At 61.9% G+C, this 56,825-nt stretch carries 52 protein-coding genes (2 of these 52 only partly in view); 20 read left to right on the top strand and 32 right to left on the bottom strand.

Annotated features, from left to right (window positions below):
- Positions 1 to 955, bottom strand: partial view of a serine hydrolase gene (locus ATN38_RS10660; protein ID WP_007730288.1) — the 5' portion only. Its footprint begins 200 nt before the window's first position; 955 of the gene's 1,155 nt are visible here — the first part of the coding sequence; the start codon lies at positions 953 to 955; its stop codon lies off the left edge, out of view.
- Complete coding sequence (locus ATN38_RS10655; RefSeq protein ID WP_175280130.1) at positions 952 to 2,340, bottom strand: NAD(P)/FAD-dependent oxidoreductase; 1,389 nt, start codon at positions 2,338 to 2,340, stop codon at positions 952 to 954. Before ATN38_RS10655 ends, ATN38_RS10660 begins: the two co-directional genes overlap by 4 nt.
- Before the next feature lie 167 nt (positions 2,341 to 2,507).
- On the opposite strand from ATN38_RS10655, the gene ATN38_RS10650 reads away from it, so the two are divergent.
- Positions 2,508 to 3,164, top strand: a complete 657-nt coding sequence (locus ATN38_RS10650) for a TetR/AcrR family transcriptional regulator (protein WP_003943145.1) — start codon at positions 2,508 to 2,510, stop codon at positions 3,162 to 3,164.
- A gap of 3 nt (positions 3,165 to 3,167) precedes the next feature.
- Here ATN38_RS10650 and ATN38_RS10645 read toward each other — a convergent pair whose 3' ends face one another.
- From ATN38_RS10645 to ATN38_RS10635, 3 genes are all read right to left on the bottom strand, one after another.
- Entirely contained in the window at positions 3,168 to 3,740 is a 573-nt protein-coding gene (locus ATN38_RS10645) for a TetR/AcrR family transcriptional regulator (RefSeq protein WP_136470988.1), read from the bottom strand.
- Between the two features lie 36 nt (positions 3,741 to 3,776).
- Positions 3,777 to 4,892 carry an agmatine/peptidylarginine deiminase gene (locus ATN38_RS10640; RefSeq protein ID WP_218747954.1) on the bottom strand — a complete coding sequence of 372 codons (1,116 nt, stop codon included), beginning with the start codon at positions 4,890 to 4,892 and terminating at the stop codon, positions 3,777 to 3,779.
- A gap of 157 nt (positions 4,893 to 5,049) precedes the next feature.
- On the bottom strand, positions 5,050 to 6,633 hold the full coding sequence (locus ATN38_RS10635; protein ID WP_218747953.1) for an AraC family transcriptional regulator: 1,584 nt from the start codon (positions 6,631 to 6,633) through the stop codon (positions 5,050 to 5,052).
- A 172-nt stretch (positions 6,634 to 6,805) separates the two neighbouring features.
- Here ATN38_RS10635 and ATN38_RS10630 point away from each other — a divergent pair, with 172 nt between their 5' ends.
- Entirely contained in the window at positions 6,806 to 7,636 is an 831-nt protein-coding gene (locus ATN38_RS10630; protein WP_218747952.1) for a siderophore-interacting protein, read from the top strand.
- Positions 7,637 to 7,690: 54 nt separating this feature from the next.
- Positions 7,691 to 8,776, top strand: coding sequence for an ABC transporter substrate-binding protein (locus ATN38_RS10625; RefSeq protein ID WP_218747951.1), 1,086 nt, complete (start codon positions 7,691 to 7,693; stop codon positions 8,774 to 8,776).
- Positions 8,777 to 8,872: 96 nt separating this feature from the next.
- On the opposite strand, the gene ATN38_RS10620 is transcribed toward ATN38_RS10625, so the two are convergent.
- The gene (locus ATN38_RS10620; protein ID WP_003943006.1) at positions 8,873 to 9,253 is read right to left on the bottom strand and encodes a hypothetical protein; all 381 of its coding nucleotides are present in this window, start codon (positions 9,251 to 9,253) and stop codon (positions 8,873 to 8,875) included.
- A 654-nt stretch (positions 9,254 to 9,907) separates the two neighbouring features.
- On the opposite strand from ATN38_RS10620, the gene ATN38_RS10615 reads away from it, so the two are divergent.
- Both ATN38_RS10615 and ATN38_RS10610 read left to right on the top strand, forming a co-directional pair.
- On the top strand, positions 9,908 to 11,065 hold the full coding sequence (locus tag ATN38_RS10615) for an acetyl-CoA C-acetyltransferase (protein WP_218747950.1): 1,158 nt from the start codon (positions 9,908 to 9,910) through the stop codon (positions 11,063 to 11,065).
- 102 nt (positions 11,066 to 11,167) lie between these two features.
- Entirely contained in the window at positions 11,168 to 11,755 is a 588-nt protein-coding gene (locus ATN38_RS10610; RefSeq protein WP_039973165.1) for a sugar O-acetyltransferase, read from the top strand.
- An 11-nt stretch (positions 11,756 to 11,766) separates the two neighbouring features.
- Here ATN38_RS10610 and ATN38_RS10605 read toward each other — a convergent pair whose 3' ends face one another.
- From ATN38_RS10605 to ATN38_RS10560, 10 genes are all read right to left on the bottom strand, one after another.
- The gene (locus tag ATN38_RS10605) at positions 11,767 to 13,314 is read right to left on the bottom strand and encodes an ABC transporter ATP-binding protein (RefSeq protein ID WP_118605957.1); all 1,548 of its coding nucleotides are present in this window, start codon (positions 13,312 to 13,314) and stop codon (positions 11,767 to 11,769) included.
- Positions 13,314 to 14,945: an ABC transporter ATP-binding protein gene (locus ATN38_RS10600; RefSeq protein ID WP_218747949.1), complete on the bottom strand. Its 1,632-nt coding sequence runs from the start codon at positions 14,943 to 14,945 to the stop codon at positions 13,314 to 13,316. Before ATN38_RS10600 ends, ATN38_RS10605 begins: the two co-directional genes overlap by 1 nt.
- Positions 14,946 to 15,074: 129 nt before the next feature.
- Positions 15,075 to 15,968 (bottom strand): hypothetical protein, encoded by an 894-nt coding sequence (locus ATN38_RS10595; protein ID WP_054188368.1) that lies wholly within the window; start codon positions 15,966 to 15,968, stop codon positions 15,075 to 15,077.
- A 46-nt stretch (positions 15,969 to 16,014) separates the two neighbouring features.
- Positions 16,015 to 17,787 (bottom strand): sulfite reductase subunit alpha, encoded by a 1,773-nt coding sequence (locus ATN38_RS10590; RefSeq protein ID WP_054188267.1) that lies wholly within the window; start codon positions 17,785 to 17,787, stop codon positions 16,015 to 16,017.
- A 33-nt stretch (positions 17,788 to 17,820) separates the two neighbouring features.
- Complete coding sequence (locus ATN38_RS10585) at positions 17,821 to 23,289, bottom strand: glutamate synthase-related protein (RefSeq protein WP_054188266.1); 5,469 nt, start codon at positions 23,287 to 23,289, stop codon at positions 17,821 to 17,823.
- 182 nt (positions 23,290 to 23,471) lie between these two features.
- Positions 23,472 to 24,515 carry a ParB/Srx family N-terminal domain-containing protein gene (locus ATN38_RS10580; protein ID WP_003942919.1) on the bottom strand — a complete coding sequence of 348 codons (1,044 nt, stop codon included), beginning with the start codon at positions 24,513 to 24,515 and terminating at the stop codon, positions 23,472 to 23,474.
- A 184-nt stretch (positions 24,516 to 24,699) separates the two neighbouring features.
- Positions 24,700 to 25,560, bottom strand: a complete 861-nt coding sequence (locus ATN38_RS10575; RefSeq protein ID WP_218747948.1) for a 3-hydroxyacyl-CoA dehydrogenase — start codon at positions 25,558 to 25,560, stop codon at positions 24,700 to 24,702.
- 15 nt (positions 25,561 to 25,575) lie between these two features.
- Entirely contained in the window at positions 25,576 to 26,190 is a 615-nt protein-coding gene (locus tag ATN38_RS10570; protein ID WP_030536169.1) for a TetR/AcrR family transcriptional regulator, read from the bottom strand.
- An 84-nt stretch (positions 26,191 to 26,274) separates the two neighbouring features.
- The gene (locus tag ATN38_RS10565) at positions 26,275 to 26,871 is read right to left on the bottom strand and encodes a hypothetical protein (protein WP_204855254.1); all 597 of its coding nucleotides are present in this window, start codon (positions 26,869 to 26,871) and stop codon (positions 26,275 to 26,277) included.
- A 4-nt stretch (positions 26,872 to 26,875) separates the two neighbouring features.
- Entirely contained in the window at positions 26,876 to 27,334 is a 459-nt protein-coding gene (locus ATN38_RS10560; protein WP_003942982.1) for a hypothetical protein, read from the bottom strand.
- Between the two features lie 101 nt (positions 27,335 to 27,435).
- Between ATN38_RS10560 and pip the strand changes: the two genes are divergently transcribed.
- Positions 27,436 to 28,395 carry a prolyl aminopeptidase gene (gene pip, locus ATN38_RS10555; RefSeq protein ID WP_218747947.1) on the top strand — a complete coding sequence of 320 codons (960 nt, stop codon included), beginning with the start codon at positions 27,436 to 27,438 and terminating at the stop codon, positions 28,393 to 28,395.
- Here the strand turns inward: pip and ATN38_RS10550 are convergent.
- Positions 28,383 to 28,985 (bottom strand): TetR/AcrR family transcriptional regulator, encoded by a 603-nt coding sequence (locus tag ATN38_RS10550; protein WP_231915873.1) that lies wholly within the window; start codon positions 28,983 to 28,985, stop codon positions 28,383 to 28,385. The two genes, pip and ATN38_RS10550, sit on opposite strands and share 13 nt — an antisense overlap.
- Positions 28,986 to 29,091: 106 nt before the next feature.
- Between ATN38_RS10550 and ATN38_RS10545 the strand changes: the two genes are divergently transcribed.
- Positions 29,092 to 30,171 (top strand): alpha/beta fold hydrolase, encoded by a 1,080-nt coding sequence (locus ATN38_RS10545; RefSeq protein WP_064113605.1) that lies wholly within the window; start codon positions 29,092 to 29,094, stop codon positions 30,169 to 30,171.
- Here ATN38_RS10545 and ATN38_RS10540 read toward each other — a convergent pair.
- Positions 30,142 to 31,263 carry an endonuclease/exonuclease/phosphatase family protein gene (locus tag ATN38_RS10540; protein WP_218747946.1) on the bottom strand — a complete coding sequence of 374 codons (1,122 nt, stop codon included), beginning with the start codon at positions 31,261 to 31,263 and terminating at the stop codon, positions 30,142 to 30,144. The genes ATN38_RS10545 and ATN38_RS10540 overlap by 30 nt on opposite strands.
- A gap of 132 nt (positions 31,264 to 31,395) precedes the next feature.
- On the opposite strand from ATN38_RS10540, the gene ATN38_RS10535 reads away from it, so the two are divergent.
- Positions 31,396 to 32,688, top strand: a complete 1,293-nt coding sequence (locus ATN38_RS10535; RefSeq protein WP_007730351.1) for an MFS transporter — start codon at positions 31,396 to 31,398, stop codon at positions 32,686 to 32,688.
- On the opposite strand, the gene ATN38_RS10530 is transcribed toward ATN38_RS10535, so the two are convergent.
- Positions 32,663 to 33,676 (bottom strand): ABC transporter substrate-binding protein, encoded by a 1,014-nt coding sequence (locus ATN38_RS10530; RefSeq protein WP_256931607.1) that lies wholly within the window; start codon positions 33,674 to 33,676, stop codon positions 32,663 to 32,665. The two genes, ATN38_RS10535 and ATN38_RS10530, sit on opposite strands and share 26 nt — an antisense overlap.
- 88 nt (positions 33,677 to 33,764) lie before the next feature.
- Here ATN38_RS10530 and ATN38_RS10525 point away from each other — a divergent pair, with 88 nt between their 5' ends.
- The gene (locus ATN38_RS10525; RefSeq protein WP_218747943.1) at positions 33,765 to 34,592 is read left to right on the top strand and encodes a transglutaminase domain-containing protein; all 828 of its coding nucleotides are present in this window, start codon (positions 33,765 to 33,767) and stop codon (positions 34,590 to 34,592) included.
- 12 nt (positions 34,593 to 34,604) lie between these two features.
- Positions 34,605 to 35,399, top strand: coding sequence for a 2-phosphosulfolactate phosphatase (locus ATN38_RS10520; RefSeq protein ID WP_218747941.1), 795 nt, complete (start codon positions 34,605 to 34,607; stop codon positions 35,397 to 35,399).
- On the opposite strand, the gene ATN38_RS10515 is transcribed toward ATN38_RS10520, so the two are convergent.
- From ATN38_RS10515 to ATN38_RS10500, 4 genes are all read right to left on the bottom strand, one after another.
- On the bottom strand, positions 35,354 to 36,145 hold the full coding sequence (locus ATN38_RS10515) for an ABC transporter permease (RefSeq protein WP_054780764.1): 792 nt from the start codon (positions 36,143 to 36,145) through the stop codon (positions 35,354 to 35,356). The genes ATN38_RS10520 and ATN38_RS10515 overlap by 46 nt on opposite strands.
- Positions 36,142 to 37,083 carry an ATP-binding cassette domain-containing protein gene (locus ATN38_RS10510; protein WP_218747939.1) on the bottom strand — a complete coding sequence of 314 codons (942 nt, stop codon included), beginning with the start codon at positions 37,081 to 37,083 and terminating at the stop codon, positions 36,142 to 36,144. Before ATN38_RS10510 ends, ATN38_RS10515 begins: the two co-directional genes overlap by 4 nt.
- Positions 37,084 to 37,097: 14 nt before the next feature.
- Positions 37,098 to 37,973, bottom strand: a complete 876-nt coding sequence (locus ATN38_RS10505; protein ID WP_218747937.1) for a DUF4097 family beta strand repeat-containing protein — start codon at positions 37,971 to 37,973, stop codon at positions 37,098 to 37,100.
- 65 nt (positions 37,974 to 38,038) lie between these two features.
- A complete protein-coding gene (locus ATN38_RS10500; RefSeq protein WP_007730367.1) occupies positions 38,039 to 38,554 on the bottom strand; it encodes a toxin-antitoxin system HicB family antitoxin in 516 nt (171 codons plus the stop codon).
- A gap of 131 nt (positions 38,555 to 38,685) precedes the next feature.
- Between ATN38_RS10500 and ATN38_RS10495 the strand changes: the two genes are divergently transcribed.
- Positions 38,686 to 39,282, top strand: a complete 597-nt coding sequence (locus ATN38_RS10495; RefSeq protein WP_039973153.1) for a CHAP domain-containing protein — start codon at positions 38,686 to 38,688, stop codon at positions 39,280 to 39,282.
- Here ATN38_RS10495 and ATN38_RS10490 read toward each other — a convergent pair.
- On the bottom strand, positions 39,273 to 40,043 hold the full coding sequence (locus ATN38_RS10490) for an acyl-[acyl-carrier-protein] thioesterase (protein ID WP_003943026.1): 771 nt from the start codon (positions 40,041 to 40,043) through the stop codon (positions 39,273 to 39,275). The genes ATN38_RS10495 and ATN38_RS10490 overlap by 10 nt on opposite strands.
- A gap of 124 nt (positions 40,044 to 40,167) precedes the next feature.
- Here ATN38_RS10490 and ATN38_RS10485 point away from each other — a divergent pair, with 124 nt between their 5' ends.
- Complete coding sequence (locus tag ATN38_RS10485; protein WP_218747935.1) at positions 40,168 to 40,512, top strand: helix-turn-helix transcriptional regulator; 345 nt, start codon at positions 40,168 to 40,170, stop codon at positions 40,510 to 40,512.
- Positions 40,512 to 41,183 carry a cation transporter gene (locus tag ATN38_RS10480; RefSeq protein ID WP_254593825.1) on the top strand — a complete coding sequence of 224 codons (672 nt, stop codon included), beginning with the start codon at positions 40,512 to 40,514 and terminating at the stop codon, positions 41,181 to 41,183. Before ATN38_RS10485 ends, ATN38_RS10480 begins: the two co-directional genes overlap by 1 nt.
- Before the next feature lie 54 nt (positions 41,184 to 41,237).
- Here ATN38_RS10480 and ATN38_RS10475 read toward each other — a convergent pair whose 3' ends face one another.
- Positions 41,238 to 41,711, bottom strand: coding sequence for an SRPBCC family protein (locus tag ATN38_RS10475; RefSeq protein WP_050655037.1), 474 nt, complete (start codon positions 41,709 to 41,711; stop codon positions 41,238 to 41,240).
- 145 nt (positions 41,712 to 41,856) lie between these two features.
- Here ATN38_RS10475 and ATN38_RS10470 point away from each other — a divergent pair, with 145 nt between their 5' ends.
- The gene (locus ATN38_RS10470; protein WP_003943077.1) at positions 41,857 to 42,273 is read left to right on the top strand and encodes a hypothetical protein; all 417 of its coding nucleotides are present in this window, start codon (positions 41,857 to 41,859) and stop codon (positions 42,271 to 42,273) included.
- Between the two features lie 95 nt (positions 42,274 to 42,368).
- Here the strand turns inward: ATN38_RS10470 and ATN38_RS10465 are convergent, their stop codons facing one another.
- Positions 42,369 to 42,581 (bottom strand): hypothetical protein, encoded by a 213-nt coding sequence (locus ATN38_RS10465; RefSeq protein ID WP_003943015.1) that lies wholly within the window; start codon positions 42,579 to 42,581, stop codon positions 42,369 to 42,371.
- A gap of 258 nt (positions 42,582 to 42,839) precedes the next feature.
- Here ATN38_RS10465 and ATN38_RS10460 point away from each other — a divergent pair, with 258 nt between their 5' ends.
- From ATN38_RS10460 to ATN38_RS10450, 3 genes are read left to right on the top strand one after another with little or no spacing between them, the layout of a single operon-like run.
- Positions 42,840 to 43,499 carry a GAP family protein gene (locus ATN38_RS10460; RefSeq protein WP_007730384.1) on the top strand — a complete coding sequence of 220 codons (660 nt, stop codon included), beginning with the start codon at positions 42,840 to 42,842 and terminating at the stop codon, positions 43,497 to 43,499.
- Between the two features lie 15 nt (positions 43,500 to 43,514).
- A complete protein-coding gene (locus tag ATN38_RS10455; protein WP_058038384.1) occupies positions 43,515 to 44,228 on the top strand; it encodes a GAP family protein in 714 nt (237 codons plus the stop codon).
- On the top strand, positions 44,225 to 45,925 hold the full coding sequence (locus ATN38_RS10450; protein WP_050655018.1) for a SulP family inorganic anion transporter: 1,701 nt from the start codon (positions 44,225 to 44,227) through the stop codon (positions 45,923 to 45,925). Before ATN38_RS10455 ends, ATN38_RS10450 begins: the two co-directional genes overlap by 4 nt.
- Here the strand turns inward: ATN38_RS10450 and ATN38_RS10445 are convergent.
- The 5 genes from ATN38_RS10445 to ATN38_RS10425 all read right to left on the bottom strand — a co-directional run bounded on the left by ATN38_RS10445 (position 45,917) and on the right by ATN38_RS10425 (position 53,490).
- Positions 45,917 to 46,738, bottom strand: a complete 822-nt coding sequence (locus ATN38_RS10445) for a hypothetical protein (protein WP_003942972.1) — start codon at positions 46,736 to 46,738, stop codon at positions 45,917 to 45,919. The two genes, ATN38_RS10450 and ATN38_RS10445, sit on opposite strands and share 9 nt — an antisense overlap.
- Positions 46,739 to 46,752: 14 nt before the next feature.
- Complete coding sequence (locus tag ATN38_RS10440; RefSeq protein ID WP_218747933.1) at positions 46,753 to 49,452, bottom strand: LuxR C-terminal-related transcriptional regulator; 2,700 nt, start codon at positions 49,450 to 49,452, stop codon at positions 46,753 to 46,755.
- Between the two features lie 175 nt (positions 49,453 to 49,627).
- Positions 49,628 to 50,590 carry an asparaginase gene (locus tag ATN38_RS10435; RefSeq protein WP_058226847.1) on the bottom strand — a complete coding sequence of 321 codons (963 nt, stop codon included), beginning with the start codon at positions 50,588 to 50,590 and terminating at the stop codon, positions 49,628 to 49,630.
- Between the two features lie 15 nt (positions 50,591 to 50,605).
- Positions 50,606 to 52,051 carry an amino acid permease gene (locus tag ATN38_RS10430; protein WP_007730398.1) on the bottom strand — a complete coding sequence of 482 codons (1,446 nt, stop codon included), beginning with the start codon at positions 52,049 to 52,051 and terminating at the stop codon, positions 50,606 to 50,608.
- Entirely contained in the window at positions 52,051 to 53,490 is a 1,440-nt protein-coding gene (locus tag ATN38_RS10425; protein ID WP_050655022.1) for an aspartate ammonia-lyase, read from the bottom strand. The genes ATN38_RS10430 and ATN38_RS10425 overlap by 1 nt, the downstream gene beginning before the upstream one ends.
- Positions 53,491 to 53,706: 216 nt before the next feature.
- On the opposite strand from ATN38_RS10425, the gene ATN38_RS10420 reads away from it, so the two are divergent.
- Both ATN38_RS10420 and ATN38_RS10415 read left to right on the top strand, forming a co-directional pair.
- Positions 53,707 to 54,417: a FadR/GntR family transcriptional regulator gene (locus ATN38_RS10420; protein WP_039973154.1), complete on the top strand. Its 711-nt coding sequence runs from the start codon at positions 53,707 to 53,709 to the stop codon at positions 54,415 to 54,417.
- Complete coding sequence (locus tag ATN38_RS10415) at positions 54,417 to 55,175, top strand: ankyrin repeat domain-containing protein (protein WP_118605996.1); 759 nt, start codon at positions 54,417 to 54,419, stop codon at positions 55,173 to 55,175. The genes ATN38_RS10420 and ATN38_RS10415 overlap by 1 nt, the downstream gene beginning before the upstream one ends.
- Here the strand turns inward: ATN38_RS10415 and ATN38_RS10410 are convergent.
- Positions 55,160 to 56,176, bottom strand: a complete 1,017-nt coding sequence (locus ATN38_RS10410; RefSeq protein ID WP_231915874.1) for a helix-turn-helix domain-containing protein — start codon at positions 56,174 to 56,176, stop codon at positions 55,160 to 55,162. The two genes, ATN38_RS10415 and ATN38_RS10410, sit on opposite strands and share 16 nt — an antisense overlap.
- A gap of 99 nt (positions 56,177 to 56,275) precedes the next feature.
- Between ATN38_RS10410 and ATN38_RS10405 the strand changes: the two genes are divergently transcribed.
- Positions 56,276 to 56,825 carry the 5' portion of an alpha/beta fold hydrolase gene (locus tag ATN38_RS10405; protein ID WP_007730412.1) on the top strand. Its footprint extends 257 nt past the window's final position, so the window shows 550 of its 807 coding nt (coding positions 1–550); it begins with the start codon at positions 56,276 to 56,278; its stop codon lies beyond the right edge, outside the window.

Raw genomic sequence — 56,825 nt, 5'->3', positions numbered from 1 at the left:
CCGGATGTGGCAGTCCGTAGCCGATGCCGAACTTGAGTGGTGTCATGATCCCGAGATCGATACCGTCGGCTTGGATCTCGAAGATCAGGTCGATGGTGCTCTGCGAGAGCAGCTTCCGGCCGTCGAGCACACCACCGTTCGAGATCAGGGATTGGACCCGAGCGATAGAACGTGCGTTGCCGTGGCCGTTGACTGCGCCGATCTCGGCTTCCCGCCAGGGTGCGGTGTTGACCTCGGGGTAGTCGAGCAGTGGGCAGGTCAGGGTCTTGATGAAGATGCTGTCCTGGTCGAGCGTGGACAGGTCGAACTCCAACGCGGGCGGCGGAACCATGGTGGCGATTCGACCGAAATGCTCTGCGGACGTGCCGATATGGAAGTCGGCTCCCAGTGGACCGGAAAGCTCTTCGGCAAAGAACCTGCCGAGAGTTCGCCCGTCGATGCGACGAATGACCTCACCGACGAGATGGCCGTAGTTGATCGCGTGATAGCCCGACGCCGTACCCGGGGTCCACCAAGGCTTCTGGGTAGCGAGGCGAGCGGTGGACGCCTCGAGGTCGTAGATGTCCGTCAGTTCGATCGGGCGCTCCCAACCGGAGACGCCAGACGTATGCGACAGGAGGTGGCGAACTTCGATGTCTTCCTTACCGTTTGCCGCAAATTCGGGCCAGTAGTGAGCAACTTTCTGGTACACGTCCAATTGGCCGCGTTCGACCAGCAGGAGCGCACACAGGGCCGTCATGGTCTTGGTGATGGAGAACGTGTTGACGATGGTGTCGCTGCCCCATGGAGTGGTACGGGATTCGTCGGCGTACCCGCCCCAGAGATCGACCACGGATTCTCCGTCGACGGTGATGGCAACGGAGCCGCCGAGTTCTTCACCGGATTCGAGTTGAGCCTCGAAAGCCGCTCGGACGGCGTCGAACTCGTTGTCGCAGTGACCGTTCACCAGACTCATGCGCGATCCGCCTTCTCGAGTTCGTGTGCTGCTGCACGCGCGGCAACAGGTAGCTTGTTTCCGGAGGCCGCAGCACGCTTGGTGCCCTTGGCGATTTCCTTGTTCATGTTGCGGACGTAGGGATCGAACTCGAGCTGAATCGTGTGGCGTGGTGACTTGTAATAGGGGGCGAGGAAGTACGCCTCGTCGGCTTTGGTGATCTCCTGCATCTCGTTCGCGGACGGCAGTTGGTATTTACCGGTGAGGTAGGCCGCGACGAGCTTGCTCTGCTGCTCGGCGAAGTTGACGAGCGTCGGCATGGGCTGCGCGAGTCCCATGAAGAAGAGGTTGTCGATTCCGGGCTTCATCATTCGTTTGAACAGTGGGAATCGGTTGTCTTTGTCCGGCAGCAGATTCGGATCACTGAAGAAGGGGAAGCTGATGTTGTAGCCGGTGGCGCAGATGACCACGTCGACGTCCTCGGCGGTGCCGTCCGCGAAGTGAACCTGCTTTCCGTCGAGTTTGGTGATGGCAGGCTTGAAGGTTATGTCGCCTGAGCCGGCGCGTCCGAGGAACTCGCCGCTGGCCGAGGGGTGGGCCTCGAAGGGGCGGTGGTCCGGCTTCGGCAGACCGTAGCCTTCCATCGTTCCCAGATTCTTGCCGAGGAATCGACGACTCAGGAACAGTCGTAGACCACGCGGCATCCAGGGAGGGGTGATCAGTTTGTCGCCGGGTACACCGCCGAGATATTTCGGCAGTACCCAGACTCCACGGCGAGCCGACACGATGAGCTTGTCGGCGAGGTATCTCTGGCCCAGTTCGGAGGCAATATCCAAGCCGGAGTTGCCCATTCCGACCACGACTACCTTTTTGCCGCGCATGTCGACCGGGTCGAACGGGTCGTTGTAGCTGTGGCTGTGCATGAGGACCCCGTCGAACTCACCGGGGTAGTCCGGGATGTTGGGATCCCAATGATGTCCGTTGCAGACCATCAGGACGTCGTAGGTGCGAACTTCGCCGTCCGAGCGCGTGATGGTCCACAGTCCGTCTGCATCACGTTCTGCCGCAACAACACTGGTATTGAAGATGATCGACTCACGCAGTCCGAAGTGCTCGACGTAGTCCTTGAAGTACTGGAAGAGTTCGGAGTGGTGCGGGAAGTCGGGAAGGTCAGCGGAGACCGGGAAGTCCTCGAATGCCAAGCGCCACTTCGACGTGTCGATGTGCAGGCTCTGGTAGCAGGCCGACATCCCGTTGGGATTCTTGTAGTACCAGTTTCCGCCGACCTCGTCGGACGCTTCGTAGCAGTCGAAGGGTATTCCGAATTCCTTCATTCGCTTGGCCGTCGTGATTCCGGTAGGCCCGGCGCCGATGATGCACACGCTCGGCAAGGGGGAGGGGCTCATTCGCCATCGCTTTCTGTTCTGTCTCGGGCGTGCGAGAAGAAGAATCGAAGCCCGAGAAGTGACTTGAGTCATAGTGCGCCATTCGCTGACGTTGTGTCAATGAATGACGCAATGTTTTTTGGTGACGGCGAGTTGGTGATTTGCCAGGAGGTTGAAATGCGAGCAAGGTGGGCGACGTGAGCACGACTACGGACGGCCCGAAGAACAGGCGGGGAACACTTCGCGACGAGCAGAAACGCGCGACGCGGGCCAAACTCGTGGACGCCGCACGCACTCTGTTCGAGGAACGGGGATACGCGGCTGTCACGGTCGATGACATCGCCTCGGTCGTCGGATGCAGTCGAGCCACGTTCTACGTGCATTTCGCCAGCAAGGTGGAGATGCTCAAAACGATCGGCGCGGCCGGGATGGCGGCGAGTGCGTTCGCTTTCTACATCGATCTCGATCGGGTTCTCGACACGAACTCTCGCGTGGAATTCACGGCTTGGCTGGAGCGTGCCTTCGACTGGTTCGACGAGAACAAACGCCTGCTGCCGGCCTGGGACGAGGCCGTGGCACTCGAACCGGAGTTCCGCGAGACAGCGCGAGACGGTATGACCCAACTACCGAATGCCATGCCCAAGTACCTGGGCCGTTGGCCGGCGGAACAGCACGACGAGGCACGGTTGCGCGTCGAACTGCTCGTGAGTCAGTTGGAGCGATTCTTCACACGCTGGGCCGTGCAGGGGACAATCGATGTGACGCGGATTCAGGCCGCCGAAGTTCTGACCGACATCTGGTTCCCGGCTCTGTCTCCGGAATCGAAGGGCGTCGGCGAGCGGTAGAGGCTAGCTCGGATCGATCTCCACACTGATCGCGCCGGTGAGCAGTTCTCTGGCTCGTTCGATGGGGATCGAGCCGCTCAGCCAGCGTTCGCTCAGACCCTCGACCAGGGCGGTGAGTCGTTCGGCGGCGTCGGCCGGGCTTGCCTTCGGATCAGCGAGCCCGGCATCCTGCGCTTGGCGGATCAAGGATTCGACGTCGTCTGCCCACTCTTGCGTCGTGGTGCGTAGCGGTTCGCGCAGTTCGTCGGCGAAGACTGCGCTTGCTCGGAGTTCACCCCAGGCGATGCTGTTCTCTCGAATCTTCGGGGAATTCTGAAACTCCAGCAGGAGCATCTGCCCGAGCTGCGCACGAGGGTCTGTCTCCGTGAAGGCACTTTCGGTGTACAGCGCGGCGCGATCGTTGATGTGATCGAGGGCCCGGCGCAGCACACCTGCACGGTTCTGGAAGTGGTAGTAGATGAGTGCCGTCGACACTCCGGCCTCGGCAGCGAGCGTCTCCACCCTCAGCCCGCGTACCCCGTGTTGGGCAATGACGCGGACAGCTGCTTCCAAGATTTGCGTTTGGCGGTTCGACACGAGTCCGAATTCTACGAGGGTGGTCGGGACAGGTTTCTAGTCCGCGGGTTCCTGCTGGGTGGTGCAGTGAATGCCGCCACCACCCGCGGCGATGGCGTCGATGTTGATCTGCACGACACGGCGGTCGGAGAAGAGGCGCTCCAATTCACTTCTGGCGGCCTGGTCGGCCTCGGGGTCACCGAACTCGGGTGCGATGACCGCGCCGTTGCATACGTAGAAGTTGATATATCCGGCTGCGAAATCATCCGATTCGAAGTCGGGCCTGATCGCGACCGGCGCCTCGAGGACAACCACTTCCAGCTTCCGTCCCTGTGCGTCGGTCGCGTTCTGGAGAATCTCGAGGTGACGTGCGGTCACGTCGTGGTCGAACGACTCCGGGTCTGTGTCGAGGCCTGCGACCACGACACCTGGGCGTGCGAAACGGGCGTAGAAGTCCGTGTGGCCGTCCGTGATGTCCTTGCCGGCGATTCCCGGTAGCCAGATGATCTTGTCGAGACCGAGCAGGGGGCCGAGTTCGGCTTCGACGTCCGACTTCGACCATCCCGGGTTGCGGTTGTTGTTGAGTACACAGCTTTCGGTGATGATGGCTGTGCCTTCGCCGTCGACCTCGATGCCGCCGCCTTCGAGGATCAGGTCGGTAGGCAATGATTCGACTCCCGCACGGGCGGCAACGAAAGCTGCGACCTGGCCGTCCTTATCAAAATCCTGCTTCTCGCCCCAACCGTTGAAGTTGAAATCGATACCCGCTTTGGTCCCGTTGCCTTTCACGAATACAGGGCCGGTGTCGCGCATCCAGAGGTCGTCGAGAGGCGCGGCGATCAGTTCGACCGATGGGCCGACGAGGGAGCGAGCCAAGTCCAGTTCCTCGGAACGAACAAGCATCGAGACGGGCTCGAACTGCGCGATGGTCTGCGCGATAGTCGCGAGGTTGCGCTGGACTTCGGGCAGGAGGGCTGCTCCCCAGATCGCTTCGCTGGCACCGAACGCCATCCAGGTGCGCTTGTGCGGATCCCCCTCTTCCGGCATCACCCACTCGCGAAGATCGTCGTCTCCATTGCTCCCGCCCGAGGCTGAGTCGGAATCGCCGCAACCTGCCAAAAAGAGGCCACTGAGCGCAGCGGCGCCTGCCTGAATGAACCGACGTCTTTGCATTGCGGTGACTCCTTCTGCTCTTCGCGTGCGCGCTCGGTCCGCGTCCTGCTTGCATGGAGCGTAAACCTTGACTGAAAATTTAGTCAAGGAAATAGTGCCGGTTCGAGACCGTTTCGGCGGGCGACACGACGGATCGAAGGACTCATCCGTCGGAAGGTCACGAGTCGATGAGTCCTTCGACCGTTCCCCGCCATCCGCGGCGCTGGTAGTCCCGGGGCGACATGCCGTGGGCACCGATGAAGACCTTGGTGAATCCGGACGCGTGCGCGTAGCCGAGTCGACGGGCGGTCTCTCCGGCCGAGAAGCCCTCCTCGAGATAAGCGCGGGCGAGGGTCATCCGCAACTGACCGCGCCAGCGCGGGAAGCTCTGGCCGGTGGCCGCTACGAAGCGTTTGTGGAGCAGGCCCTCGTCGACGCCGAGTCGAGCGCTCCACTCCGGCAGCGTGCGCGAATCGGTGGGGTCCGCGCGGAGTGCGGTAAGGATCGTTTCGACAGGGTCGGTTCGGCCGCCGGGTGTCCGCGTCGCCGCGCTGTTTCGGATCAGCCTCGAGATCCTCGCTGGGTCATGGATCTCGGGGCGCAGAAGGGTGTAATTCGCAACGACCGTGTGCAACAGATACGCCTCCGCTTCGCGCGCGAAGTGCAGCACTCGTGGCGGCGGTGCAGTGACGGGAGAGTCGCCAGGCTGGGATCCGAGCGGAAGTAGAAGCGAACCCTCCGCGATCTCGACGCTGTTGCGTACTCCCGCGGGAAGCCACATCGCGTCGCCCCGCCTCAGATTCCAGGTTCGGTCGCCGAAAGTGACCCGGGCGGAGCCTCGGTAGATCCAGACGATGACGTGAAAGTTGTTGACCCTGGCCCACGTTCCGCTTGCGGGAATCGTCGGCGGTATCGGCGCCGAGCCTGAGTGGGCGCCTTCCTCGGACAAGAGTGCGACGCTCTGTGCCAAGGTCTCGTTCTCATGGATCGGCGCTGAGCCTTGGTTTGCACGTGTGTAGTCACTGGGTGTCACACCGGTGTGTTCACGGAAGGCACGGGTGAATCCCGCGGGCGTCGCGAATCCGACCTGCCCACCCGTCCATCCGATTTCGCGGCCGGAGTTCAGGTATGCGATTGCTGCCGCGATCCGGGCCGAGGTGCGCCAACGCGCGAAAGGCAACCCCGTCTCCTCCGTGAATCGGCGCTGCAGGGTGCGGACGCCGATCTTGAGTTGCCGGGCGAACTGGGAAAGCTCCGTGTCGTCGGCTGGCGTCCGTAGAAGCGTGCGAGCGATCTCGAGGGTCTCGGCCGAGCGTGGCAAATTCGGTGGGGCGTACGACACCGAAGCGTCGGCGTCGTTGGAATGGGCCCCCGCGACAAGCTCGAGTAGTCCGGCCCCCACAGTCGCCCCACCGCGCAGAAATCCCAAGTTGTGCGCGAACTGGTGGACGAGCCAGTCCTGCCAGGCTGCCGGGATCTCGAAATCGATGATCCGGTTCAACGTGGGCGGCAGGTCGGCAGCGGGCATCGGAATGGGAAACGCGACCGCTCCCGGGTCGACTCGGATGCTGTAGGCGATTCCCGCGGGCACCCAGGTTGCCGCCCCAGCGGTCACGCTGCGGGTGCGGTCGCCAATCTGTAGTTCCGCGTGTCCGGTGTGTACCCAGAAGAGCAGTGGCTCAAGTGCATTCGCGATCAAGGAGAGTCGGGACGCGGGGATCTCGGGGACTTCGCCCGCGGAGAACACCAACCGTGGTCCCACGTGTGCCCTCCCGATTCAGATGCTTTCTCACGCAGCCACCGATGAGTGTAAGAAGTCGGCACGCACGGATAACCGTAACCGATTAGGGCAGGCTAGCTTTATTCAATGGCCCTCCCGCCGTGATCGAGCGTGGGTCGAACCCCCCGTCTGTGCGCTTCCGAGGAGTCTTTCCGTGCCCCGAAACACCCGTCCGACAACGGCGTACTCAGTCACCTTGCGTGAACTCGAGGTACGTCGGGTGACAGACGTGACGCCGGGCATGCGGAGAGTGACGCTCACCGGAGCGCAGCTCGACACCTTCACAAACGCCGACGGCTTTGCCGAGCCCGCCTTCGTCAGCACCGGCTTCGACGACGACCTCCGATTGTTGTTCGCCTATCCTGGCGAAACCGATCCGGTCTTGCCGGTGATAGTCGACGGCAGTGTGACTTTCGCAGCGGGACGCCGTCCACTTGCCCGCGCGTACACCGTGCGCCGTTACGTTCCGCGAACAAGGGAACTTGACGTCGATTTCGTCGTTCACGGCGGTGGAGTTGCTACCACCTGGGCGCGCGACGCCGGCCCGGGCGACCGAATGCACATCGCGGGTCCCTCTGTATCGCAGGGACTCCCGGAAGATTGCGAGTATCTGCTCGTCGTCGGTGACGAGACGGCGCTACCTGCGATCGCGCGTCTGCTCGAGGAATTGCCTGCCGATGCCAGGGGGCATGTGTTCGTCGAAATTGCGGACTCGGCTCACATTCAATCGGTGCGCGAGTTGCCCGGGGTGAGTGTCACGTGGTTGCCACGCGAGGGGGCGGAGCCCGGCACTACTTCTTTGTTGCTCGACGCGGTCAGTGCAGTCGAATGGCCTGACGGACGCGTATTCGCTTGGCTTGCAGGCGAACAGGCGACGATTCGCTCGCTTCGGCGTCATTTGATTCGTGATCGAGGAATTGCGAAGACCGACATCGATTTCACCGGCTACTGGAAACGCAGCGACACAGTGCGCACAGATTCCTGACCCGGCTCCATCGCTCGGTAAGACCGAAGCGCTCGATAACACCGAAAGGCAGAAATGACAGTCCTGCGCACCAGACGATCACGGATCATCGGACTGATCGGGGCCGCGCTCGCCGCAGCGCTCCTTGTGTCCGGGTGCTCGGCCTCGGCCGAAAACTCGAAAACGGCGTCCACTCCCGGTTCGGAGGGGAACGCCCTTCCCGCTGCGGAAGGAACGACTACTTACCCGCTGACCCTGGAATCGCCATATGGTACAAGTATTCTCGAGAAGCGCCCGGAGCGGGTTGCCGCAATCGTCCCCAATGCCGTCGACACGGAAATGCTCCTCGCGCTCGGCGTCAAACCCGTTCTCTCCTCGTCGATGGTCAAGGAGTCGGCTTCCCAGTCGTACTTGCTGCCTTACGGCGCAGAGGATCTCGACACCTTCGAGTTCGCGATGGGCGGCACACTTCCCGTCGAAGCGATCGCCGCGAGCGAACCTGACCTCATCGTCGCCGTCGGCTGGGCCGACGGCCTGGGTGGTTTGTCGATGGGCGATTACTACGAACGTTTGTCCTCCATCGCACCGGTGGTGACGAGCCCCGACACGAAGTCGCGGATGCTCGTGCCGTGGAAGGAATCGATCCGCGTACTCGGCGAGACACTCGACCTCTCGAAGGCAGCCGAAAAGATCGTGACCGACCATGATCAATACTTTGCGAAGGTGCGTCAGGAGAACCCTGAACTCACTGGCTTGACTGCAACCTGGGCGATCTTCTACGGAACCGGCAACGGGTTGCAGTACCTTTCAGCGCCCGATTCGGCTCCGGCAACTTTCTTGGGCGAGCTCGGTTTTGCCGAGAACCCGCGTGCACAGGAGTTCGTCACCCAAAGCACTGTCGGCGAGGAACTTCTCGAGAACATCGATGCGGACTTCCTGCTGATCGGCCGCAGTGCCGCCGGCAGCGAGGAGGATTTCGACAAGCTGACCGGCGGGAAGCTCTTCCAAGCGATGGGAGCGGTGTCCTCCGGTCGTTGGGTCGCTCTGCCTCCTCGCACCGCCGACGGTGGCGACGTTCTGTGGGCAATCACGAGCGGTGGCCCGATCGGAACGATGTGGGCGGCTGAACATATCGTGCCGCTCATCAGCGCGAAGCTGTAGGCGTACAACTGGAGAACGGAAAGCCCTCACCCGTCGCCACACGATTGTGTGGCGACGGGTCGTTCGTACAGCAGGTGTCCCGGGTTTGAGGGTTGCCTATGGGACGAAGAAGGTTGCGAAACCCGGGGTGACAGGTCCGGCGGCAGGCAATATGGCGACGGCAACTTGCCCGGCTCCAGTCTGCAGGGTTGCCTCTCCCGGGGTTCCTTGGTTGTCGCCAGAAAGCCGACCGGTGCCGGAGGCTCCTGTCGAGAGGTTCATCCAGCGCACTTCCGTCGAAAGCATGCAACCCCACCGCTCGTCTTTGGCGCCGGTGATCGTCACCGTGCCAGGTTGTTCGCCGACTACCGCCACACAGTGGACAGGGGGTGCGTCGAAGCTGCCGTTTGGGTTCCCGAACGGCGCCGGGTTGATTTGGAACGGAACGGTGACCGCAGCGGAGGCAACGGCTGCGGGCGCGAGAACCGATACGGCCACTATGGATACGCAGGCAGATAGTCGGCGTACGAGATTCGTCACGGTAACCTCCGGTAATCGAAGACGGTGTGGTGCCCATGCTCTACCCGGAGCGCAATTACCGCAAGGGGATCCAGTTTTCGAGCCAGCGGCGGTTCGTGAATCGCTGAGTGCGTGACCGTTTGTAGAATCGTTGTCCTGCAACGCGTATCGGTATACGAAGCCTGTATTGGGCGGTGAATAGCCCAATCATGCTGGGCTCCACCGAAAGTACTAACTTTCCAGCCATCGGCCAGCCGGCTTGCGGTGTAGCTCGACAAAGCTGGTGTTGTTCGCAAGGCGGGCCGAACGATTTCTCAGGGAAGGCAATGGATATGGATGATGCGCTCGTTCCGCTCGAAGATGCACTCCCGCAGCTGTTCTCGTATCTTTCGCCGTTTCACGCTGGCGTGAGGGGTCTGCGGCGTGGGCAGCCAAGCCGCGTTTGGGGGTCGAGCATCGAACTGTCGAATGATTGCGACAGCAGTGGATTTCGTTGGATAGAAGTGCGGAGACCAATCCTGTGTCGGTAGCTGCGGGTCTCGAAATCACGTTTCATCTACCAAACAAATGCTTGATCGCTAAAGTGTGTGCGACATCGAAAGCTCGACGAAGCTCGATTTCGAAGGAGTTCGTATGGTTGCACCTCAGGCTTATGTCGTCGATGCGCTCCGCACTCCGGTGGGTAAACGGCACGGCTCGCTCGCAGGAGAGCACCCAGCGGACATGGGGGCCCACGTGATCACATCGATTCTCGACCGCACTCGACTGGACCCGATGGCCGTCGACGATGTGATCTTCGGTTGTGTCGACGCTATCGGGCCGCAATCGGGCAACATTGCCCGCACCGCCTGGCTTTCAGCAGGCCTACCCTTGGACATCCCAGGAACGACAGTCGACAGACAATGCGGATCTTCACAGCAAGCCGTCCACTTCGCAGCGCAAGCGGTCATGAGCGGGACCCAAGATGTGGTGCTTGTCGGCGGTGTGCAGAACATGTCCGCGATTCCTATCTCGGCGGCGATGCGTGCCGGCAACGAGTACGGATTCGACACGCCCTTCAGTAAGTCCCGGGGGTGGGCAGCACGATTCGGCGAGGCCGAAATCTCACAGTTCGTCGGCGCCGACCTGATTGCCAAGAAATGGGGTATCAGCCGTGAAGACATGGAGGAGTGGGCACTGCAATCGCATCAGCGTGCCCGTGCTGCCATCACAGACAGCCGATTCGAGCGTGAGACAGTGTCATTGGGCCAATGCGTCGTTGACGAATGCCCACGAGAGACATCCATGGAGCAGATGGCTGCACTGCCCGCATTGAGGGATGGCTCGTTGCTGACGGCTGCTGTGGCTTCGCAGATCTGTGACGGCGCATCAGCGGCCCTGATCGTCTCCGAGAAGGCGCTCGAGGTTCATGGATTGAAGCCACGTGCGCGCATTCATCATATGAGCGTGCGCGGCGACGATCCGATGCTGCAGCTCTCGGCGCCGATACCCGCGACGAAGTATGCACTGGCGAAATCCGGCATGGCGATCGGCCAGATGGATACCGTAGAAATGAACGAGGCATTCGCTTCGGTAGTTCTGAGCTGGTTGATCGAGACGGGTGCAGATCCCTCCCGGGTCAATCCCAACGGTGGTGGAATCGCACTGGGCCACCCTCTTGGGGCCACTGGCACCAAGTTGTTCGCCACGATGTTGCACGAGTTGGACCGCATTGATGGACGGTACGGACTCCAAACCATGTGTGAGGGTGGTGGGACCGCGAACGTCACCATCATCGAGCGGCTGAGCTGAGCTCGAGAAATTGGGCGGCATGGAAGGCCTTCTGTTGTAGCGCTTTGTCGGGTGCAACGCGCCCAACAGGGGTGCCGTGGCGCGGTGTGCGACGATCCGAGTGTGGGAGAACAGGCGGATCGTCTTGCTCGTGGTGAGTGGTATCTCGATGATGACGAGCTGAGGCAGCGGCGGCTGGAGTGTTGGCGTCGACTCGACTCGTTCAATGGGGCTTCGGCGGACGAGGATGCTGTCCGCTCGCGGGCTCTCGCCAGCCTTTTGGGTGAGGTAGGTGAGGGAGCTTTGGTGGTGCCGCGGTTCCAATGCAGCTACGGATACAACATTCGGCTTGGAGTAAACGCATTCGTCAACGCGAACGGGTTCTTCATGGATGATGCGCTGATCACAATCGGCGCTGACGTGAGGATCGGGCCTGGAGCCCAACTGATGACAGCGTTGCACCCTGTCGATGATCATCGCCGGCGTCGCGAGGGATGGGAGCGGGCTGCTCCGATCGTCATCGGTGAGAACACGTGGCTCGGCGCCTCAGTCACTGTCGGTGCAGGAGTTTCGATCGGTCACAACGCCGTGATCGGCGCGGGAAGTGTGGTCTTGCATGACCTTCCTGATCACGTCGTTGCTGCTGGATCGCCGGCAAGGGTTATCCGTCGGACACCTGCCGAAGTTGAGGGACTGCAACGCGAGCACTAGGGCATGCGATGTCAGAGGGTGATCGTGCGGGTGGGCTCCCAGATGGCGGGGTCGCGGTGGGTGACGACGAAGACGGTGGCCGCCAATTCCCGCACGGCGCCGGCGATACGGCGCTCGGTGGCCTCGTCGAGGGCCGAGGTGGCTTCGTCGAGAACCAGGACGGGAGCGTCTTTGAGGAAGGCGCGAGCGATCGCCACCCGCTGACGTTCGCCACCGGAGAGAGCGGCACCCTGGTGTCCGATGTCCTGATGAATGCCGAGCGTCGAGCGGTCGAGAACGGCGCCGAGGGCAGCGCGCCTTGCGGCGTCCTCGATCTCGATTTCGGTAGCGCCCGGTCTTCCCAGTCCGATGTTCTCGCCGAGGGTGCCCGAGAACACGAGTGGGTCCTGCGGCACGTAGCCGATATGTGCCGCCAGAGCGTCGTAGGGCAAGTCGCGCAATGAAACTCCGCCCAGAGTGACGCTGCCTTGGTCAGGATCGTCGAAGCGCATGAGCAGCCCGAGAAGTGTGCTTTTCCCCGTACCCGAGCGTCCTGCGACGAGAACTCGCTCACCCGCGGGGATCTTCGCGGTGATGCCGCGCAGAACCGGAGCGTGGTCTACCCCGGCGACCTCGATGTCAGTTCCAACAGGGCGCGCGGCGTCCCGGGGTGCGGGCTCGGCCAGTGCGGGAGCCGAAGTCGCTGTGCGGTAGTCGCGAACCGTTGCGCGCAGCTCGTTGACTCCGATTCCGGCCAGGGCGAGTTCGTCGAGCGGCGCAGCGGCGCGGGCGGTGAGGATGACGAGGGCGAGAGCGGCTGCGGGATCGTCGAATCCGGTGGCAGCGAGGAAAATCACTGCACCTGCCAGCGGCACAATGGTGGCGATCGCCGAGATGAATGTCGCTGGTGCCGCGGCGAGATTTGTCCGTGCAAGCGCGGCTTCCTGATTCCGCCAGCTTCGCTCGATTCGTTCGATGGAACGTGTGGGACCGGCTGCCGTACGCAGTAATTCGAGATGATCGGTGAGTTCGAGTGTCGACTGAGTTGCTGCGAGCTCGGCTTCGTGTCGGCGCTCGTCCGCTCGGCTGAGCGCACGCTGGGCCAGCGTCTGAGCGGCGAGCGACACGGCGAGCAGTCCACCGACGAGCAGCATTACACCTGGCCCCGCGACGACCGCGATCCCAGGAAGCAGGAGCAGCGGGATCAGCGGTGCAACCAGGAAGGTCTGAAGTTGGTGCGCGGGAACACTCATCAGCGACGGGATCCCGCGCCCGGCGACGGTGGCGAGCAGTGCCCGGTTGTCGTCGGTGAACCAGGACAGTTTCGCACGGGCGAAGGCATCGCCGAGAGCGTCGTAGAGATCGCCGACGAGTCGAGCCCCGGTGAAGTAACCGCCCCGCGAGACCAGGACGGTCACGAAGAGAGCAATGGTGGCCGTGGCCAGGACGAGAACCGGCGACCGGTGATCAGCGATCGAGAGCGCGAGGGTGGTGTACGCGATCGCTTCGAGGACAGCGACGGACACCCAACCGAGTCCGATGGTGATCAAGCGTCGTCGGACTGCATTGGCGCTGTTCATTATTCGGCTCCAGTCAGGGCTGCATTGTGCGACGCGGCGTCATTCACGTTTCGACCGCCGAGGTCGAGTCGATCGTCGGCATCGTCTGCAAGAGCGGGGTTGTGGGTGACGATCACGACCGTCTTTCCTTCGTCGTGCGCGAGGTACCGCAATTCTTTCAGCAGTTCTGCCGCTGTCCGATCGTCGAGTGCACTGGTCGGCTCGTCGAGCAGCAGTACTGCTGCGGGCGAGAGGAACACCCGAGCGATCCCGACGCGCTGACGTTCTCCTCCGGAGAGTGAAGTGGCGTCGGCATCGAGGCTGACGTCGATCTGTGCCCGGCGTAGTGCGGCGGTGTATTCCGCGTCCGTTGCATCGGGGGCGGCCAGCGCGATGTTCTCGCGCACCGTGGCAGGTAACACGTCTGCGCCCTGGGGTGTGAGCAGAATGGACTGTGGCCGCAGGTTCTCGTCGATCGCGGTGATGCTACGACCTGCGTAGCGGACGGTACCCAGTTCCGGGATCTCGAAGCCGGCCAATGCTTTCAGGAGCGTCGTCTTGCCTGCTCCACTCGGTCCCGTGATCGCAGTGATCGCGGCTGGGCGGAATGCATGCGTGACGCCGTCGACGACTCTGCGGTCCGCGATCGTGACAGTCAGGTCGACGATCTCCAGGTGGTCGGAGGGACTCGCCGCCGGAACGGTGAGTGCTTCACCGGCAGGGAGAGTGGGTTCGTTCAGGGCAGTGGCGAGCCGGACCGCAGCAGAGCGTCCAGCCGCGACGTAGTCGAGGCCGTGCCCGAGTCGCAGGGCCGGTGTCACGATTGCGAGGCTGAAGAGAATGGTGGCGGCCAACGTCGTTGCATCCCAGTGAAATCCGACGGCACAGGCGATCGCGAACGTCGCCGTCGCCTGCATGAGGGCAACGGCGACGGCCGCAGGGGTAGCCACGAGTCGAACGCGCTCCTGCATTCCCCGGGTGAACCGTGCTGTCGATTCTGCATAGTCGGCGGCAGCGCCGGTCTGCGCACCGTAGATCCGACAGACGCGGATGCCGCGGGCATAGTCGTCCACGGAGGTCACGATGTCGCCCATGACATCCGCGCTTTCGGCGCTGTGCCGAGCGGCCATTCGGGGGATCACGACCAGGTAGAACAGAGCTGCCACGATGCCGGGAGCCAGAGCGAGAAGCGCCACGGGGCCGGCTGAGGCAACCAACGCCGCGATCGTGACCGCGGGGACCACGATGAGTGTGGCGAACTCTGCCGGTAGGTGCGCAGTCATATGGTGCAGCGCCGAGATGTCGTCCGAAACGAGCCTCCGCAGTGCGTCTCCGCTGTAGCGGGACAGCGTGCTTGCCGGTAGGCGAACGAGGTGGGCTGCGAGTTGGCGGCGAACCCTTGCCTCGAAAAGCGATTCCGCGTGGTGCGAGAGCCACGACGATGTGGCAGCGAGCGCGACGCCCACGAGCCAGAGCGCACATGCCCACCCGGCCCAGCTCATCGACGGTTCACCGATGAGTTGCACGACGCACCAGAGCGCCCCGAGCATCGCGACCCCCGACGCTGCGGCCGCGACGACCCCGGCAGCCAATGCAGGCAGCGCCGGGCGCAAGGCCGGGACCAGCGACGGTTCGACGAGAGGGCGGGGCATGGATAACTCCTTGAATCAGCGTCAGGGTGCAGGCACGACAAATGACCGAGACCTAAGGTTAGGGGTCGATGGCTCCATGTGGTTATCGCCGTACGCCGATTTCTTACACTTGCCCAGCATCCGTCGGTGTCAGGATGCGGCCGAGATGGAACTCATGACGTCTTCCCACACGCCCATGACTGCGGGTTCGGTTGGACCCGTTTGGGTGAAGACTGCCACGCATTTGCGGCGGAAGTCGTACATCTCGATCGAGCTGGTCAGGCCGTGAACGCCGTGGGTGCGGGTCAGCCAGCACTCCGAGACACCATTCAGGTCGATCATCGTCCGGCAGGTGTCGGACGCCAAAGTCAGCGTCCCCCCGAACATGGCTGCGGCGTCGAGGTCACCACGGTGGATCTGCAGGCATCCGTTCCCGGCGACGACGGTCGTGACGGGCAGTTGGTGGTAGGACAGGTGCTCCATCCCGGCAGCCATGAGGTGAGGATCGACTCGCCGGTAACCGAGGGCGCCCAGAGCGACCAGGCCGCTACGACGTTCGCTGCCGCCGTCCGCGAGGATGAAGTCGAGCTGTGTCAGCTGATCGGCTTCGGCCCAGAATGCGGGCGTATTCGATGTCTGGATGGGAGGGCTTGTTTCCCTCGCAGTGCTCGGCGCAGTTCGCATCGCTTCGAAGGCGAGACGATCCGAGGCCGGGGTCAAATACGTGGTGTGTGAACTTGATCCGTGGATGTCGAACATGCGGAGCGTCGGCGGTAGGTGCTGCCCTGCTTCAGTGGTCACCACCGAGCCGAGGGAGGCAACGTTCAAACGTAGAGAGACGAGCCCGGGCGCGCAGACCAACGGATCGCCGGGAAATGTCGGAACGGAGTACTTGCCCGAGTCGTTGACAGCCACCGGACCTGCAACGGTGATTGCTACGGCGTCGTCCAAGAGTGGCAGCATTTTGCCGACTACCTCAGGTGCGGTGTCGATCAGTCCGCCGCGGAATCCTGGACGCGCAAGCAGTGCGTCCAGGTCCGACATGCGTGCCAAAGCTGCGCAACGACATTCGCCACGGTGCGGGCACATCTCAGTAGACATCCCTTAGGTACCGCTTCGATCGTTTGAGGTTGTTGACGTAATCCTCGGCGGCGTCCGCATCCAACCCACCGTGCTCGGCGACGACCTCGTGCAATGCGTCGTCGACGTCCTTTGCCATCCGAGTGGCGTCGCCGCAGACGTACATGTGCGCACCGTTTTCGAGCCAGTCGAACAAGTCTCGGCCCTGCTCGCGCATACGAGTCTGGACGTAGATCTTCTCGGACTGATCGCGCGAGAAGGCCAGATCGAGGCGAGTCAGGACACCGTCACGGGTCAGCCCGTTCAACTCGTCCTCGTAGATGAAGTCGCTCGACTGATGCTGATCGCCGAAGAAGAGCCAATTCTGCCCCGACGCGTTGCGCGCGCGACGCTCGTGCAGGAAAGCGCGGAAAGGTGCGATGCCGGTTCCGGGGCCGATCATCACGACGGGAACAGCGTCATCGGCTGGTAGGCGGAACGAATTATTCTTTGAGACAAAAACTCCGACCCGATCGCCCTCGCCTACGCGGTCCGCCAGGTACGTCGAGCAGACGCCGCCGCGGTCCCGCTCGCCCGAGCGGTAGCGCACACTCGCTACCGTCAGATGGACGGTGCCGTCGTGGGCCAGCGGGCTGGAGGAGATCGAATAGACCCGATGTTGCAGCGGGCGAAGAAGTGTAAGCAGATCCTCGGGATTCAGGCGAATGCTGTTGTCCAACTGGAGGAGATCGAGAACGTCCTTGCCCCACAGCCACGCATCGAGCGCTTCCCGATCTTCCGTGTCGAGAATATGCTGCAGTTCGGCGTCGCCGCTGCGTCGGGCGATGTCTTCGATCAAATCGCGCGAGGGAATGGAGATCTCGTAGTCGCTGGTCAACACCTGGTCCAACGGTGCGGACGAGCCGTCTTTCGCGGTAACCACATAATCGCCGCTGACACCGAGCTGATGGATGATCGCCTCGACGAGGGCGGGGTCGTTGATCGGGCGGATGCCCAATCCATCTCCGGCCTCGTAGTCCAGACCGTCCTCGCCGAGCGCAAAGGTGAAGTGGCGGACTTCCTTGGCTGAGTCCTCGCCGGACAACAGCCGGTTGGCGAGGACGGTTGCAGGATAGGGGTTCTTGCGAGTCCACTGGGACTTGGTCTTCGTCTGAGCGGGCGCAACCGGCGAGGCAGCGGCCCCCGCATCACCGTCGACACCGGCCACCGCAGCGACGGCCCGAACGATCCACTCGGCCGCCGGATCCTCGTAGTCGACGTCGCAATCGGTGCGGTCGACAACCCGGGTCCCGCCGAGCGCTTCGAAGCGGGCGTCGATGTTCTTTCCCGACTGGCAGTACCCGTCGTAGCTGGTGTCACCGAGTGCGAGTACTCCGAAGTAGAGACCCTCCAGCCGGGGCGCACTCTCGGATTCGACTGCATCCCAGAACAGCTGCGCGTTGTCGGGCATCTCGCCCTCGCCGTAGGTGGAGGTGATGACGAGCACCCGGCGCATGGCGGAAAGTGCATTGATATCCACGGTGTCCAGACCCGCGACAAGTGGTTCGAGACCGTGGGCACGAGCAGCTGCGGCTGCGTCTTCAGCCAAGGACTCCGCGTTGCCGGTCTGACTTCCGTAAAGGATGTGCACGGCTGCGCCGGCAGCTCTCTCCACTGTCGCTGTTGCAGTACCGGTTTGACCGGACATGACAGTTCGCGAGTGTAGACCGGCCAGGAATCCGGAAAGCCACGCGCGCTGGTCGCCGGTGAACGGTGCGTATTCGGGGATGTACGGGATTTCCATGATTTGAAGCTCACCTACTTTCGGGGGAGGAGGTCAGGACACCAGGTCGGGGATCGTGCGCGAAGCGAACAGTTCGTCGAAGTTCGGCAGTGATCCGAGCTTGTCCCGATTCTTGTTGTCTTGAAACAGAATCCACCCGTACGTCGCCGGGCTGTCCATGGCCAACACGTTGCGTAGGCTCAGCGCCTGCTTGTAGTCGTCGACCCGCTTGGCTGCAATCAGCGCAGCCAACTGTTCGTCGTCGTAGTCGGCCAGAATCTCTTTCGAGTACTTGACCAAGTGCTGGACGAGGGCGAAGTCCTCGGTCAGCACCAGGTTTCGGGCCGCCTTCTGCACTGCTGGATCGTCGGGTCCGGACGCACCCGGCGTGCGGGCGGCGGCGAGTTGTTGTGCGAAGTGAAGCACGGTGTACGCACTGAGCAGCGCATACATCGTCGCGGTATCGGTCTCGCCATAGGCGGGGACTGCTCCGTTCAGTGCGGGGCGCCCATCGCGCACTGCGAGTTTGAACGTGCGGACCTGACGTGCTGCGATGGCGGACGCCAATTCTTCGAGAAGCTCTTTGTGCGACTTCGCAGCCAGGATTGCATCGCTGTCCTGGTAAAGCATCAATGCCTTGGGCATGGCGTAGACGAACGAGTGCTGTTCGACTTCCCAGTTCTCGAGTAGTCGGGTTCCGAGCGCGGATCCCGTTGCTTCCACATGCAGTTCGAGCAGGAGTTGTACCGCGTGGTTGTGGACGGCGGCCAGAGGATCGGTCGCAGCGGTGATCGAACCCAGCAGTACGGAATCGGTACTTGCTCGCAGTGCCAATTCGCCACGAGGGTCGTACTGGTAGAAGAACCCGCCGCTCATGCCGTTGCCGACACCCTTGCCGAACTCGCCGAGATTCACGACAGCACCGTTGGTCATGTACTCGCCGGCGAAGTCTCCGACACCTTCTACGACAGCACTGGCGCCGGAGTTACGAACTGCGAAGCGATCGCCTGCTTCACCTTCGACGAACACTCGTCCACCGGTGGCGCCGAAGAGTGCGAAGTTGCCGATCAACACGTTTCCACCGGCGTCACTGGAGCCGCCGCCTGGGCTGCGCACGGCAATCACGCCGCCGCTCATGCTCTTTCCTACGCCGTCGTTACATGTCCCGGTGTGTTCCAGGTGCATGCCGTCGTTGCAGAATGCGCCGAACGACAGGCCCGCAGATCCGGTCGTCAGGACGCGCACGCTGCCCGGCGCCAGGTAGCGTCGCCCACGCTCGTCGGTCAGTACTCCCGGAGCGAGAAGGCCGGGCGCTCCGTAGTTGAGTTCGCGTTCGAGGTCGATCGCCAACTGACCACCGACGCTCTTGTTCCGGTTACCCAGGTGCAGTGCACCTTCGGCGAATTCAGGTCCGGACACGGCGACCGAGGCCTCGCCACGGTTGAAGAACACCGTACGAACCTCGTCCATGATCTTCTCGTCGAGCGCGTACTCACGTTCGAGGTACACAGGATTGTCGATGGTGATGTCCGGGGCGGACTCGAACATCGCGTCCAGCTTCAGATTGCCGACAATAGACGGGTGATCGAGCAGATGCAGGAGATCCGTTCGACCCCGCGCTTCCTGAAGGGACCGCATTCCCAGATTCGCGAGCAGTTCCCGAGTTTCGTGAGCGATGTTGAGAAGGTACTGCGCCATCGCGCGGGGATCGCCGTCGAACAGTTCCGGGTTGGTGGTCAGACCGGCGGGGCACTTGATGTTGCAGTTCTTGGCCATGACGCAGCCCATCATCATCAGCGCCGACGTACCGAACTCGAAGCTGTCTGCGCCGAGTAGGGCGGAAGTGATGATGTCGCTGCCGGTCTGATGCGCGCCCGAGCATCGCAGAACGACTTTCTGGCGAAGGCCGTTGGCACACAGAGCTTGATGGACCTCCGCGATACCGACCTCGGCCGCACGACCCGCGTATTTGAGGCTGGTCACCGAAGCTGCGCCGGTGCCACCGGTATTTCCGGCGACGTTGATGACGTCGGCGCCGGCCTTGGCGACACCGACGGCGATGGTGCCGATTCCTTCCGAGGACACCAACTTCACGATCACCCGAATGCGAGCTGCCTTGCAGTCGTGGATGAGCTGAGCGAGGTCCTCGATGGAGTACGTGTCGTGGTGAGGCGGCGGCGAAACCAGTTCGACCCCGGGCGTTCCGCCGCGGGCGGCAGCGATGTCGACGGTGACCTTGGCGGCCGGAAGCTGCCCGCCCTCACCGGGTTTTGCGCCTTGGCCGAGTTTGATCTCGATCTCTTCGAGCATCGGATCGGCGAGGTAGCCCGCCCAGATTCCGAAGCGTCCGGATGCAAACTGCTTGATGCGCGATGCACGAATCGTGTCGTAGCGCGAAAGGTGTTCGCCGCCTTCGCCGCTGTTGGACATCGCACCGACCATGTTCGTGCCGTGCGCGACGGCTTCGTGCGCCGGAGCGTTCAGTGCGCCATGGCTCATGGCACCCGACGCCAACTTCGGGGTGATGTCGCTTGCACTCTGTACCTCGGAGAGAGGTACACCTGCCGGTGCGACCCTCAGCTTGGACAGGAACTCTGCCGCAATACCGGTTGCATTCAGCACCAGATCCGGGTCGGTGGCCTCGATGGTGACGTCGTCGGCAAAGGCGACGGAAAGAGCATCGCCGAGTGCTACCACCCGAGCGGTGTCGTCGGCCAGTGGACCGTCCAGGCTAAGTGTGTACCGGCCGTCCGCGGCAGATTCACACCGGATTCCACGCATCACGATCGTCTTATTGCCGCGCACCGAGAATCGGCTGATCTGGTCGGTGAACTCGGCTGTCGTCACCGCAAATGTGACATCACCGGGCACGGAGATGACATCGCGCAACGCGGCGGGACGACGCGATCGTTCCGCAGCCATGACAGTGGAAAAGTCCCGGTACCCGGCGGTGATGTCGAAGTCGTCGATCTGCTCGGTGGTCAACCGGTCGAAGCTCGTCGCCCGGTATGCCCCGGCGTCGAGGCGGAAGGCGTCGTCGAGCCGTCCGAGCGGCAGTAGACGTAGAGCCTCGAATTGTTCTGTTCCGGAGGGACTGTCGAACGCGATCTTCTCTTCGGTGAGTTCGACGTACTTACGGACCGCGGTGGTACCGAACGAATGCCCTGCGCCGTCTGCACGCTCCTTGAACAGGCCGAGCAGTGGCAGATCCTTCTCGCCCCCGACTGCGCTCGCACGCTCGTGCCACTGCTTCGAGGTCACCGCGACGGTGTCGAAACCGACGCCACCCACCGGTGACTTCATGTTGGGGAACCACTGGCGCAGAACAGGGTCGGACGTATCGAGGAAGTTGGGTTCGAAAAATTCTCCGCCGATGTAGCTTTCGACGGTGCACAGACCGACGCGTCCCATCGTCTTCATCAGGGACTTCTCGGCGGCCTTCGCGAAGCGTCGGAACGCGGCATCCGGGTCAGCGGCGAACTTCTCCTCGGCTCGCAACTGAACGGACAGCGGGTAGACGGCGGAAGCGCCGAAACCGAGTGCGGCCGCAACGTGGTGTGAGGACTCGATCTGGCCGCTCTCGACGATGAGAGAGACGCGCAATCGCAGGCCCGCGTCGATGAGGCGTTGGTTCAATGCTCCGACGACCATGATCGCGGGAAGTGTTGCGCGCTCGTGAGATACGTGGCGGTCGGTCAGGACTGCGATTCCGCCCTGTTCGGCCGCGAAGGCTACAACAGCATCGCCGAGCGCGGTCATCGCGTCGACCATTGCCTGCGCGTCACCCTCGGCGGGGTAGAGCATTTCGAAGCGGCGGTGCGGAGTGTGGTTCTGTTCGCGGATCTTGAGCATGTCCAGGTGCCCGAGGATCGGCGAGGCGATGACGATCTGCTTGCCCTGTCCGGGGGACATCTTCGCACCCAATGCGACCCGGAGGGTCATACCGTCCGCTTCCCGGATGCTGTCGAGGGGAGGGTTGGTGACCTGGGCGAATCGCTGCGAAAAGTAACGTGCCACACCGCCTTCGCGGTCGCTGAATGCGTTGATGGCGTTGCCGTAACCCATGGCGGAGACCTTTTCGGCTCCGTGCGTGAGCATCGGATCCATCAGGAATTTGAAACTTTCCTGATCCAGGGAGTACGCCATGTAGCGCTGATGAACCTCGAAGGTGCCGTTGTAACGGGTCGGGGAGCTGACTTTCTCCGCTGGCACGGCGGGAATGTCTTCGATCAGGATTCGCGATTGCTCCAGCAACGACTGGTAGTCGCGCTGAGCGGCAATCTTTTCCAGAGCTTCGCGGGCAGTGTAGGTATGGCGATCGCGATGATCGAAGTACAACATTCCGCCGGCCTCGACGCGGCCACGGTGAATCACCGTCTCGGGTGCGAACGCGATCTGTCCGGCTTCGGAGAATGCGCACACGTAGTCGTGTGTCTCGATCGTGCGTAGTGGACGCAGACCGAGGCGATCCAGGCGCGCACCGATGATGGTGCCGTCGCCGAACACCAGCGCTGCCGGTCCGTCGTTCTTCTCCTCGTACAGCGAGAAGTACTCGAACATCGCACGCACTGCGGGGGAGAGAGTGGTGTCGTTTTCCCAGGCCGGCGGCATCATCGAGACCACAGCCGTCACCAGGTCGACACTGTCCTCGATGACGCGAGCTTCCAGGGTCTGATCGAGTCGGCAACTGTCGGACTGGCCGGGCGGACGGACGATCGCACGTCGTTTTGCACTGGCGACAGCAGCTTCGGAGAGCCGATTCTTCTTGTCCGTGTTCAGTTCTCCGTTGTGAGCCATGAACCGGAACGGCTGCGCCATCGTGGGATGCGGGTCCGTGTTGGTCGAGAACCGCGTATGGAAGTACATCGTGTGCACGGCGTGATCGGGGTCGACCAGGTCGCGGAAGTACGGGATCACTTCGTCGGAGTTCAAGCGACCTTTGAGAACCTGAGTTCGCGCGCTGAGCGAGAGTGGGTACAACCCGCGTAGTGCAGGGGTGTTGTACGCGATTGCCTCGATGGCGAGCAGAGCTTCGTGCACGAGGCGATCGACTACCGCAGGCTCGGGGCGAGGAGTGGGCACCTCGAAAATCCACTGCCTGACCGGAAGTTGATGCGCGATCGCGGCCGGCCGAATCGCCGAGTTGTCGACCGGGACGTCGCGCACTGCGAGAGTGGTGAAACCGCGATCGAGAAGTTCACGTTCGACCAGGGCGGCAGCGCGAGCGTGCTGGGCGTCGTCGTCCGGAAGGAAGAAGTTGCCGACGCAGAAGCGTCCGGCGCGAAGGTCGGAGCGCCCGGTTACCTTGCGGAAGAACCGGAGGGAGAGGTCCACCGAGACGCCGCCGCCGTCGCCGACGCCCTCGGAGGACATACCGCCGCGGTGCGGAACCGAGCAGAGCGCTTCGCGGCCCTTGATCAGGACATCGTGGGTCTGCACGCCGTCCTTGCGCGTGATGAACCCGACCCCGCAACTGCTCTTGTCATCTGCGGGGTCGTACAAACCGACGATGGACGTGCTCACTGCAGCAACCTTCTCCCTGTCCTGGTTGCCCGGAGATTGTTCGACCGGGCAGATACGACGGCATGTATTCCGTCAGGGCAGGGCGTCGCTGCTTCGATGAAGCGGCACCCGAATGGGTTCAGACTACTGAGTAGAGGCTTACCTTAGTCAAGTCTGCTTGGTGTGACTTGGATCTGAGCAGGTCAGAGGGTTGCTTTGTAGGCAAGTGCGTAGGCGATCTTGCCCGGCTTGTCGTCTGTGTACGGCTTGGACAGCTTTGCGAACTCGCCCTTGGACTCGGCTTTGCCGTCGTTCCAGGCCGACAGGACGCCAAGATCGGTGGCAGTGAATCCGCTGTCGACGACGGCATCGCCCGTCAACGCTGTCTGTGCTTTGGTCACCGACTTCACGGTGCCCAGGTAGCTGGAGAGATCATCGCGATTCCAGTTGGTGAGGTCGACGGGCGCGGTGTCGCGGACCCAGGCGCCCCAGTAGAACTCCTGGAACGGAATCGTGCCTGCGGCGAATCCGATGTCGCGGGAGAAGTACATCAAGCTGCGGTACTTGTCGTCGGCGAAGTTGGCCAGGCCGACGCTCTTCGGCAGAGCCTGGACCGGTACCTGGTTTCCGTCGACGTCACGCGACCAGACCCACTTGTTCTTTTCCATCTCGGTCCAGAAGGCGCCTTCACTCAGGCCACTGAGGTTGCCGAGAACCCGCAGTCGCACGTGCAGGTCGGGGCCTCCGTCGGCCGTCTCGATGAAGGACGTGAGGGTGTGGTGACCGTCGGTCAGGTAGAGATCGCCGCGGGGTCCGACGACCACGGTCTTCATGGGCGCGATGCTCTCCGCGGTTTCCTGACCCACCGGGAGCTGGCAGGTGAAGGACGACGGGTCCTTCAGCGTCGACGCCGCAGTAGCGGTCGCGGCCTGGATCTGACCGTTCGCCTCACACCAGTCGTCGAACTTCTTGTTGATCGTGTCTTTTCCGAGCGTGTATCGCCCGAGCTTGTAGTACACCTCGTCGTAGCCGAGTGACGGTTGTGTCGCGTGAACGTCGCCGATGCGCACGTCCAGGAGATCACCTTCCTTGGCGCACAGGTACTCCGATCCGCCGGCGGAGCCTGAGAACGAACCGGTGGAGATTCCGCCACACGCGAGGGGAGCGGCGACAGCGGGAGTGCTGACCAATGTTCCGGCGCCGAGCAGTGCCAGTGTTGTGAGTGCCGAGATGGCGGAACGACGCATGTGGGGATCTCTCCTGATGATGGGTTCACACGTGAAGAAGCTTGCGTCACAATCGCTCAGGGTGGTTTCGGACTTACTGACAACAGACGTCCGCGCGGTGGCTACCACGTGAATTCACGTCGTAACCACCGCGCGGTGAGCCGGTTGGTTGATCAGCCTTGCAGTTGATCAGCCTTGCAGTTGATCAGCCCTTGTAGTTGTAGAAGCCCTCGCCGACAGCAACGCCGAGCTTGCCCTCGTCGATGTAGTTCTTCTTGATGTAGTCGGCGAATTCGCGCTGCTTCTCGCCGCCCTGGGAGGAGATGTTGTAGACGGTGGTCAACCCGACGACGTCCATGATCTGGAAGGGGCCGAACGGGGCTCCGGTGCCGATACGCCACGTCTTGTCGACCATGTCGGGATCGGCGATGCCGTCGATCAGCAGGTCGGAGGCCGCGTTGAGGAGCGGGACCAGGAGCGAGTTGAGTACGTAGCCCGCCTTCTCCTTCTTGAGTTCGATCGGCACCATGCCGATGTTCTTCGCGAACTCGACGACCTCGCGGTACACGGTGGGGTCGGTGGACTCGGTGCCCATGACCTCGGCAGTGTTGTTGACCCACACGTGATTTGCGAAGTGCAGTGCGAGGAACTTCTCGGGGCGGCCGGTGAACTCCTTGAGATCGCTCGGCAGCAGCGTCGAGGAGTTGGTAGCGAACACCGTGTGCTCAGGAGCAACCGTGGCAAGCTTCTCGTAGGTGTCGCGCTTGATGGCGATGTCCTCGGGAATTGCCTCGATGACCAGGTCGGCCTTGGCGACGGCTTCGCCTAGATCGTACGAGTACGTAATGCGTTGCAGCGCTTCGTCAGCCTTGCCTTCCTTGGCACCCTCGACGTTCTCGGCCTTGTAGGCCGCGGCCAACGAGTCGAACCGAGCCTTGGCCTTTTCGATGACCTCGGCGTTGATGTCGTACGCGACGACGTCGAAGCCGTGATAGGCGGTCTGATAGGCGATCTGTGAGCCGAGAACTCCGGTACCCAGAACGGTGATCTGCTTCAGTTCAGTCATTTTCGATCCTCAATCCTATTCGGTGGGTAGTCCGGCAAGCGTCAATCGGACCTGTGCGGCAACGATGTTCGTGAGTTCGTCAGCCGTGATCCGGTCCAATGCCGCGCGGGCTATTTCGAAGTGCAGCACGTTGGAAATCGTTCGCGCTGCAGTGGTGGTTCGGGTGGTGTGGTTGGGGTGTGCCTCGTGCAAGATTTGCGCAATCCGCGTTTGCAGGCGCTGCGAGAGTTCCAGGCCTTCGGCCCGGAAACACTCGCTGGGCTCACCGAACAACACCTCGCGTTGGTAGATGCCGGTGTTCTCGTCGTTTCGGCGACTTGCGATCAGCAGGGGTGAAACCAGCTCGAGCACACGATCTTCTGTGCCGGTCGACTTGGCTTCACGCTCTTCTCCCAATTCGATCTGCTTGCGGTATTCCGCGTTGTACACCATGAGCAGCAACTCGGCTTTGCTTGCGGCGTAACGAAAGAGAGTGCCGCCGGCTACATCGGCGCGGTCGGCAATTTCTTGAGTTGTGACTGCGCTGTAGCCCTTTTCCGCGAACAGTTCGGCAGCGGCGTCGAAGATGCGTGTCTGCTTCTCGAGTTTGTTGCGTTCGCGACGGCCCAGCTCTTGGTCCGGCTTCGTCATCCCGCTCACCTCGTTCCATTTCGGATCACGCTCATAAATGAGTCTACTCCGAAATATCGGGAGGGTGGAGTCTCCTCCGTCACATCACCGCAGTCCGCTGACCCAACCGGCGAACACGTCTGAGAACACGTCCGCTTCGCACGCATGCGCCGATTCGGGGTAGGCACATTCGGGGTATCCGGCGACGACGGTGGCAAGTTCGGCATTGCAACACTGCGCCAAGAGGCCGCGCAGGAGGTCCGCGGCCGACCAGCCGGCGATGGATGCTGCTGGGATGCCCTCTTCCTCGTACACCTTCACCAGATCGGCGTGCCTCCAGGACAATTCCTCGGCCACCAATGCATCGGGGTTGAAAGACATGGCGCGGTCGAGTGATCCGCGCAGAAGTGAGTGCGGATCGTCCTCGCCGCGAAGCCTGGTCGCGAGGTCCGCCGGCGCCTTCTGCATGACGAACATCCAAGGTTTGCCGTCGGGAAAGACTCCACCGAAGCCTGCCACGTTGAACGGTAGGTGGCTACTGAGAAAATCGGTCTCGACGTCGACGTGTTGATCGTCGCCCAGATGAATGAAGTGGCCGGAGGCAATCTCCTCGCCCATTGCCGGCTCAGCCCATGTGTTGTTCCACAGATCGGTCATCCGACTGCCTTCGGGAAAATCGAGAACCTCGAAGAGAAAACCCATGTCTCTACAACTCCCCGTCGAAGTGGGTGGTTACTCCACCGGTCAGTCGAGAAACCGTCTGCGCCGAGGTTGCGAGGACGACTCGGCTTGTCTCGAAGGTCATCTCGTCGCGTTCGGTGTCCTCCGATTCGGGATCCTCGGCGAGTGAGAAGTCGAGTTCCACCTCTCGATCGGTGCTGGAACAGACCGAGATCATCAGCCCGAGTCGTTCGTCGGTGAACGCCGGAAGCGATTTCTCGGGATGGAAGTCTGCGGCCGCGTGAAAGAAGAACGCCGCCAGCCGTTCGACGAATCCGTCGTCCGTATGTCGGCTGAGATACTGATTGAAGCGGTCGGGGCTGAGCAGTCCGACGTCGAAAACGAGTGTGGGCACGTCGGATTCGAAGACAGTGGCGGGAACCGCATGACTGCGAAGGAAGACTGCGGCGCCGCCGTATCCCGGCAACCTGAACCCATCACGCATCTGGTGTACTCCCGTCGCAGTGGTGTCCTGTCCACGCTAGGCCATTGCTCGGCCGCGTGCTGCCTACTCGAGTAGGCAGCTTGATGGAAGAATCACCGCCTATGACTGCTGTCCTGTACCCGCCCGTCGAACCGTACGAGTCCGGTCTGTTGGAAGTGGCGGATGGTCAGAGCCTCTACTGGGAGACAGTCGGGAATCCTGCGGGCATTCCGGTTCTCTACCTCCACGGCGGTCCCGGTTCGGGATGCACTGTCGGTGCCAGGCGCTTCTTCGATCCCGCAGCCTTTCGCGCAGTTCTGTTCGATCAGCGAGGCTGTGGGCGCAGTCTTCCGCTAGCGAGCAGTCCGGACGTCGATCTGACCGTGAACACCACGGCGCACATCCTCGACGATATCGAGCGTCTTCGTGAGCATCTCGGTATCCAGCGATGGATCGTCACGGGACTTTCCTGGGGCGTCAGTTTGGGTCTGGTGTACGCCCAGGCGTTTCCCGAGCGGGTGATCGCCATGGCCTTGGGCGCGATCACCGGCGGGACGAGGGTCGAAATCGAGTGGATCACCCGCGCTATGGGCAGAGTATTTCCGCGCGAGTGGGAAGAGTTCGTCGCACCGCTGCCCGTGGACGAGCGTGACGGAAACCTCCCCGCGGCATACGCGCGACTGCTCGCCGATCCGGATCCTGTTGTGCGGGAGAATGCTGCGTTGCAGTGGTGCCGTTGGGAAGACGTGCACGTGTCGCTGATGCCGGGGTGGACTCCGAGTGTTCGATACCAGAATCCGGACTTCCGTCGCGTGATGACCAGGCTGGTCACGCATTACTGGGGTAACGACTGCTTCCTGGCGCCGAATCAGATATTGGACGGAATGGACCGTCTCGCTGAGATTCCCGCGATTCTCGTGCACGGACGGTATGACATTTCCGGTCCACTGGATACTGCCTGGGCGATCCACCAGCGGTGGCCGGGTAGTCAGTTGGTGGTGCTCGACGACGCCGGGCATGGCGGTGGCGGATTCAACGAGGCAATCGTGGAAGCTCTGAATTCACTGGCTCATTCGATCTGATCGAGTGCCCCGGCGCGGGCCGCGGCGAGCGCGCCGGCAGCAGCACGATCGGCAACCGACTGGTCGACGGGTAGATCGGCGACCAGCAGGCGATAGTAGATGGGTGCGGCGACGGCCGCCAGAAGATCAGCGGCCGAGACCTTCTCGGAGATCTCCCCGCGCTCGACTGCTCGGCGAACGACGATGTCTGCCAGTTCGTAACGTGCGGAATAGAACTCGCGCTTGAGTCTCGCGACCTCGGGCGTGCGGACCGCGTCGGAGAACAGTGCAGCCACCAACGCGCCGCCCGACTCGCTGGTCACCAGTGCGACTATCGATCTGGCCATCTCGCGCAGGTCGGATTCGATGGAACCGGTATCCGGGATGGGGACGGTGGTTGCCGATACCTCGATCGCCGCGTCGGCCACCAACTGGGACAGCGTGCTCCACCGCCGGTAGATCGTGGTCTTGTGGACTCCGGAGCGGGCGGCTATGTCCTCGATAGTCATCGCCGCGAATCCGCGTTCGGACAATTCGGCCGCCGTGGCTGCCAGGACGGCCTCGCGCACCCTGGCACTACGCCCTCCGGGCCGTTGTGGTGTCGAAGTCATGAGCCAACCTTATCGCAACAAGGTGTTGTGTTAGCTGGAGGCACGTGGTTCACTGAGCTAATGCAACTGATCGTTGCATTAGAGATGAATTGAGGGGTGTTTTCCCATGTCATACGAATTTCCTGTCGATCACCGAGGCCTCTTCGAAGAGCGCACAGGACAGTTTCTGAGCTTCGGGCTCCCCGTCTCGGATCTCGAGGAACTGCGCGCGTCCATCCACTCGACCTGGGCCGACGCGCCGGGTGGTTGGTCGTACGAGTGGTCGGCGTTGGCAGCAAAGTACTCCGCGGCCGGCAATCATTCACTCGCGGCGATGATCTACGGAATCGCCAAGTTCCCCGTCCTGGCCAACGATTCGCGGCGCCGGGCCCTGCAGAATCAGGTGGACGAATACGTCAAGGCAGCACCGGGGTTCGGGCTCGAGTTCGAGCGTCGAATCCTGTCCCTGCCCTACCGAAACGGCGAGATCGAGCTACCGGTACACATTCTCTCCGTGGACGGAAGGTACGAAGACGCACCCGCCCTGTTGCTCAGCGGCGGCGTCGACGGCTGGAAGATGGACATGCATCCGTTGGTCAGTGCGTTCGCGAAGAACGCCGGAGTGACTGTTGTCGCTTTCGACCAGCCGGGAACTGGTGAATCACCGGTTCCTCTCGACGCTTTCGGTGACGAGGTGATCGACGGACTGGTGGCGACGGCTCGCGCCCTCGGCAATGGCCAGGTGGCACACCTGGGAGTCTCCTTCGGTGGCAACTTCGCCGTGCGGTCGGGGTTGACCGGCGCCGTCGATGCGGTGATCAACATCGGCGCCCCGGTCAAGGGCGCGTTCGAGACCGCGAACGCGGAGCGCCTGGTCTACGGCATGGGTGACATCGTCGGAAACGCACTGGGTTTCGATGCCCCGGCAACCAAAGAGGCGCTGGTACAGGGTCTCCGTGCTTTCGATCGCAGTGTCTTGATGACCGCCGACGACGGCCGGACCCCGATGCTTGTGGTCAACGGGGCCGACGACGTTCACATCCCGCTCTCGGACACCACTCTCTTCGAGGAGCGCCCGAACACGCAGGTACACGTCATCCCGGATGCGGGGCACTGCGCAGTGACCAAGCTGCCCGAGTTGACGCCGATGATGATCGACTGGCTACGAGATGCCCTGTCAGGAACCGCTCCACGAACCGGTAGATGATCCGCCGCCGAAGCTGGCAAAACGATACGTCGCAAGAACGGCCTTGTGATCGGTCGGCCACGGCGTCGGTGAAGCGATGAAGTTGTCCTGGGAGTCCTCCTCCACTCTTTTGTTGTGCACGATCGTCTTTCGCGGGCCGATGATCCCGACAGATCCCAACTTCAGGTCGGAAGCGCGATCGGCGAAGATGTAGTCGATCCGATCGCGTTCGTCTGCCTCGGGTGCCCAGGTGAGCTGTGAGGTGTCGACGTCGGGATTGTCGGACGGCCAGGTGAAGCCCGGGTGTGTGGCCGGGTTCGGGTACTTACTGCGGTAAGCGTCGACGAATCCGGCTTGGTCGAGCAGGCGGGTGGATTCCCAAGGAACGACTACACCGTTGTGGTCGAACAGATTTCGCGTGCCGTCGGTCCAATCCAGGGCCGACGGTTCGTTGAAATCGCCACCGAGGATGACGGATCTGCCCTTGGCCCGTTCTTTTGCCGCATCGTCGACGAACGTCGAAATTGCCTTGGGTCGTCCCGAATTGATGTTCACGCGCTGAACCGTCTCGGGGTCCGTGACCGGACCGGACGGCATCTTGTTCCAGCCGAACTCGGAGAACTCTCCGGGCTTGGGAACACCCGCGCCGTATCCGCGCGGTAGATACGTCGCGTAGGACGTGTAGGCCAGATGTGCCGAGTAAGCAGCGATTTGTTTGCCGTCGACCGTCACGACTGCCTTGATCATCGAGTTCAGGTCGGCTGTTTCCTCGATCGGAAACTTGGAGAGAATCCCCACGTCGGAGGACGCTGCTCCGTAGAAGGTGGTTCCTGATTTGGTCAGCATGTCGGCCAATGCAGTTGTCGCAGTGCCGGCTTCCGACAGGAGAACTATCGACGCCTGTGTCGAGATGATCATGTCGGCGATCAGCTGCAGGCCACCGTTGATCTTGGTTCCGCCGTGCCAGGTGTTGAGGGAGAGCACTTTGATCTCCTGCGCGGGGCTCGCCCCCGCGACGGAGGTATTGGCACCCAATGTAAATGCGCTCGCGGTGACTGTGCCCGCGGCTACCGCCATCGCCTTGACCATCTGGCGGCGCGTCAATCCATTCATCAAATCCCGGCTCTCGTTGTCGTGTGCTCGAACCCCCGGAAGATGATTACCATCGCTACCTAAACGGACAGTTAACCAATTGTAAAATGGCAGATTTCCACAGAACGCCGTGCGGGCAATAGTCTTCTGATCGTGGTACTCAGTGAGCGTTTCCCCGGTAACAAGACCTTCGCGAAGGTTCGTGTCCTGCCGCCGGTGGTGAAGCTGCTCCTCCTCTCGATGGTGCTGTTCAACATCGGGTTCTATCTGGTTGTCCCCTTTCTGGCGGTGCACCTTTCGGAGGACCTCGGATTTGCGGCCTGGATTGTCGGCCTCGTCCTCGGATTGCGGATGTTCAGTCAGCAGGGCATGTTCTTCATCGGTGGAAGCCTCGCCGACAGGTTCGGCAAGCGTCCGATCATCCTGCTGGGCATAGCCGTTCGTGTAGTCGGTTTTCTGATGCTCGGTCTGGCAGAAAGCATGAGCGCCGTGATCGTCGGCGTGCTCCTGGTCGGCTTTGCTGCCGCGCTCTTCGCGCCCGCAGTGGAGTCGGCCAACGCGGAGTACGGACGCGAACTCGAGTCCGCCGGAGTTATGCGTCGTACCGATTTGTTTGCAGTGGAACAGATGTGCAGCCGCCTGGGAACAGTGATCGGTCCGGCGCTGGGAGCTGCTCTCCTGATGTTTCCGTTCTCGTGGACGGCGTCGAGCGCCGCGTTGCTCTTCGCGATCATGTGGGTCGGGTTCTTCATCTGGTTCCCCCGACCGGGCGATGCCCACGACGGCCCGGTGTCGACCTATACGCTGCGCGACGTCTGGCGAAGTGTCCTGACCAACAACAACTTTCTGCTCTTCGCGACGCTCTGCAGTTTTCAGCTGGTTGCGTACAGCCAGCTGTACCTGATGCTTCCGGAACAGCTCGAGCGCGGAATCGGTTCGCAGTCGGCGCTGGGATGGTTCTACGTGGGCGCGGCGGTGTTGGTGATCGTCGGGCAGGGACCGACGGTCGCGGTTGCCCACCGCATCGGGCATCGGCGCGCGATCACCTTCGGGCTTGTGCTCATTTCGGTGTCGTTCCTGGTTCCGCTGGTCACCGGCGTCGACTCCGCAGCTTCGGCGTCGACGCAGATAGTCGGTCTGGCGGTGTGGATCGGGCTGCTGCACCTGGGACAGATGTTGATGGTGCCGCCGATGCGAGACACCATCGCGATCCTCGGTCGTGAAAGCAACCTCGGAGCGCACTTCGGCATGCTCAACACGATCGGCGGTCTGCTCGCGCTCCTGGGAACCGTGGGAGTCGGATTCGTGTACGACCTCGTCGACAACGGCCACGCAGCGCCGGCGTCACCATGGGTGATCGTTGCGCTCTGCGTGGCCGTGTCGGCTGTGGTGTTGTGGGTGTGGTCAGGCCGAACGAAAGTTATCGACCAGCGATCGTCTGATTGATCTTTGCGACGAAATCTTCCAGCACAAACGGAATGGTGAGTGGGTTCGGCATGGACACCGCGTCACTGACGATGGGGTCCAAGCTGATCAGGCCTCCGGTCTCGACCACGTTCAGATTGGTGAACGCCGGCTGCGACTCCATCTCGGCGCGAGCCTTCTCGTAGTTGTCGAAGAGCAGGTAGTCGCACTCGAGGAGGTCGTAGTTCTCGGCGGAGATCTCGTAGTTCAGCTTGCCCGCGAACCGATCCTTCAGTGCGGCAGGCGCCGTGAATCCCAATTGCGTGAGCAGCTGAGCCCGCGCTGCCTCGGGGCTGAACGCTCGCAGATTTCCGTCGCTCCAGCGAATGACGAGAGCTGCTGTCTTGCCTTCGAACTGGGGGTTCTCCACGCGGGTGCGAACGATGAGGTCTTCGACTTCCTGGACCTCCTTCTTTGCCTGCGCGGGAACGCCCACAGCCGTACCGATGCGGGTCGTGACTTCCTGCCAGGGCAGAACCCAATCCGTCTGATCGGCGGCGTGCAGCACCGTCGGCGCGATGGCGCTGAGCTGCTTGTACAGATCCTCGTCGATCGCGTTGTTGACGGCGATGATCAGGTCAGGCGCTGCAGCCACGATCGTTTCGATGTCGAAATCGGTGGTGGCGTTGGCCAATGGCGTCGGCTCGGCGCCCTGGACTGCGGAGTCGGCCCAGACGCCGATTCCGTCGTCGGTCGATCCCTTCCACACCGGGACCAGGACGGGCGTCAGCCCGAGGGAAAGCAAAACGTCCGCGTCGCCGATACCGACCGCTGCGATGCGGCTGGGTGCCTGCTCGATGGTGGTGGAGCCGAACTTGTGGTCGATCGTCACCGGGAAGGCGTTGGCCTCGGCGTGAGCACCTTCGGTGCCGGGAGTGGATTCGTCCTTCGCGCTGTCGCCACAGGCAGCAAGGGCGAAACCGGCTGCTGTTGCGAAGGTGACGGACAGCATGGCACGGCGGCTCAACATAGGGTTCACGGCAACCTCGGGTTTCATGGTTATGGGACCCTAACCATAGTGGAGTTGCTGTGTCGGCAGTGTTTGTTAACCTCCGCCCATGACGGCGGTTCTCGACTACACATCAGCAGGACCGTTCGCCCGCATCGACGGGGTGGACATGCTCGCCCTCGAGTCGCTCTCCACCGACCCGGTGAAAATATGCCGGGTAGTGCCGTACCTGGTGGTCCAACCCACCGATGCTCAGTCGCTGAATCTGCCTGCCGACCGATTCGACGAAAACCAGATCCGGCCGGCAAGCGTTCTGCTCCAACGCCTGCTTGCGCTCGATCCGGCACCGGTGACCTCCGCCCGTGAACCCGACAATCGGGTCGTCGGAACCTGTCGGCACTTTGCAGTTTTGAGTTGTGCGTTTCTGCGCTACCGCGGTTTTGCCGCCCGGGTCCGTTGTGGTTTCGCCACCTACTTTCAACCGGGACAGGGCGTGGACCACTGGATCACCGAGTACTGGGACGACGCAGGCAAGCGGTGGATCCGCATCGATTCCGAGATCCTCGGACAGAACGTCCTTCCTCACGCCCATGATCTGCAGCCGGGAGAATTCCTCAGTGGTGGTGAGGCGTGGCTGGCATATCGACGCGGCGAGATCGACGCGTCCCAGTTCGGGGTGTACGGCACCGAGAACTGGGGGCCTGCCGAGATCCGCGGCAACGCAGTGAAGGATCTCGCCGCGATGAACAAGGTCGAAACCCTGCCGTGGGACGAGTGGGGTCGTATGACGGACGCCTACGACGGAAAGACAGGCGCCGACTACGACCTACTGTTGGACGATGTCGCCGCGGTGTGCGCCGCCGACGATCCCGTTGCCGTGCGAGCACTGTACGAGCACGATGACTTGCGCGTGCCGGACAAGCTGATTCGTTTCTGAGATGCTGGTGCGATGAATCCGGAGCATCGCCAACTCGATTACGGACTTCGATTCGACTGGGGGTTGCGCGGCGCCGAAGCGATTGCTGCCGGCGTCGATGTGGCAGTGGTGGTAGACGTTCTCTCGTTCACGACGACGCTGAGCGTTGCCGCCGACGCGGGAATCGACGTACTTCCCTTTTCCTGGAACGACGAGCGCGCGTTCGATTACGCGCGTGATGCCGATGCGGTCCTGGCAGTGAGGCGAAGCGTAGCCGCGGAGGGTCAGATCAGTCTGTCTCCCAAGACGATTCGCGAAGCCGAGGTGCCGAGTCGGCTAGTGCTGCCGTCGCCGAACGGGTCGACTATCGCGTTTGCGTTGGCATCTCAGGTTGCGGTGTGTGTCGGCGCTTCGTTGAGGAACGCTTCCGCCGTCGCTGATTGGATTGTGCACGAACATGGTTCGAGATCGAGGGTTGCGATAGTCGCGTCCGGTGAAAAGTGGCCCGGTGGAGAGTTGCGTCCGGCGGTGGAGGATCTGTGGGGCGCCGGTGCGGTTGTCACGGCGTTGACCGTGACTGGTTGGGAAGGGTCCCCATCGCCCGAGGCGCAGATGGCGGCGACTGCCTGGACGGCGGTGTCGGATTCGTACGAGGAACGGTTACGGGACTGCGCCTCAGGGCGCGAGTTGATCGTCATGGGGTTTCCACACGACGTCGCCATCGCCTCGGAACTCGACGACAGCGACACCGTACCTGTTCTCGAAGATCGTGTGTTTCGAGGTCAGCGCACCGGGCGTCGGTTGAACAAACTCCGTGCCCAGAGGTAGGAGAGGAAGGTGATTGCGACGCACCATCCGATCGCGAGTATCGCGTTGTTTCCGATGGCTTCGCCGAGAAGAAGTCCTCGAAGAGTCTCGATGATCGGAGTGAACGGCTGATACTCGGCGAACCATCGCAACACGGTCGGCATCGAGTCGGTGGGGACAAAGCCGCTTCCCAGGAACGGCAAGAGGATCAACACCATTGGAAGGTTGCTGGCCGTCTCGACACTCTTGCTGACGAGGCCGAAGGCGACCGACAACCAGATCATGGCGATGGAGACCAGGACGAGGAGTGCAAACGTCGCGGCCCACTCCACGAAGCCTGCAGTGGGCCGGAAGCCGACGGCTATCGCTACGGCGATGACGACAACGAGGCTCACGATCGTCTGAAGGAGGCTGCCGAGAACGTGACCGGTCAGGACGGACGTGCGCGTGATCGCCATCGTTCGGAATCGTGCAATGATCCCGGCGGTCATATCGGTTGCGACGGAGATGGCAGTACCTTGTGCCGCTGATGCCACGGTCATCAGAATAATCGCCGGTGCAACGTAATTGACATACTCGGCTCGGCCGCCACCGCCGGGGCCGAGGCCGTTCCCGAGCGTTCCGCCGAGCACGTAGACGAACAGCAGTAGGAAAACGACTGGCATTCCGACGAGCATCACCGTCATCGACGGATATCGAAGGATGTGTCGAATGCTGCGACGCAGCATGGTTTTCGAGTCCTGATAGGCAAGCGTCATGGTGGTCATCGCGCATCGGTCCTTTCGGTGGCGGTCAGAGTCAGGAACACGTCGTCCAGGTCGGGTGTGTGCACGGAGAGTTCCTTGACGTCGATCGAGTGAGCGTCGAGTTGGTCGAGAAGAGAGCGCAGCGAGCGGACACCCCCGTCGCTGGGGACCTGGAGGACATAGGCGGCATCATCACGTGATGATTCGTCGAAAACAGCTGCAGCAGAATCGAGCTGATCTCGGTCGAAGAAGTGAAGACGAATGTGGCCGCCGGGGATGTGCCGTTTGAGTTCCGCTGCCGTACCTTGGGCGACGATCCGTCCCTGATCGAGGACGGCGATGTGGTCGGCCAGTTGATCAGCTTCCTCGAGGTACTGGGTCGTGAGGAAGATGGTGACACCGCCCTCGACCAACTCCCGGATGATCTGCCACATGGTGCGTCGACTCCGGGGGTCGAGACCGGTGGTGGGTTCGTCCAGGAAGATGATCTCCGGCCGCCCGATCAACGTCATTGCCAGGTCGAGCCGTCGACGCATGCCGCCCGAGTAGGTCGACGCCAGCTTGTCCGCGGAGTCGATCAGATCGAACTTCTTCAGGAGTTCTTCAGTGCGAGTGCGGCGTTCGTCCTTGCCGAGATGGTGCAGGTCGGCCATGAGGAGAAGGTTTTCCTCACCGGCCAGATAGTCGTCGACCGCTGAGAACTGCCCGGTGACGCCGATGCGCGAACGCACCGTGTCGGGATCGTCGGAAGGGTTGTACCCGGCGATGCGGATGTTGCCGCCGTCTGCCGGAACGAGGGTCGAGAGAATTTCCACGATGGTGGTCTTGCCGGCGCCGTTGGGGCCGAGGAGTGCAAAGACGGTTCCGCGGTCGACGGAGATGTCGATTCCGTCCAGTACCGTCTTGTCGTCGTAGGCCTTCTTCAGGCCCGTCGCGGTGATGGCTGGTTTACGGGACATCAGCGTTCCTTTCGCTAGATCTTCTTGTTGGATTCTTCTCGGGGCTCCGAACGTCGAATGACGATGTCGCCGTAACTGGTGTGTGCCCGGACGTCTACCCGGCGTTCAGTGGAAGCCGGACCGTGCGTGGCATTCATCTGGTTGTCGACGCGGCCGAAGGACGTATGAGCGTCGAATCGTGCGGCGGTTCCGGATCGAACGCCGATGTGGATTCGCCCGGCGGCCGTCTTGGCGGATACGACTCCACTCTCGATGGTCTCGAAACGGATGTCGCCGTTGGCGGTTGCGGCGCTCGCGTCGGATTCGGCGTGCTCGACGGCGACACTGCCGTTGGCGGTCTTCGCCTTCAGTGCGCCGGTGATCGTGCCGATGTTGATGTCGCCGTTGGAGTTCTTGACCTCCGCGTTGCCGTCGACGCGGCCGATGCGGATGCTTCCGGACCCGGTGCTCGTGTCGATGTCACCGGCCACGTGCTCGACGATGATCGCGCCGGCCCCGGTGCTGACGTTGAGCGGCCCGGTGGTTTCCAGTGTGCAATCGCCCGCGGAAACCTTCACCCGTGATCGTCCGAGAGTGCCTTCGCTACGGAGGCTGGCAACTGCAGCAGTGCCTTCGAGTTCCGAGCCGGAGGGAAGCTGAACGGAGATGTCCACAGATCCTGTCTTCCCGAAGATGCCGAGGCCGCGCTGTTTCGGAGTCTTGATCTGCAGCCGGCCACCTGCGAATTCGACGCGCGTTTGTTCGGCGACTCGAACGTCGACCTCGCGAGACGAGTTGCTGGGCAACACTTCCACGACAGTGTCGTTGCGGCTGCTCGCCGTGATCCGGATGTGTCCGACTGCCACGTCGAAGTTCAAGGTGATGGGGTCAGGTGTGCTGAATGTAGGCATGGTGATACTCCCGATGAGGTTGTCTCGGTTGATGAAAGAGGGTGGTGCGAAAGATGAAGCCGGTGTCAGTGCACCCAGCCGCTGAAGCTTTCGGAACCTTGGGACGTGCGCTGTCTCGGAGTGCTTCTGTTCGCGCCGCCTTCCAGAGCCGTTGCAGCCGAGCGAACCAGCCACGCGTTGACGGAGATGCCGGCTTCCCGGGCCGCCGCCTCGATCCGGTCTTTGAGGTCTTGCCCCAGCCGCAGGTTGATTCGAGTCATCGAGGCGTCGTCGGACTCCGTGACGGGGCGCGGTGCCGGAGTCGGGTCCTCTTCGACGGGGGCTGGAACCGGTTCACTGATGGCTGGTGCCACCACGAATTCGGGTTCGCGTCCCCGCAGGCGCAGGTCCACCGAACCCGGGGCGAGGTCACGCGTGATCTCGGCGGCTGCCGCAGACAATGCGTCGAGAAGGGTGAGTCGCACTGCTGATTCCAGCGGTGCGGTCAAACGATCGGCGAGTGCCTTTGCGTCTTCTCCGCCTGCTTCGGCCGCCACCGCGAGTTCGTGGCGAAGGTTGTCTACGTACGGTGTCAAGTCCATGGCATCACTATGGCACCACTTTGGTGCCACCGCAATAGTTTGGTGGCACATTCGTGTGAATTTGGTGAGAATTACCAGGTCATCGGGGTGGTTGGCGATTCGGTCCGCGGCAGGCTGACACACTCGTAAGGGTGAGTCCTGCCGAATCGAACCGCCGACGCCGCATCGTGCTCTGGATTGCCGGGGTGCTCGGCGTCGTGATCGTGGTTGGGGTGGTGGTCGTCGCGATCGCACCATCGCGGTACCTGCCCTGGGACACGGCTGAGTTCCCGGCGGTGGACGCGAGTGCGCTCACGTCTGATCAAGGTCGGGTGCTCGAGCTACTGCAATCCGAGCATGAGCAGGACCGTCCGGGCACCTTCTATTCCGACGGCATCGACGAAGAGTGGTGCGCCGACTTTGTCAGCTGGATCATGAGGGAAGCGGGTCGACCGTTGTCCAACCCGAACTCCGGAAGTTGGCGCATCCCGGGGGTGTACACCTTGCAGGAGTATTACCAAGGGATCGGCGCGTACGCCGAGAACGGCAGCGGGTACACCCCGAATGTGGGTGATGTGGTGATCTACGACAGTTCGAGATGGGTCGGTCAGCACACCAACATCGTTGTGGCAGTGGACGGCAACTCTGCGGTCACGGTTGGCGGCAACGAGTTCGGCAAGGTGCGGGTTCATGATCTGGACTGGCAATCCGACTCTGCCGTCGTGGGATTCGGAAAACTTCACCCCTGATCGTTGCTCTTCGGAGACAAGGCGAACCACCGCGCCGACGCACGTGCCTCGTCGCCTGCGTCGATGTGCAGCGTGTTCGTGCCGGTTCGCACGCTCACCTGCTCACCTCTCTTGATGGGCTGGGTGTACTCGAGGATCGCGCGAAAGGGCCCGCTTCGTAATCTGTCGGGCAGCGCATCTTCCACGGGCTGCCAGTAGATTGCGTTGTTCACGTGATCGAAGGGGTCGAAATCGCTCGAGCGCAACGGGAACGGCGTATCCGCTGACGGCGTCGTGTCCGGGGTCGGGTCGATCCACCGACGCCAGTGAAGATGCTGGTCCACGGCCGTCGATGCCAGGGCAGCGGTGAACTTCTCACTGATGGATGCCGGCATTCCCGTCTTCGGGTCGATGTTGATCCAGAACGCCTCGGTTTCGATCAACCCGCCGCCATCGGATCTGATGCGAACTCGCATCGAACACCACTTGTTCGACAGGCCTGAACACCAGCGCTGCAGGTGAACTCGATCCGGCCAGACGACCGGTTCGAGTACATCGATCACCGTTCTTCGTACCATCCACAGCGGGTGTGTATCCATGGCGCCGCGGTCGACGAGATTGTCGAAGCCCGCGTCTTGGAGGTAGCGCGCGATCGCGTCGAGGCGCAGTTGTTTGTCGGTGTGGATGTCACCCGTACGCACCGGCCACGAGGCCTGGAAGATGCTTCCGGTTGTCGGTAGTTCGGCCATCGCTACGTGGTCGTCGACTTTTGTACGGTTCATCGGATGTGGGCTCCCGGTGTTCGCTTGGTTGGGTGGCTTCACGCTTGCGTTACCCGATGGTGGGATCTTGAACCATCGGAGTTCATCGTTTTCTGAATCCAGTTTTCGATGTACTGTCGCACGTATGGATATCGAGGGCGTAGATGTGGTGACCAACGTGGCGGTGCTTGCGAGGTTCGGGCATGCACTGTCCGACGAGACTCGGACACGGATACTGCTCGAACTGAAGACCGCACCGCGGTATCCGTCCGACCTCGCTGAAACGCTGGCTGTGACCAGGCAGAAGCTGTCCAACCATCTGGCGTGCCTGCGCGGTTGTGGCTTGGTGGTGGCCGTCCCGGAAGGGCGCCGGACCAGATACGAACTCGCCGATGTACATATCGGTCCGGCCCTCGACGACCTGCTCGGGGTCGTACTCGCGGTGGATCCGTCGTACTGCCCGGACAGCGAATCAGAGGGGTGCTGCTGATGGTTGCGCCCGTTGACGGTGTCGGGCTCTCGACTGACCGGCGTGCGCTCTTGTCGAGAAGAATTCGCATCTTCGTGGCGATCACGATCAGCTACAACGTCGTCGAAGCGATCATCGCGCTGGCGGAGGGCACACGAGTGTCGTCCGCAGCACTGTTCGGTTTCGGCCTCGATTCGGTGATCGAAGTGTCCTCGGCGGCAGCTGTTGCCTGGCAGTTCTCGGCGCCGGATCCGACGAGCCGTGAGAAGGCGGCACTGGGAGTGATCGCATTCTCGTTCTTCGGGCTCGCTGCGTATGTCTCGTTCGACGCGATTCGGTCGCTGTTCGGTCTGGGGGAAGCTCGGCACACGAGCGTCGGAATACTCTTGGCTGCAGTGAGTTTGGCGATCATGCCGGCTCTGTCCTATGCGCAACGCCGAGCAGGTCGGGAGTTGGGTTCGCTGTCGGCGGTCGCGGATTCGAAGCAGACGCTCCTCTGTACCTACCTTTCTGCGGTCTTGCTGGTCGGTTTGCTGCTCAATTCGGTACTCGGCTGGTCGTGGGCAGATCCGATTGCTGCACTGGTCATCGCCGTCATCGCGGTGAAAGAAGGCATCAACGCGTGGAAGGGCGATCCGTGCTGCCCGGTTGTGGCTGTGCCCGAGAGCGGTGACGAGTGCGACTGCTGCTGAGTGAACACAGGTTTTGTCGAGTGAGCACTCGCTGCGGTGCGTCAGAGCGGGTGTTCACTCGATGAAAGGCGTGCCGACTTCTGCGCGGCCCTTGATGTGCGCGGCGCGTTGCTCGAGAAGGCGCCGCAGATACGGGCCGACAGCCAACCTCAGCGCCAGGTGTCCGAGCGCCCCGAAGGGGGCCGTAACCGTGAAGCGGTCATGCATCCGCGTCCACCCACCCGGCTGAACGTCGAAGACGTGCTCGTGCCTCATTGCGGCAAACGGGCCGCGGACCTGCTCGTCTGTGAACGAGTACGGACGGTTGTACTGCGTGATCCGGCTTGTCATCGAGAATCTCCACCCGAGATGCCGAGCAGTGAACGACACCTCGTCGCCCTCTCCCAGCGTCGATCTACCCGTACTCGTGACTGCCACCTCATCTGTTGCGCGGAGCGAGGCCGAGTGTTCGTCCATGTCGAGTTCGAGATCGAAGATCACCGCCGGTGGAGCATAGATATCGGTGATCACGACTACGGTGTGTTGCACAGTGCCAGTCTGCCAACATTGGTTTGCGATCCCGGCAAGCGGGTACGGGTCGGTGACCTGCGGTTCATCCGCGACGGGTGATGTTTTCGCCTTCCAGCCCCTCGAGACTGAGTAAGGGAAGTGCATTCTGTCGAAAGGAACGCTGATGACTGCTCCACCGCGGGAACCCGCGAATCACCCTGTCCGGCAGGGTTTCGCGGTAGGTACGACGTTTGCAGCAGCAATTCTGCTGCTCACCGCAGGCATTGTCGCTCTGCTTCAGGGCATCGCGGCCGTTGCCGACAACAATCTGTTTGTCGTGGGTATCAACTACACGTACAAGTTCGACATCACGACGTGGGGTTGGATCCACATCATCTTGGGCATCATCGGGATCGTGGTGGCCCTCGGCCTCTTCACCGGTGCAGTGTGGGCCAGGGCGGCGGCAATCGTCATTGCGTCGCTCTCGATCATCGCCAACTTCTTGTGGATGCCGTATTACCCACTGTGGTCGATCCTGGTCATCGCGCTCGATGTCGTTGTGATCTGGGCGGTCGCGACCTGGGACAGGGACAGAGTCTAGGCACCGAACAACCCGAGAGCAGTTGGTCCCGACCGAGTCGACTCGGTCGGGACCATCGCTCGTGCGTGGGACATTTCGACAGGGTGTGGCTCGGATCAGTCTGGGAGTCGACGCATTTCGGCGACGGTCAGGCCGAGGGAATCGAGACGGGCCATGATGCTCCGCATAGCCGTGTGGTCCGCGACGGGTCCGTACAAACTGGTGAACCCGCCGGCGGCACTGGCGACACTGAGTTCAGGAAATGCGGCCTTGACGCGGTCCGACACTTCGCCGTCGATGAGGAATTGATACCGAGTGGGAGCATTCATCAGTATCCGCTCCATTTCGTAGGGCCATGAGGTTCGAGAAGGCAGCGCTCCGAGCCTCGAAATCGCATGTCGTCAAGTGCAATCGGCGTCGCTGCCCGATCCAGGACTCCGCATCCGTGGGATCCAGTCTTACTCCCGTACGCGCTCGGGGCGTCATCCCCTACGGGTGAATGTCGTCGCGGGTCCGTTCATCCCTTTTGTGTGAGGCTCCGTAGAGTCGCCACCCCTAGTGTCGACCGGGAGAGAGAAGAGGTCGGCATGGGATCTGTCATCGGGGATCTGTTACCCCTCGCGGTCGGCGTTGCGGTATCGCCGATCCCGATCATCGCGGCAATCTTGATGTTGTTGTCCAAGCGTGCCGGCAGCACGAGCGTCGGGTTCGCGCTGGGCTGGATACTGGGAATCGTCGTCGCCACCGTGATCTTCGTGCTTCTGTCCAGCAAGCTCGGTGACTCCGAAGGTGATCCGTCAGCGACAGTGTCGTGGATCAAGCTGGCGTTGGGTGTATTGCTTCTTGCGTTCGGAGTCAAGCAATGGCGCGGACGCGGAGGCGAGCACGAAACCCCGAAGTGGATGCACGCCATCGATGACATGACCGCTGTCAAAGGCCTCGGCTTGGGCTTCGCTCTGGCTGCGATCAATCCGAAGAATCTGATGATGTGTATCGCGGCCGGAATCTCGATCGGATCCGCGTCATTGGGCTCCGGAGAAGTTGTTGTCGCCATTCTGGTTTTCACGATCATCGCGGCCTGCACAGTGTGCGTGCCCGTGATCGGCTACCTCGTTGCCGCGGAGCGACTGCGTGGTCCGCTGGCCAAGCTGAAGGTGTGGTTGCAGGAAAACAACGCCACGGTGATGAGTGTGTTGATCCTGGTTATCGGTGTTGTTCTCATCGGCAAGGGCATCGGCGGTCTCTGACAACTGGAGGTAGTTATGGGATCGCTGCTACTGCAACAGATCCCGCTGGCGCTCGGGATCATCATGAGCCCGCTGGCGGTTGTCGCCGTTGTGGCCGTACTGTTTTCCGAACGAGCGCGTATCAACAGCATTGCGTACCTGATCGGGTGGTATCTCGGAATAGTTGTCGCGCTGGCCGGTTCGTACGTCATCTTGACCGCACTCCAGGTTCATCAGCGCACACACCCTCCGCTGTGGGTGCCCGTCATCCATCTCGTTCTCGGGGCAACTCTGCTGGCGGGTGCCTGGTTCGTCTACTCACGCAGTCGTCGCGGGGTTCAGGCGATGGCGGCTGCAGTTGCCCCTGGCGACGTTGTGGCTGCGGCCCCTCAGCTGCCGAAGATGCTGCAATCGGTTGAGCACTTCCAACCAATGCGATCCGGTGTGCTCGGTTTCGCGCTGTTCGTTCTCAACCCCATCGACATGTCGTGTGCCATCGCAGCAGCGATGAACCTTCGTCTCAGCACCGTGGCACCGACGTCGCAGATCGTCTCGGCCGTGATCTTCTCGTTGGTGTCCGTGACCTCGGTCGCGGTACCTGTTGCCCTCCTGCTGATCAAGAAGGACGAGGCAACCGAACCGCTGCTGAAGATCCGCACCTGGATAGCCACCAACACGCACTTGCTGAACGTCGGGCTCCTCGTCCTGATCGCGGCGATGCAGATCAGTAAAGGGGTGCAAGGACTATGAGTGCTCCGCACACGCGGACCTGGTGGGTCTTCGGATCGTTGTCCGACTATCAACGCGCTTGGCTTCGCCCCGACATCATTGCGGGCCTTACGGTGTGGGCTGTCCTTGTTCCGGAAGCGCTCGCGTACGCCACCATCGCCGGAGTTCCGCCGGTGGTCGGGCTTTATGCTGCGGTTCCGTCATTGATTCTGTATGCAGCAGCCGGCAGTTCGCGCCATCTGATCGTCGGGCCGATGTCGGCGACCGCAGCGTTGTCCGCGGCGATGATTGCGCCATTGGCTTCAGGAAACGACGGCCGATTCATCGCGCTGTCGGCGGCATTGGCGATCGTGACCGGGCTCGTCGGACTGCTCGCAGGATTCATGCGCCTCGGATTCATCGCGTCCTTCATCTCCGAGCCGGTTCTCAAGGGATTCATCGTCGGTCTGGCGCTCACGATCATCATCGGTCAAGTACCCAAACTCCTGGGCGTGGACAAGGGGGAGGGAAACTTCTTCGTCCAGACGTGGACAGTGGTGAAGGAACTGGGTGAGGTCGACCTACCGACCGTGATCATCGGATTGCTCAGCCTGGCAATGGTCCTGGGCGTCAAGCGATGGCTTCCGCTCGTACCGGGTTCGCTCCTCGTCGTGCTGCTGGGCATTACCGCAGTAGCGTTGTTCGGCCTCGACGATCGTGGCATCGACATTGTCGGACACATCGACTCGGGCCTGCCGTCGATGGGTCTGCCGAGTGGTGTGGGAGCCGAGGACTACCTCGACCTGGTCGGACCTGCGGTCGGCGTTCTGCTCATCGGTTTCGCCGAAGGTCTTGGCGCTGCAAAGACATACGCGGCCAAAGCCGGCTACACCATCGACGCCAATCGTGAACTGGCAGGACTGGGTGCGGCCAATCTCGGATCGGGTCTCTGCTCGGGAATGGTGGTCAACGGCAGCCTGTCGAAGACCGCCGTCAACGGAGGAGCGGGCGCCAAATCTCAGGTCAGCGGACTGGTGGTCGCGGCGCTGACGCTGGTGACACTGCTGTTTCTCACCGGCCTGTTCGAGAAGTTGCCAGAGGCGACGCTCTCGGCTGTGGTCATCGCAGCAGTGATCGAACTGGTCGATTTCTCCTCCCTCGCAGCGCTGTACCGGGTGTGGACGAAGAGGTTGGGCAGTATCTACGGGCACGCTGCCCGGGCCGATTTCGCGGCGGCGATCGCGGCGATGTTCGGGGTTCTCCTCTTCGACACGTTGCCCGGTCTGATCATCGGAATCGCCGTCTCGATGTTGCTGCTCCTGTATCGGGTCTCCAAACCGCACGTGGCCGCTCTGGCCAAGGACGGCACGCGCTGGGTCGACATCAGTGGGCATCCTGATCTGAAGACACTCGACGGCGTCGTAGTGGTCAGGGTCGAAGCGGGGATGTTCTTCGCCAATGCCGATCACGTGCGTGATCAGATCACCGGTCTGGTGACCGCCGGCACCACCATGGTCGTTCTCGACGCCGAGACGTCACCGTTCATCGACGTCAGCGCTGCGCAGATGTTGGCTCAGCTTCGAGATTCGTTGGCACGCAGAAATGTGAGCTTCCGAGTGGCACGCGACATCGGGCAGTTCCGCGACGTTCTGTCCGGTGCCGACCAGGGCGCGCTGAAGGTCGACGTCTATCCGACCGTCTCGAAAGCGCTTGCAGGTCGAGACAACACCTCAGCGTGATGTCCGTAGCCAGATTCCCAGGGGACCGGAATCTTTGGCCACTGATCCGACGATCGACGACGCGACAACCACGATGGCCGAGAAGATGAACAGCCAGCCGATGACGGTGAACATCACGCCCAGAAGACCGAACTCGTCCTGCGACGTCTTTGTCATTCGGGGGAGGAAAAGAGTGCCGGCCACGTGCAGTCCGGTCAGGCCCGTCGCGGTGAGCAATCCTGACCCGACGCACATTCGAGTGGTCATGCGATTGGCCGTCAGCAGCATGGGCACGGCTGTCCACACGAGTGCCCACACGACGTAGACCGCTGTGAATTCCAGGACTCTGCCCACTCCCGGAACACCATTCAGTTCACGGCACAGGGCCGCACCGACCACCGACGCGGCCACGACGCACACTACCGCGAACCACCGCCACGCCTGACGGAGTGTCGCCGTCGGCACGCTCCAGATCCGTCCGTACATCCGGCCGAGAGCGCGAGCGTAGGACGTGGAACTGATCAGCAGCATGAGCAAGCCGACAATCCCGAACGCTGCCGCGGTAGAGGTACTGGTCAATACGGTGTCGGGGAGTTGGACGCCGAGGTCGTCTTTGGCGGCATCAGCCAACGGCTTCAGCTTCTCCAAGGTCGACGCTGCAATCATGACCGGGAGCAATGACGTAAAGGCCTGGGCCGCCAAAGTCATGGCGCTGTCCACGAGCCCGACTTCGAAGACCCCGATGGTTGCATCAGTCGCCAACCGTCGACTGGGTGTACGTCTCGCCCACACGGTCAATCGATCGCGCGTATCGGAATACAGCTTCGGGGGCATGGAAGCAGTCTTGCTCAGATGAGTCCGCCGCGTCGCGCAGCCTTGAGCGCGTCGCGTCGGTTGCTCACTTCCAACTTGCGATAGATCCCGCGAAGATGCGTCTTGATGGTGTTGACGGAAAGGAACAGCGTGTCGGCAATGGACTCGGTGGTGTCTCCGGAAGCCAGTTCACGGAGTACGGTGTATTCGCCTGGCGTGAGGATCGGTGCACTCACCAATTCTTGTGGGCGAATGCGGCTACGTACCTGTTCGGCAAATGCTTCTTGATCTCCGAAATGTCCACTGAACTCGTCGAACACCGGCCGCAGGGATGCGCCGTAGTCGAGGAAGGGGCGTAGCAGGCTACCGGCTTCCGCGGCGCGCAGCGCTTTGTGGAGGGAGCGAAACGACTTGCGCTCGTGACCTGTTGCAGCGTGGATCCCGGCTTCGAGTGTCCAGGCGTAGACGTGATGTGCGAGCAACGGGATTTCGGAGGACCCGAGAGCTTCGGAAACTTCGACGAGTGCTTCCGCGAACTTGTTGGACGAGAAGGCGACGGCACCCCGTGCGAGATGTATCTCCGACGTTTCTCCGAATTGATCGGCTGCGTCACGCACGAGTCTCGCTGCCCATTCCACCTCGCCGACGGAAAGGCATGCGTGGACGACGGGTGGTAGAAGAGCCAAGGTCGCGAACGCGAAGGTACGTAATTCGATCGCGCTGAGCATCGCGTCGCGGACATCGGCGGCGGTCGAGCGTCGGTCGGTCGAGCCGTCGAGACCGTGAAGGCCGAAGGTTACGACGGAGTGCCACCCGAACACCGGCGCGCTGGCGCCGAGAACGTCTGTGCTCCGGTAGTTTCCGATTGTCGGGATGCGGTACGGGAGTTCGCTCGAAGCGCAGAGATATGTGGCAAAGGCGGCCACCGACGCGGACAACTCGTACTCCGCAGTCGTCGTGATGCGATGTTCGACCGCGTAGTCGAGAGCGTAGACGGAGTGAGCCCTCATCGCCCCGATGTCTCCGCTGAGAGAAGCTACGTAGCCCAGTCCGGTCAGCGACTTCAAGACGAATCGCGCCCTGCCCCGTATTGTCCCGAGTGCGACGGCTTGAGTGTATTCGACAGTCGCCCTGTCGAACTCACGTCGCAGTAAGTGTGCCGTCGCCAATTCCATGTGTGCGTAGGCTTCGATGTCGGAGTGGGTGCTTTTCTGACGCCGCTCCAGACGTGCCGCCAGCGGCTCGTTGTCGGAAGTCGCCGTAACGCAGGAGATTTCCAGGCTCATCGCCAGGAACAATGGATCTTCTGCAATCGGTGGATGAGTTGCCTCGAGAAGATCGAGGCACGTGGTCGCCGAGGTCACGTCACCGGAGTGGAGGGCGGCCGCCGCCAGCACCAGTCGGGTGATCGGGGATTCCGAAACCTGCGTCGACACCGATTCCAGGACTCGCACGACGTCCCCGCAGTGCCCGTCGAGTACGAGGCCCAGCCCGCAGCGTTCGAGAAACGCGAGAATGCGGTGTGGGTCTCCGATCGACACCTCGAGTTCGAGCGCCTCGAGTTCGAAGTGATTGCTTTCGAACCAGCTTGCTGCTCGCAGGTGTACGCGGTTTCTCTCGACGTGATCGACGCGACGGAACTCTGCCCGAAGGTGCTCGCGCAAGAGAGGGTGATAGCTGAACCACGTTGTGTGGTCGGCGGAATCGGTACGGGTCACGGGGAAGTTGAACTGAATCAGCGAGTCGATCTCGGATAGAGCGTTCGAGTCCGTCAGAGTTTCCGCCAGTTGGGCGGAGAAAGAATCGACTACCGATGTTCGCAACATGAACGAGGTGACATGTTCGGGCAAGGACGTCAGTACCTCGTCGACGAGAAAGTCGGCGATCGGGCGGGGTGTGTGCGTGAACTCGTCCAGTGCATCGCCGATGTCACTGCGGCCGGCCAGAAACGCGGCGGTCAGGCGAACGACGGCGCCCCACCCCTTGGTGAAGTTCTCGACGATTGCGAGTTCGTCGTCGCGCAGCGTGATGTCGTACTCGCCGAATATCGCGGTGATCTCGGAGCGATCGAAAGCGAGATCGGTGGATGCAAAGCGGGTGAGTCGGCCGTCGAGAGCCAGACGATGCCACGTGAGCGGTGGTTCGTAGCGGGCGGCAACGATAATCGACAGGTTGCCCGGGGTCTGTGTGAGTATCCGATCGAGGAGACCGATCGACATCGGATCGTGGAGGGTGTGAACGTCGTCGAGGATCAACGTTGTTCGGCGCTCGTGCGTTTCGAGGGTTTCCGCAAAGTGCGCGAGCCACTGCTCGACGGGCGGCCTGGATCCGGTCTGCACGGGGAGCCTCTGGCCGGCCGCATCGACGGAGGTCGCGATCGCCTCGGCGAGGGATTCACACAGTATCGACACGTTGTTGTCGCGCTCGGCCAACGTCAGCCAGGCCAGCGCAACATCAGGGGAGGCTCGAGAATATTCGCGAGCCCAATCGGCCAGAAGTAGGGTCTTCCCCGCACCGGCCGGAGCCGAGAGCAACCCGACAGGCCCGGGGCCTGAGCCTTTGGTGGCAGTGGATGCGGTGAGTTTGCGGTGCAGGCGCGGACGCGCGACCAGTCCTTTCACGGCAGTTGGCGGGTGAAAACGACCGTTGAGTGCGGCGCCTGGCACGTGCGCTTGCCCGACGCGGTGAGACGCGTCGAGCGTTACTGCAGCGGCATCACGAAATGGGCTGCTCATCCGACTCCTGTTCGACTGGCTGCACTGGACGTGACCGCTGGATCGAAATTTTGAACGAGTTAGATGATGTGAAACTACCCAATTCGGACACCAAATAAGCGTCCAAGTCGAAAATTCGGACCAAAGTCCCTGATTTAGTGGAGTGAATTTCGAACAATGAATGGTGTCGCCAGTTCTACCGCCCGAACGGCGGGGTGCGAGCAAACCTCGAATAGCGGTCGAATACCTTTTCCAGGCCCACGAGATCCGGATCTGACAACAAGGCTGCCAGAAGTACACGTGCCTGCCCGGCTCGAAGATCGGTGGAAAATACAGCGCCTGCGGCGATCAAGTCGTGCCCGCCACCACCGCCACCGTAAACCGGGGAGATTGGCCCCGAGGGCACCCGAGTTGTCACGGCTACCGGAATGTGAGCGCCTACGCAGTCTCGTACGGCCTCGACTATCGTCGGATTGGCATTTCCCGAACCGAGTCCGTCGAGAACAAGTCCCTGCGCCCCGGCGTGCACGCAGGCGTCGATTTGTACGCGGTCTGCCCCGGGATACACGGCGATGATGTCGACGCGGGTATCCGAAATCGGATGCCACGGCAATGGTTCGGGATTACGCAGCAGGAGCGGATCGATGTGCACGCGGCGGAAGGCATCGAGTGCCGTCGTATCGGACTTTCGCGTACCTGCGGCTGGATGGACCGAACCGCCGAAGGCGATGAGGACACCACGCCCGTGTGACGAGATGTCCAGTCCGGCTGAGATCGCCGCGGCGAGATTCGAACGAGCGTCGGATTCGGGATGGTCGAAAGTGCGCTGCGCGCCGGTGAAGACCACCGGGCGTTGGTCGTCGTGGTGCAGGTCCAACAAGAACGCAGTTTCCTCCATCGTGTCGGTGCCGTGAAGCACGACCACCGAGTCGAGTCCGGGATCTTTCAATTGATCGGCTACGGCGTCGCGAACACGATCCATGTCCGCGAAGGTCATGCTCGAGCTGTCCTTCGACATCACGTCGACGACTCGAAGCTCGATGTCGGTCTGCTCGTTGCCGACCAGATCTGCACCGGTGATTGCGGGCCGGCTGATTCCATGCGCATCCCGGGTGCTGGCGATGGTGCCACCGGTAGTGACAACTGCGACTTTCGACACTGTGGTCCTTTCACGTCAAGCTGCGGGGTGGTGGATGGCCAACTCGCGAATACGATTCCTGGCGGCGTACCAACCAATCATCAAGAGCGGTGCGATGATCGCGATGGATCCGACGGTCCACGTTCCAACGGGGTTGTCGAATGCCATCAACACGATAACGACCGCAAGAAAGACCAGTGTCGCGATCCCGGTGTACGGTGCGCCGAATATGCGGAAGGAAGGGCGAGTGACTTTGCCTTGTTTCGCAAGTTGCCAGAGCCTCAACTGGCACAGCACAATTACCGCCCATGCACTGATGATGCCCAGTGCCGCAAGATTGAGGACTATTTCGAAGGCCTGCGCTGGGACAACAGCATTGAGCCCGACGCCGAACAGGATGACCACGCCGGTGAGTGCGATTCCCCCGTACGGCACTCCGGCTTTGTTCATTCTGGCAGCGAAGGCAGGCGCCGAACCGGCCGTCGCCATCGAATGGAGTATTCGTCCGGTCGAATACAATCCGGCATTGAGGGAAGACAACGCCGCCGTGAGAACGACCAGATTCATGATCGCATCTGCGCCTTGGATGTTGATCGAACCGAAGAATGTGACGAATGGACTTTCACCGGCGTGGTATTCGGTGTACGGGAGCAACAGTGAGAGCAGCAGGACCGACCCCACGTAGAAGACGAGGATCCGAATGATCACTGTGTTGATCGCCTTGGGTATCACCTTCCGGGGATTTTCGGTCTCTCCAGCCGTGGTCCCCACGAGTTCAATTGAAGCGTAGGCGAACACGACGCCCTGAATCACCACGACTGCCGGCAGTATTCCGTTGGGGAACAGCCCACCGTTGTCGGCGATCAGGCTGAATCCGGAGGAATGCCCTTCGATGGGCGTGCCGAAGAGTACGAAATAGACACCGAACCCGAGGAATGCGGTCAAGGCCACGACCTTGATCAACGCGAACCAGAACTCCAACTCTCCGAAGACTTTCACGGACACGAGATTCAGTCCGAGAACCAGCAACACCGCGATCAGAGCGAACATCCACTGATCGATGTGTCCCAGTGGCGCCCAGTACTTTTTGAAGAAGTTCATGTACAACGCCACAGCCGTGACGTCGACCACGGCAGTCATTGCCCAGTTCATCCAGTACAACCAGCCCGCAGCGAAAGCCATCTTTTCGCCGAAGAATTCGCGTGCGTAGGAAACGAAGGATCCGGAAGTCGGTCGGTGCATCACCAGTTCGCCGAGCGCCCTCAGGATCAGGAACGCGAAGAATCCGCACAGCGCGTACACGAGAACCAAGGCCGGGCCCGCCTGTTGTAGTCGCCCTCCCGCCCCCATGAAAAGGCCGGTTCCGATCGCGCCACCGATCGCGATCATCTGAATTTGTCTGGGGCCGAGCGCCTTCTGATATCCGAGATCCTCCTCAGTGGCAACTTCGGCGCGGCCTGTCTCTTCCCGTTCGACGGTCATCAAACCTCCTCCGCAACAGCGGTGGCATGAGGCTTCTCCCCCGAAACGCGGAGATTGGCGAGATGTTCGGGGCTGAGCAACCGATCGAGTTCCTCGCGGTCGAGCAGGCCGGCTTCGATTACGAGATCGGCGACGCGACGCCCGGAAATCAACGCCTCCTGGGCGATCCGAGTGGACGCGGTATATCCGATGTAGGGGTTGAGCGCGGTGACGAGGCCGATGGAGTCTTCGACTCGGGCGCGCAGCAGTTCAGTGTTAGCCGTGATGCCGAGTACGCACCGGTCCGCCAAAATGCGGCAAGCCGCACCGAGGTGTCGCATTCCTTCGGACAGTGAGTGCACGATGATCGGCTCGAAAGCGTTGAGTTGGAGCTGACCGGATTCCGCAGCCATCGTGATCGTCACGTCGTTGCCGATGACTTCGTACGCGACCTGATTGAGGACTTCGGGAATGACAGGATTGACCTTGCCCGGCATGATCGACGAACCTGCCTGCACCGGTGGAAGATTGATCTCGTTCAATCCGGCTCGCGGGCCCGAAGAGAGCAGCCGGAGATCGTTGCACACCTTGGACAACTTCACAGCGACCCGCTTGAGGACGCCGGAGAGGTGGACGAACTGGCCCACGTCCTGGGTCGCTTCGACAAGATCCGTTGCCAACACCAGCGGCAGTCCGGTCAGTGCGCCCAGGTCGGAACAGGCCACCTCGGCGTAGCCGGCGGGTGCGTTGAGGCCAGTGCCGATAGCAGTCGCACCGAGGTTGATCTCGTGAACGAGAAGAGCGGCCTCAGCCAGACGCGCCCGATCCTCCTCGATCATGACCGCGTAGGTCCCGAACTCCTGACCCAGGGTCATCGGCACGGCGTCCTGCAGTTGGGTGCGTCCCATCTTCACTGTGTCGGCGAACTGAAGAGATTTGGTCGTGAATGCGTTCTGGAGTGTAAGAAGTGCATCCAGCAGGTCATCGATCGCGAAGATCGTCGAGATATTCACGGCCGTGGGGTAGACGTCGTTGGTCGATTGGCTCAGGTTCACGTGTTCATTGGGGTGAAGCCGTTCGTAGTCGCCGCGCTGGTGGCCGAGGATTTCCAACGCGCGATTGGCGATGACCTCGTTCGCATTCATGTTCGTCGACGTGCCGGCGCCACCCTGGATGACGTCCACCACGAACTGTTCGTGCCACCGCCCGTCCACGATCTCCTTGCATGCCTGTGAGATGGCCTCCGCGCGCGGGCGGTCGAGGATGCCCAGCTTTTCGTTTGCGCTGGCTGCGGCCCACTTGACGTAAGCGATGCCGCGGATCAGATGCGGGTTCGTGGCGATTGTTCGACCAGTGATCGGGAAGTTCTCCATTGCGCGCAAGGTGTGGATACCCCAGTACGAATCGGCTGGAACCTCGCGATCGCCGAGCAGATCGTGTTCTGTTCGCGTTTCGAGCACTTGATCAATTCCTCGTGTCTCTTCGCGCAAGCATCACTCTGCGCGGTGGGTGTATTTCGGGATCGCAGCGCTGACGGTCGAGTAGTAGTCCCGCCCAGCTATCGGGCTATCAGGCTGTCTGACAGGTGTAATTGTTACCTCGCTCACTCCGGCACGTCAACCCTTCATCAAGTGCGATGTTTGACGCGGGTCTTCGGCAGTCGCAACAATGACGGCATGAACCTGTCAGACAGCTGGGCCACCAGGCGACCCGTCGCCTCGCGGGTGAGTGCTGCCGAGGCGGTTCTCGCCGACCTCCGTGCCGCAATAACCTCCGGCGAACTGGCAGTCGGAGAGCGTCTCCCGTCCGAGGCGTCCCTGGCCGAAAGACACGGGGTCAGTCGATCGGTCATCCGTGAAGCCCTGCGCTCGTGCCATGCCCTCGGGCTCACCGAGACGAAATCCGGGCTCGGCACCTTCGTCGTCAGCGATTCGATAGCGCGAGACCTCGACTTCGGCAGCTACGCGGCCAACGAGTTGGTCGAAGCGCGGCCGCATGTCGAAATTCCGGCCGCAGGGTGGGCTGCCCAACGGCACACAGCGGAGGAACTGGCAGCCCTCCGCGGACTGGTACAGCAGATGCGTGACGAGGACGATCCGCTCGTATGGGTTGCACTCGACGCCCAATTTCACGGACTGATTGCAAAAGCCAGTAGGAATCGGGTCTTCGAGTCGGTAATCGTCGATATCCGTGAAGCGCTGACAAGGCAATCCGAGACACTCAATCTTGTTGCAGGTCGCCAGGAAAAGTCGAACGAGGAACACGAACGAATAGTCGAAGGAATTGCATCCGGGAGTTACGACCACGCCTCCAGGGCGATGGCCGAACACCTGGACGCCGTCAGGATGACGCTCGAAACACTTGTCCAAGAAAGTGATTCGTTGTGATGGCGCGGCCGCGCAAGTCTGTCCTCGCCTGCGCAATCTTCGCGGCATCGGTGACCGGAGCGTTGGCTGGCTGCAGTTCGTCCGACACCCCGCTGACGCCGACAACCGCGGCGTCAGCACCAACAACGGCAGCTGTACCGCCTACGGGTGTAAATCCACCATCGACGCCGGAATCCGAACGCGCGCTCTTCGATGCTGTGGACCGCAATGATCCCGCAGCTGTTACCGCTGCCCTGACTGCCGGCGCGAACATCGAAGCGCGCGGCGAGGGCGAACGGACTCCACTCGTCGAGGCCACCAAGAACAACGCCGTCGCTGCGGCTTCTATGTTGATTTTTGCCGGCGCTGACGTGAACGCGAAGGACTCCATGCAGGATTCGGCCTTCCTGTATTCCGGAGCCGAGGGTTTGAACGAGATTCTGGCGCTCACGCTCGCCCACGGCGCGGACGTCGACAGCGTGAACCGTTACGGCGGTACGGCGCTGATTCCGGCGAGTGAACACGCGCATGTCGAGACCGTCCGGATGCTGATCGCTGCCGGGGTTCCGGTCAATCACATCAACGATCCCGGGTGGACGGCGCTACTCGAAGCCGTTGTGTACGGCGATGGTTCGGCGCGCTATATCGACGTGATCACTCAGCTTCTCGACGCGGGGGCAGATCCCTCGATCCGCGATGCATCGGGGAAGACCGCGTTGGACAATGCCGAAAGTCGTGGTCAGTCGGACGTTGTGGCGCTGCTTCAATCGCGGAGCTGACGCCAACGAGTCGGGCTCAGCCCGTAGGCCTGTCGAAAGCGTCGGCTGAAGTGTCCGGCGTCGACAAACCCCGCCCGGTGCGCAACGGTCGCGATCGGCAGATCGACGGTAGCGGGTCGAGCCAGTTCGTCCCGAGCCTTCTGCAGGCGCTGGGTGATGATCCACTGTTCGATCCGAAAGCCGTTGTCCGAGCAGATCTTGTACAGCTGTCGCAGTGAGATGTTGTGGGCGTGAGCAATTCGTGCGGGGTTCAGTGTCGGATCGTGAAGGTGTTCACGGATGTATCGACGGATCGAAGTCATGGCAAGGGACGATCTCGGAGCGGATGCGTCAGGATTCGCATGTGCGATCGAAGCGACCAAAGCACGTGCGAGTTCGATCGAGGCCTCGCCCAATTGTTCGGCGGCAGGATCGGTCTCCAACAGAGCGGCGCTGCGGAACAATTCACGAACGTGCGCGATCATCACGGGGTACAGATTGCTGTGATGAGGCCGGGTAGCTGCGTCCCGCACGGTGTCGATCGGCAGTCCCAGCCGATCCATCGGAACGTAGAGGCACTGGGAAGCGCCCGTTCCCGGCCAGGAGAAATCGTAGGTCGACGTCAGGTCCGTCATCAACAGCTCACCGGCGGGCACTCTGCGTTGTTCGTCGTGCTGATCTAGATGGCCGATCCCGATCTCCTGCAGGGCAATCGCAAGGACGGGCATCGACGCGGACCGGACGTGACGTGGTGTTCGGGTCAACCGCATACCGGTCGACTCGGAGCGGAACAGTGATGCTGCACCGAGGTTCCACACGTTCATTCTCGCGCTCACCCGTTCCGGGTTCTCCAAGTGGATTGCACACGGGACCGAGGCACGACCCATCGCGTCGACAAAGGCGTCCGCGCGTTGGTCAGGCTCCAACACGGAAGTATCCAGGAGCAAAGCCATGCAGCCCTGATACCCCGCGATGCGGACGCTCAACCAGAAGTTGTGCAGTGTGAGCTCAAAAGTCTGCACGGACAGTCACGTCCGTCGCAGCAGGTATTTCTAGGATCGAAACGGGCGTGTCCCGGCCTACCGCAGTTTCTCGCTTTTCGACGAGAGTGAAGGAAACGCATGAAGATCTCACGTGTATTCACCGCAGTTCTGGCGTTACTCATGACAGTCGCGGCTGGAGTGATCTTCGGCTCCGGCGCTGCGGTGGCGAGCCCCAAGCCAACCGTCGTTCTCGTCCACGGCGCTTTTGCCGACGCGACCAGTTGGGACGGCGTTGCCGCCGACCTACGTTCGCGTGGCTATCGCGTCGTGGCGCCGGACAATCCTCTACGCGGGCCCGCTTACGACGCGTCCGTGATCGAGAAGACGGTTGCGGACATCGACGGACCTGTCGTGCTCGTCGGACACTCGTACGGCGGCGCGGTGATCACCAATGTTCACGACCCGAAGGTGCAGTCGTTGGTGTACATCGCGGCGTTTGCTCCGGTTCAGGGTGAGCCGGTGCAGATCACGATCGATCCCATCAGGTTTCCTGGCAGCCAATTGCTTCCTCCGGCTCTGGGATTGAAGATCGTCGACGATCCTCACGCGATCGGCGGGAAGAACGTCGACGGCTACGTCACGGACGAGTATTTCCATTCCGTCTTCGCTCAGGATGTTTCCGACGAGA

It is taken from the genome of Rhodococcus sp. FH8, assembly GCF_019266085.1.
Classification (GTDB): Bacteria; Actinomycetota; Actinomycetes; order Mycobacteriales; family Mycobacteriaceae; genus Rhodococcus_F; species Rhodococcus_F qingshengii.
This window is presented reverse-complemented; position numbering and strand designations above follow the sequence as displayed.

What these genes read in the sequence shown, in the direction of transcription:
- ATN38_RS10640 (WP_218747954.1), bottom strand. Translation starts at nt 4,892, where the DNA reads ATGCAAAGACGTCGGTTCATTCAGGCAGGCGCCGCTGCGCTCAGTGGC.
- ATN38_RS10490 (WP_003943026.1), bottom strand. Translation starts at nt 40,043, where the DNA reads ATGAACCGTACAAAAGTCGACGACCACGTAGCGATGGCCGAACTACCG.
- ATN38_RS10445 (WP_003942972.1), bottom strand. Translation starts at nt 46,738, where the DNA reads ATGCCCCCGAAGCTGTATTCCGATACGCGCGATCGATTGACCGTGTGG.
- ATN38_RS10430 (WP_007730398.1), bottom strand. Translation starts at nt 52,051, where the DNA reads ATGACCGTCGAACGGGAAGAGACAGGCCGCGCCGAAGTTGCCACTGAG.
- ATN38_RS10615 (WP_218747950.1), top strand. Translation starts at nt 9,908, where the DNA reads ATGGTTGCACCTCAGGCTTATGTCGTCGATGCGCTCCGCACTCCGGTG.
- ATN38_RS10510 (WP_218747939.1), bottom strand. Translation starts at nt 37,083, where the DNA reads ATGTCCCGTAAACCAGCCATCACCGCGACGGGCCTGAAGAAGGCCTAC.
- ATN38_RS10625 (WP_218747951.1), top strand. Translation starts at nt 7,691, where the DNA reads ATGACAGTCCTGCGCACCAGACGATCACGGATCATCGGACTGATCGGG.
- ATN38_RS10550 (WP_231915873.1), bottom strand. Translation starts at nt 28,985, where the DNA reads ATGACTTCGACACCACAACGGCCCGGAGGGCGTAGTGCCAGGGTGCGC.
- ATN38_RS10545 (WP_064113605.1), top strand. Translation starts at nt 29,092, where the DNA reads ATGTCATACGAATTTCCTGTCGATCACCGAGGCCTCTTCGAAGAGCGC.
- ATN38_RS10450 (WP_050655018.1), top strand. Translation starts at nt 44,225, where the DNA reads ATGAGTGCTCCGCACACGCGGACCTGGTGGGTCTTCGGATCGTTGTCC.
- ATN38_RS10570 (WP_030536169.1), bottom strand. Translation starts at nt 26,190, where the DNA reads ATGACGAAGCCGGACCAAGAGCTGGGCCGTCGCGAACGCAACAAACTC.
- ATN38_RS10440 (WP_218747933.1), bottom strand. Translation starts at nt 49,452, where the DNA reads ATGAGCAGCCCATTTCGTGATGCCGCTGCAGTAACGCTCGACGCGTCT.
- ATN38_RS10460 (WP_007730384.1), top strand. Translation starts at nt 42,840, where the DNA reads ATGGGATCTGTCATCGGGGATCTGTTACCCCTCGCGGTCGGCGTTGCG.
- ATN38_RS10455 (WP_058038384.1), top strand. Translation starts at nt 43,515, where the DNA reads ATGGGATCGCTGCTACTGCAACAGATCCCGCTGGCGCTCGGGATCATC.
- ATN38_RS10420 (WP_039973154.1), top strand. Translation starts at nt 53,707, where the DNA reads ATGAACCTGTCAGACAGCTGGGCCACCAGGCGACCCGTCGCCTCGCGG.
- ATN38_RS10580 (WP_003942919.1), bottom strand. Translation starts at nt 24,515, where the DNA reads ATGCGTCGTTCCGCCATCTCGGCACTCACAACACTGGCACTGCTCGGC.
- ATN38_RS10505 (WP_218747937.1), bottom strand. Translation starts at nt 37,973, where the DNA reads ATGCCTACATTCAGCACACCTGACCCCATCACCTTGAACTTCGACGTG.
- ATN38_RS10560 (WP_003942982.1), bottom strand. Translation starts at nt 27,334, where the DNA reads ATGCGTGATGGGTTCAGGTTGCCGGGATACGGCGGCGCCGCAGTCTTC.
- ATN38_RS10480 (WP_254593825.1), top strand. Translation starts at nt 40,512, where the DNA reads ATGGTTGCGCCCGTTGACGGTGTCGGGCTCTCGACTGACCGGCGTGCG.
- ATN38_RS10470 (WP_003943077.1), top strand. Translation starts at nt 41,857, where the DNA reads ATGACTGCTCCACCGCGGGAACCCGCGAATCACCCTGTCCGGCAGGGT.
- ATN38_RS10565 (WP_204855254.1), bottom strand. Translation starts at nt 26,871, where the DNA reads ATGGGTTTTCTCTTCGAGGTTCTCGATTTTCCCGAAGGCAGTCGGATG.
- ATN38_RS10520 (WP_218747941.1), top strand. Translation starts at nt 34,605, where the DNA reads ATGAATCCGGAGCATCGCCAACTCGATTACGGACTTCGATTCGACTGG.
- ATN38_RS10525 (WP_218747943.1), top strand. Translation starts at nt 33,765, where the DNA reads ATGACGGCGGTTCTCGACTACACATCAGCAGGACCGTTCGCCCGCATC.
- ATN38_RS10485 (WP_218747935.1), top strand. Translation starts at nt 40,168, where the DNA reads ATGGATATCGAGGGCGTAGATGTGGTGACCAACGTGGCGGTGCTTGCG.
- ATN38_RS10540 (WP_218747946.1), bottom strand. Translation starts at nt 31,263, where the DNA reads ATGAATGGATTGACGCGCCGCCAGATGGTCAAGGCGATGGCGGTAGCC.
- ATN38_RS10515 (WP_054780764.1), bottom strand. Translation starts at nt 36,145, where the DNA reads ATGACCACCATGACGCTTGCCTATCAGGACTCGAAAACCATGCTGCGT.
- ATN38_RS10530 (WP_256931607.1), bottom strand. Translation starts at nt 33,676, where the DNA reads ATGTTGAGCCGCCGTGCCATGCTGTCCGTCACCTTCGCAACAGCAGCC.
- ATN38_RS10465 (WP_003943015.1), bottom strand. Translation starts at nt 42,581, where the DNA reads ATGAATGCTCCCACTCGGTATCAATTCCTCATCGACGGCGAAGTGTCG.
- ATN38_RS10595 (WP_054188368.1), bottom strand. Translation starts at nt 15,968, where the DNA reads ATGTCGGACCTGGACGCACTGCTTGCGCGTCCAGGATTCCGCGGCGGA.
- ATN38_RS10415 (WP_118605996.1), top strand. Translation starts at nt 54,417, where the DNA reads ATGGCGCGGCCGCGCAAGTCTGTCCTCGCCTGCGCAATCTTCGCGGCA.
- ATN38_RS10500 (WP_007730367.1), bottom strand. Translation starts at nt 38,554, where the DNA reads ATGGACTTGACACCGTACGTAGACAACCTTCGCCACGAACTCGCGGTG.
- pip (WP_218747947.1), top strand. Translation starts at nt 27,436, where the DNA reads ATGACTGCTGTCCTGTACCCGCCCGTCGAACCGTACGAGTCCGGTCTG.
- ATN38_RS10605 (WP_118605957.1), bottom strand. Translation starts at nt 13,314, where the DNA reads ATGAACAGCGCCAATGCAGTCCGACGACGCTTGATCACCATCGGACTC.
- ATN38_RS10655 (WP_175280130.1), bottom strand. Translation starts at nt 2,340, where the DNA reads ATGAGCCCCTCCCCCTTGCCGAGCGTGTGCATCATCGGCGCCGGGCCT.
- ATN38_RS10590 (WP_054188267.1), bottom strand. Translation starts at nt 17,787, where the DNA reads ATGGAAATCCCGTACATCCCCGAATACGCACCGTTCACCGGCGACCAG.
- ATN38_RS10600 (WP_218747949.1), bottom strand. Translation starts at nt 14,945, where the DNA reads ATGCCCCGCCCTCTCGTCGAACCGTCGCTGGTCCCGGCCTTGCGCCCG.
- ATN38_RS10575 (WP_218747948.1), bottom strand. Translation starts at nt 25,560, where the DNA reads ATGACTGAACTGAAGCAGATCACCGTTCTGGGTACCGGAGTTCTCGGC.